Here is a 57,671-nt window from a genome sequence, read left to right as displayed (position 1 = left end):
ATGTGGCGGACCGCCGCGCGAGCCGCGGGCAGCCGGCCCGTCAGTCGACCCCTCTTGCGCGATCCTCCGCGAAGCGCTGGCGGAACGCGTCGAACGTGTGGGTTTCGATCGCGTCGCGCATGTCGCTCATCAGCTGCAGGTAGTAGTGCAGGTTGTGGATCGTGTTCAGCTGCGCGCCCAGGATTTCGCCGACGCGGTGCAGGTGGTGCAGGTAGCCGCGCGAGAAGTTCTGGCACGTGTAGCACGTGCAGGTGGAATCGAGCGGCTTCAGCGAGTTCTTGTGCGTCGCGTTGCGGATCTTCACGTCGCCGAAGCGCGTGAACAGCCAGCCGTTGCGCGCATTGCGGGTCGGCATCACGCAGTCGAACATGTCGACGCCGTTCGCGACGCCCTCGACCAGGTCTTCCGGCGTGCCGACGCCCATCAGGTAGTGCGGCTTGTTGGCCGGCAGCTTCGGGCCGACGTGCCGCAGCACGCGCATCATGTCTTCCTTCGGCTCGCCGACCGACAGCCCGCCGATCGCGAGGCCGTGGAAGCCGAGTTCCGACAGGCCCGCGAGCGATTCGTCGCGCAGGTCCTCGAACATCCCGCCCTGGACGATCCCGAACAGCGCGTTCGGGTTGCCGAGCCGGTCGAACTCGTCGAGCGAGCGCTTCGCCCAGCGCAGCGACATGCGCATCGAGTCGGCCGCTTCCTTGTGCGTCGTCGGCACGCCGTTGGTGGCGTACGGCGTGCATTCGTCGAACTGCATCACGATGTCGGAGTTCAGCACCTTCTGGATCTGCATCGACACTTCCGGCGACAGGAACAGCTTGTCGCCGTTGATCGGCGATGCGAACGTGACGCCGTCCTCGGTGATCTTGCGCAGGTCGCCGAGCGAGAACACCTGGAAGCCGCCCGAGTCGGTCAGGATCGGCTTGTTCCAGCCCATGAAGCCATGCAGCCCGCCGTGCGCATCGATCGTGTCGAGGCCCGGGCGCAGCCACAGGTGGAACGTGTTGCCGAGGATGATCTGGGCCTTGATCTCGTGCAGCTCGCGCGGCTGGATCGCCTTCACGGTGCCGTACGTGCCGACCGGCATGAAGATCGGCGTTTCGACCACGCCGTGGTTGAGCTTCACGCGGCCGCGGCGCGAATGGCCGTCGGTCGTCAGCAGTTCGAATTCGAGCCCGTTGGCGGGGCGGTCCTGCACGGGGGCGTGCGTATCGTGGGATGAGCCTTCGGTCATCGCGTCATTCTCCTTGCTACCGGAAAACAGTCCGGCGCATGTTGGACATGCCGCCGGGAACCCGGCGGCGGTGAAAAGCGGGTGCGCGCGAGCGTCGCGCGCAACGTGAAAACGGGGCACGGTGGCCGTGCGGTGCGCCGGCCCTCGTGCGTGTGGTGCCGGTGGGGCCGGATGCGCTTACGCGCGCGGCGCCTCCGGCGTGTCGCGCCGCGTGAGCAGCATCGCGTCGCCGTAGCTGAAGAAGCGGTAGCGCGCGTCGATTGCGTGCCGGTAGGCGGCGCGGATCGTCTCGACGCCCGCGAACGCGGACACCAGCATCAGCAGCGTCGACTTCGGCAGGTGGAAGTTCGTGACGAGCCGGTCGACCACGCGGAAACGGTAGCCGGGCGTGATGAAGATGTCGGTCTCGGCCTGCGTCGCCGCGAGCGGGCGGCCCGCTTCGCCGGCGCTGCGCGCCGCGGCTTCGAGCGCGCGCATCGACGTCGTGCCGACCGCGATCACGTTGCCGCCGCGCGCGCGGGTCGCGGCGATCTTGTCGACGAGCGACTGCGGCAGGTCGTACCACTCGCTGTGCATCTTGTGCTCGCCGATGTTCTCGACGCGCACCGGCTGGAACGTGCCGGCGCCCACGTGCAGCGTGAGCGTCGCGCGCTCGACGCCCATCGCGTCGAGCTGCTCCAGCAGCGGCTGGTCGAAATGGAGCCCGGCCGTGGGCGCGGCGACCGCGCCCGGGTTGCTCGCATAGACCGTCTGGTAGCGTGTCTCGTCGTTCGCGTCGGCGTCGTGCGCAATGTACGGCGGCAGCGGCAGGCGGCCGTGCTGCTCGATCAGCGTGAGGCACGGCTCGGGGAAGTGCAGCGTGAAGAACGGCTCGACACGCTCGCCGACCGTCACGTCGAACGCGTCGGCGAGGCGCAGCGTCGTGCCGGCGCCGGGCGACTTGCTCGCGCGGATCTGCGCGAGCGCCGTGTGCGTGCCGGTCACGCGCTCGATCAGCACCTCGATCTTGCCGCCGCTGGCCTTCTGGCCGAAGAAGCGGGCCTTCAGCACCTTGGTATCGTTGAAGACGAGCAGGTCGCCGGGCGAGATGCACGACGGCAGCTCGGCGAAATGGCGGTCGACGAGGCGCGCGGGCTCGACGGCGCGATCCACGTCGAGCAGGCGGCTCGCGGTGCGATCGGGCAGCGCGGTTTGCGCAATCAGCTCGGGCGGCAGATTGAAATCGAAATCGGAAAGCGTGAACATGCGGGCTGGTTCGAAACGGCCGGCGGGCGCCGCCGACAGGGCGGAAACGCGTAAATGGGGCGCACGAGCCGCTATGATGGCGGGATGCGCGGCCTGGCCGGCGTCGTTCGTTCGGACGACGGAAAGCCGCTATTGTACTTGCCTTGCGAAGCACCCAGACGATCCGATGCCTGTGTCACCACGCCGTTCTACTGCCGCCGTTGCCGATTCCGCCGATCCGTTCGACGCGGAGGATGCCGCGCCACCCGCGCGAAGCGCGGGGGAGCGCGGTGCGGCGTCGCGTCGCGCCGGCCCGAAGCGCGGCGCCGACGGGCGGCTCGCGCAGCCGGCCGCCGCCGCGCCCGACGTCGAACCGGGCGCGGGCGGCGACGAAGCGGACGCGTCCGGCGCATCCGGCACGAAACGCAAGAAGAAGCCGGCCGCCGACAAACCGGTGAAGACCGCCGACAAGCTCGCGAAGCTCGGCCTCACGCGCTCGATCGATCTCGTGCTGCATCTGCCGATGCGCTACGAGGACGAAACCACGCTCACGCCGATCGGCGAACTGCTGCCCGGCGGCATCGCGCAGACCGAAGGCGTCGTGTTCGACAACGAGGTCGCGTACCGGCCGCGCCGCCAGCTCGTCGTGAAGATCCAGGACGACGACGGCGAGCATCTCGTGCTGCGTTTCCTGAATTTCTACGGCTCGCAGGTCAAGCAGATGGCCGTCGGCCAGCGGCTGCGCGTGCGCGGCGACGTGCGCGGCGGCTTCTTCGGGATGGAGATGGTGCATCCGGCGGTGCGCGTGGTCGAAGCCGACGCGCCGTTGCCGCAGGTGCTCACGCCCGTCTATCCGAGCACGGCGGGCGTGTCGCAGGCGTATCTGCGCAAGGCGATCGAGAATGCGGTCGAGCGCACGCCGCTGCCCGAGCTGCTGCCGCCCGAGATCGTGCGCGACTACCTGAAGCCGCTCGGCGTGCCGTCGCTCGAACAGGCCGTGCGGATCCTGCATCACCCGGGCGTCGATTCGGACGAAGCCGCGCTGATGGACGGCTCGCATCCGGCGTGGACCCGCATCAAGTTCGAGGAGCTGCTCGCGCAGCAGTTGTCGCTCAAGCGCGCCCACGAGGAGCGCCGCACGCGCGCCGCGCCCGCGATGCCGCGCCGCGCCGCGAGCGACGCCGATGCGCTCACCACGCGCCTCTACGCGGCGCTGCCGTTCACGCTGACGAGCGCGCAGGCGCGCGTCGTCGACGAGATCGCGCACGACCTCACGCTCGCGCACCCGATGCAGCGGCTGTTGCAGGGCGACGTCGGCAGCGGCAAGACGGTCGTCGCGGCGCTGGCCGCCACGCAGGCGATCGATGCCGGCTACCAGGCCGCGCTGATGGCGCCGACGGAAATCCTCGCGGAGCAGCACGCGCGCAAGCTGCGCGCGTGGCTCGAGCCGCTCGGCGTGACGGTCGCGTGGCTCGCGGGCAGCCTGAAGGCGAAGGACAAGCGCGCGGCGATCGAGGCCGCGGCGCTCGGCACCGCCCAGCTCGTGATCGGCACGCACGCGATCATCCAGGACACCGTCGAATTCGCGCGGCTCGGCCTCGTGATCGTCGACGAGCAGCACCGCTTCGGCGTCGAGCAGCGTCTTGCGCTGCGCGCGAAGGCGGCGAATGCGGCCAACGGCGCACGCGATTTCCAGCCGCACCAGCTGATGATGTCGGCCACGCCGATTCCGCGCACGCTCGCGATGACGTATTACGCGGATCTCGAGGTGTCGACGATCGACGAGCTGCCGCCGGGCCGCACGCCGGTGCTGACGCGCCTCGTCGGCGACGCGCGGCGCGACGAGGTGATCGCCCGCGTGCACGAAGCCGCGCTGACCGGCCGCCAGGTGTACTGGGTGTGTCCGTTGATCGAGGAGAGCGAGACGCTGCAGCTGCAGACCGCCGTCGAGACCTACGAGACGCTGGCCGCCGCGCTGCCCGAACTGAAGGTCGGCCTCGTGCACGGCCGCTTGTCGCCGGCCGACAAGGCGGCCGTGATGGAAGCGTTCACGCGCAACGAGGTCCAGCTGCTGGTCGCGACGACCGTGATCGAAGTCGGCGTCGACGTGCCGAACGCATCGTTGATGGTGATCGAGCACGCGGAGCGCTTCGGCCTCGCGCAGCTGCACCAGTTGCGCGGCCGCGTCGGGCGTGGCACCGCGGCGTCGGTGTGCGTGCTGCTGTACACCGGCCCGCTGTCGCTCACGGGCCGCGAACGGCTGAAGACGATGCGCGAGACGACCGACGGCTTCGAGATCGCGCGGCGCGACCTCGAAATCCGCGGCCCCGGCGAATTCCTCGGCGCGCGCCAGTCGGGCGCGGCGATGCTGCGCTTCGCGAACCTCGAAACCGATGGCTGGCTGATCGACCCGGCCCGCGATGCCGCGTCGCGGCTGATTGCCGCGTATCCCGACATCGTCACGCAGCATCTCGCACGCTGGCTCGGCGCGCGCGAGCAGTATCTGAAGGCTTGATCCGCCCATTCAGGGCCGGATTCCGAACCGTCGGCGAGCGTATCCCGATGCAGAGAAACTTGGCGAACCGGTGTCAGTCGGTGTATAAATTAAACCTATCGCCTGTATATCCCTGATTGACCCACAATGACGCTGACTGAATTGAAATACATCGTCGCGGTCGCGCGCGAGCGGCATTTCGGCCGCGCGGCCGAAGCATGCTTCGTGAGCCAGCCGACGCTGTCGGTGGCGATCAAGAAGCTGGAAGACGAGCTCAACGTGCAGATTTTCGAGCGCGGCGCGAGCGAGGTGAGCGTGACGCCGATCGGCGACCAGATCGTCACCCAGGCGCAGCGCGTGCTCGAGCAGACCTTCGCGATCAAGGAGATCGCGAAGCAGGGCAAGGACCCGCTCGTCGGCCCGTTCCGTCTCGGCGTGATCTATACGATCGGGCCGTACCTGCTGCCGACGCTCGTCAAGCAGATGATCCAGCGCGTGCCGCAGATGCCGCTGATGCTGCAGGAGAACTACACGCTGAAGCTGCTCGAACTGCTGAAGCAGGGCGAGATCGACGCCGCGATCATGGCGCTGCCGTTCCCCGAAACCGGCCTGATGGTGCGGCCGCTGTACGACGAGCCGTTCGTCGTCGCGCTGCCGGCGGGACACCCGTGGGAGAAGCGCGAAGAGATCGACGCCGAGGATCTGAAGCAGGAAACCATGCTGCTGCTCGGCAACGGCCACTGCTTCCGCGATCACGTGCTCGGCGTGTGCCCGGAGCTGATGCGTTTCTCGCAGACGGCCGACGGCATCCAGAAGACCTTCGAAGGCTCGTCGCTCGAGACGATTCGCCATATGGTTGCGAGCGGCGTCGGCATCACGGTGCTGCCGCGCATGTCGGTCGCCGAGATCGGCCCGCGCGCGAACGGCCCCGATGCCGAACTGCTGTCGTACGTGCCGTTCAACGAACCGGTGCCCGATCGCCGGGTCGTGCTGGTGTGGCGCAAGAGCTTCACGCGGATGCCGGCGATCGACGCGATCAGCGAGGCGATCGCCGCGTGCGATCTGCCGGGCGTCGCGAAGCTCGACATGCCGGCGACGATGAACTGACCGGGCATGACGCATACCGGTGCCGGACGATGAACGGGGTCTTGCGACCCCGTTTATTTTTCCCTATCGAATAGATAAAACTAATTAAATTCAAATATTTGATAGATGCACATAGAATCTTCTACATGGATCGGCGTCGCAGCGACGGCCGATCCGCACGCTGAATGCAAGCGTCAAAGGAGGATGTCATGATGCGGTCGGTATTGCAGCACGCGCAACGGAACATCCCGTCGCGCGACGAGGTCGTAAATCGAGCCAGGGCCGCGGCCCGCAGCCTGCGCCCGATTGCGTTCGCGTATCTGGCGGATCGTGTGTACGGCGGATGAGTGCCGCCGCACGCCGGTCCCGTGTTCCCCCGATTCATCCGCTGTCCAGCCATGAGGGAGCCTTGCATGTCCGAAGTCACGAAACCCGCACCGAAGGCCGCGCCTGACACCCCGTAGCACGACAGGGCCAACCTGTTCCGTTTCATCCCCCCGCAATGCTCCACGAACCGCGCCCGGCACGTGGGGGCCTACGAGCAAGTAAAGGAGAAAAGCATGTCGACCGAATCGAAATGTCCGTTCAACCATACGGCGGCCGGCGGCACGTCGAACAAGGACTGGTGGCCGAATCAGCTGAACCTGAACGTCCTGCACCGGCACTCGGCGCTGTCCGATCCGATGGACAAGGATTTCGACTACGCCGAGGCGTTCAGGAAGCTGGATCTCGCGGCGGTGAAGAAGGACCTGCACGCGCTGATGACCACGTCGCAGGACTGGTGGCCGGCCGACTTCGGCCACTACGGCGGCCTGTTCGTCCGGATGGCATGGCATAGCGCCGGCACGTACCGCACGGCAGACGGCCGCGGCGGCGCGGGCGGCGGGCAGCAGCGCTTCGCGCCGCTCAACAGCTGGCCGGACAACGTGAGCCTCGACAAGGCGCGTCGCCTGCTGTGGCCGATCAAGCAGAAGTACGGCCGCAACATCTCGTGGGCCGACCTGCTGATCCTGACCGGCAACGTCGCGCTCGAATCGATGGGCTTCAAGACGTTTGGCTACGCGGGCGGCCGCGTCGACACGTGGGAACCGGACGACGTGTACTGGGGCTCGGAAAAGATCTGGCTGGAACTGAGCGGCGGCCCGAACAGCCGCTACTCGGGCAAGCGTGACCTCGAAAGCCCGCTCGCGGCCGTGCAGATGGGCCTCATCTACGTGAACCCGGAAGGCCCGGACGGCAACCCCGACCCGGTCGCCGCCGCGCACGACATCCGCGAGACGTTCGCGCGGATGGCGATGAACGACGAAGAGACGGTCGCGCTGATCGCGGGCGGCCATACGTTCGGCAAGACGCACGGCGCCGGTCCTGCGTCGAACGTCGGCCCCGAGCCGGAAGCCGCGGGCCTCGAAGAGCAGGGTCTCGGCTGGAAGAGCACGTTTGGCACGGGCAAGGGCAAGGACGCGATCACGAGCGGTCTCGAAGTCACGTGGACGTCGACGCCGACGAAGTGGAGCAACGACTTCTTCAAGCACCTGTTCAGCTACGAATGGGAACTGACGAAGAGCCCGGCCGGCGCGCACCAGTGGGTCGCGAAGGATGCCGGCGACGTGATTCCGGATGCGTTCGACGCGTCGAAGAAGCACCGCCCGACGATGCTGACGACCGACCTGTCGCTGCGTTTCGACCCGGCGTACGAGAAGATCTCGCGCCGCTTCTACGAGAACCCGGCCGAGTTCGCCGACGCGTTCGCGCGCGCCTGGTTCAAGCTCACGCACCGCGACATGGGGCCGCGTGCGCGCTATCTCGGCCCGGAAGTGCCGGCCGAACATCTGCTGTGGCAAGACCCGGTTCCGGCCGTCGACCACAAGCTGATCGATGATGCCGACGTCGCGGCGCTGAAGGCGCAGGTTCTCGCAACGGGGCTGACCGTGTCGCAGCTCGTGTCGACCGCATGGGCGTCGGCCTCGACGTTCCGCGGTTCGGACAAGCGCGGCGGCGCGAACGGTGCGCGCATCCGCCTCGCGCCGCAGAAGGACTGGGAAGTGAACCAGCCGGCTGCGCTCGCGACGGTGCTCGGGACGCTCGAAGGCGTGCAGAAGGCGTTCAATGACGCGCAGACGGGCGGCAAGAAGGTGTCGCTCGCCGACCTGATCGTGCTGGCCGGTGCGGCCGGCGTCGAACAGGCCGCGAAGCGTGCGGGCGTCGCGGTGACGGTGCCGTTCGCGGCGGGCCGGACGGACGCGTCGCAGGAGCAGACCGACGTCGAAGCGATGGCCGTGCTCGAGCCGGTGGCGGACGGTTTCCGCAACTACCTGAAGCACGCGTACAAGACGCCGGCCGAAGCGCTGCTGGTCGACAAGGCGCAGTTGCTGACGCTGAACGGGCCGGAGCTGACGGTGCTCGTCGGTGGCCTGCGTGTGCTCGGCGCGAACGTCGGCGACGCGAAGCATGGCGTGTTCACCGATCGTCCGGGCGCGCTGACCAACGACTTCTTCGTGAACCTGCTCGACATGGGCACGGAGTGGAAGCCGGCGTCGGCCGCGAACGACGTGTTCGAGGGACGCGACCGCGCGACGGGTCAGGTGAAGTGGACCGGCACGCGCGTCGACCTGATCTTCGGCTCGCACTCGCAACTGCGTGCGCTCGCCGAGGTGTACGGCAGCGCGGACGCGAACGAGAAGTTCGTGCGCGATTTCGTCGCGGCCTGGAACAAGGTGATGAACCTCGACCGCTTCGACCTCGCGTGAATGTCGCGATGCGGTAGTGCAGTCACGTTGTAACGTGAAACGGCCGGTCGCACGACCGGCCGTTTTTTCTTCCGCTGTTTCTTGAAGGAGTGACGACCATGACGCAAATGATGCTGAACATGCGTGCCGCGGCCGCGGCGCCCATCCTGCGATCGCCGGGCGAGCTGGCGCGGCGCATCGTCGGTTTCGCGATCGTCATCGGCGGCGCCGCGGAGCTGGTCGCGCAGGCGCTGCATGCGATTGCGTCGCTGGCCGGCCGCTGAGCGCGGCGATCGGCCCGTACCGCGGACGGCCTCGCGCGCGGCGGCTTCAAGGGGCCTCATCAGGCCGCCGGCGGCGCATGCGGGCCCGGCGGCAACCGGGCGCGAGCCGTGTCGACATGACGGGAACCACCGCTCGGCTCTAAAATGCCGGGATTCTCTTCCCGGTGCTTCGCCATGCTTGCCCGCTTTCCCCTGTACCTGCGGCTCGTCCGGATGGACAAGCCGATCGGCAGCCTGCTGCTGCTGTGGCCGACGCTCAACGCACTGTGGATCGCATCGGACGGCCATCCGCGCTGGCCGCTGCTCGTGATCTTCGCGCTCGGCACGCTGCTGATGCGCTCGGCCGGCTGCGCGATGAACGACTACGCCGACCGCGATTTCGACCGCCACGTGAAGCGCACGGCCGACCGGCCGCTGACGTCGGGCAAGATTCGCGCATGGGAAGCCGTCGCGATCGCGGTGCTGCTGTCGTTCCTCGCGTTCCTGCTGATCCTGCCGCTCAATACGCTGACGAAAGAGCTGTCGGTGGTCGCGCTGTTCGTCGCCGGCTCGTATCCGTTCATGAAGCGCTTCTTCGCGATTCCCCAGGCGTATCTCGGCATCGCGTTCGGCTTCGGCATCCCGATGGCGTTCGCGGCCGTGCAGGACACGGTACCCATGCTGGCGTGGGTGATGCTGATCGCGAACATTTTCTGGTCGGTCGCATACGACACCGAATACGCGATGGTCGATCGCGACGACGACATCAAGATCGGCATTCGCACGTCCGCGCTGACGTTCGGCCGCTTCGACGTCGCGGCCGTGATGGCCTGCTATGCGGTGACGCTCGGCATCTACGTGTGGATCGGCGTGACGCTCGGCTTCGGGCTCGCATACTGGGCCGGCTGGGCCGCGGCGGCCGGCTGCGCGCTGTATCACTACACGCTGATCAAGGACCGCGAGCGGATGCCGTGCTTCGCGGCGTTCCGGCACAACAACTGGCTCGGCGGCGTGCTGTTCGCGGGAATCGCCGCGCATTACCTGCTCGCGGGCATCGCCGGCAACTGATGCGGCCCCGCGCCGCGGCGCGTGCAGTCAACAAAAAAGCAGCCCTGGGCTGCTTTTTTGTTGGCGCTGCCGGGCGAGCCCGGCGGACGTCGTGACGCTTATGCGCGACCGAGTTCGTCGCCCATTTCCTTCGCGCGCGCTTCGGCCGCGAGCGCGCCGCGCACGATCGCTTCCTTCACGCCCTGCGCATCGAACGATGCGAGCGCGGCGGCCGTCGTGCCGCCCTTCGACGTCACGCGTTCGCGCAGCACGCTCGCCGGTTCGCCCGATTGCGCGGCGAGTTGCGCGGCGCCCGTGAACGTCGCGACCGCGAGCGCGCGGCCCTGTTCGTCGTTCATGCCGAGGCGGCGCGCGGCTTCCTGCAGCGCTTCGATGAAATAGAACACGTAGGCCGGGCCGCTGCCCGAGATCGCCGTGACCGCGTCGAGTTGCGCTTCGTCGTCGAACCATACGATCTCGCCGACCGCGCCGAGCACGTTCGATGCGAGTTCGCGACCGGCCGCGTCGACGCCCGGCAGCGCGGCAAGACCCGTCACGCCCATGCCGACCAGCGCGGGCGTGTTCGGCATCGTGCGCACGACGCGGGCGTAGTCGCCGAGCCAGCGGGCGAGATCGGTGGCGCGGATGCCGGCTGCGATGCTGATCACGAGTTGCGACTTCAGATGCGGCGCGAGGGCCTGCGCGACGTCCTTCAGCACCTGCGGCTTCACCGCGAGCACGATCGCGTCGTATTCCGCGAGCGTCGCGTCGATGGCCGCGCCGGTGCGGATGCCGAATTGCTGCGCGGCGCGCGCGCGGACGTCTTCGTTGACGTCGATGGCATACAGGCCGTCGGCGGCGACACCGCGTTTGATCAGGCCGCCGATCAGGGCCGTGGCCATGTTGCCGCCGCCGATGAATGCGATTTTCATGATGTCGAATTGAGCGAGTAGGTGAACGGGAAAGAGCGAGGGGTTCAGTGCGAATAGTCGCGCGCGCCGAAGATCGCGGTGCCGACGCGCACGATCGTCGCGCCTTCGAGCACCGCCGCTTCGAGATCGGCGGACATGCCCATCGACAACGTGTCGAGCGGCAGCCCGTCGGCGCGCAGCGTGTCGAACAGCGCGCGCAGCGCGCGATGCGGTGCACGTTGCGCGTCGGTGTCGCCCGCCGGTTCGGGAATCGCCATCAGGCCGCGCAGACGCAAGGCTGGCAGCGCGGCGACCGCGCGCGCGACGTCGGCGACCTCGGCCGGCGCGACGCCGCTCTTCGACGCCTCGCCGCTGATGTTCACCTGCACGCACACGTTCAGCGGCGGCAGGTGAGCGGGGCGCTGTTCGGCGAGGCGCTGCGCGATCTTCAGCCGGTCGACCGAATGCACCCAGTCGAAGCGCTCGGCCACGGGGCGCGTCTTGTTCGATTGCAGCGGCCCGATGAAATGCCATTCGAGCGCGGCGCGCAGGTCGGCGAGCGCGTCGATCTTGTCGATCGATTCCTGCACGTAGTTCTCGCCGAACGCGCGTTGTCCGGCCGCATGCGCGGCGCGCACGTCGTCGGCGGGAAACGTCTTCGATACGGCGAGCAGCGAGACGGTGGCGGGATCGCGGCCGGCCGCGCGGGCGGCGTCGGCGATGCGACGATGAACGGATGCGAGACGGGCGGCGAAATCGGACATGACGGACACGGAAGCAGGCACAGGAAGCGAATGCGGCACGGCACGCACCGCATCGATCCGGTCATTATACGGACGGGGCGCCGCGCGGGGCCGGCCGTCCGCGTTAGCCGTACAGCAGATGCTCGACGAGCTGGATCCAGTGCGCGACCGGAATTTGCGTGCCGCTTTGCAGATGCGCGATGCAGCCGACGTTGCCGGACACGATCATCTGCGGCTCGAGCGCCTGCAGCTTCAGCAGCTTCTGCTTGCGCAGCCGGTACGACAGCGACGGCTGGGTCAGCGAATACGTGCCCGCGGAGCCGCAGCACAGATGGCTGTCGGCCGGCAGCCGCACGTCGATGCCGAGCGTCTCGAGCAGGCGCTCGACCTTGCCGCGCGACTGCTGGCCGTGCTGCAGTGTGCACGGCGGATGGTACGCAACGGTGTGGATCGCGCGGCGCCGCGCGAGCGTCGCGATCTCGGCCTCGAACGCGAGCAGCACGTCCGAGATGTCGCGCGTGAGCGCGACGATGCGCTGTGCCTTCTCCGCGTAGGCCGGATCGTCGCGCAGCAGGTGCGCGTATTCGAGCACCGTCGCGCCGCAGCCCGATGCGTTCATCACGATCGCCTCGGCGCCTTGCTCGACATGCGGCCACCACGCGTCGATGTTGCGGCGCGCGTCGGCGAGCGCTTCGTCGTGATAGTTCAGGTGCAGGCGGATCGCGCCGCAGCAGCCCGCGTCGGGCGCGACGATCGTTTCGATGCCGAGCGCATCGAGCACGCGCGCGGTCGCGATGTTGATGTTCGGCAGCATCGACGGCTGCACGCAGCCGCCGAGCATCAGCATCTTGCGCGGATGCGTGCGCTGCGGCCATTCGAGCAGCCGCGCGCGCGGCGGCACCTTGTCGCGCAGCCGTTTCGGCAGCAGCGGCCGCACGTGCTGGCCGAGCCGCATCACGGGGGAGAACAGCGCCGCGTTCGGCACGAGGCTCGCGAGCACGCGGCGCACGAGCCGCTGCTGCACGGGGCGATGGACCTGCGCCTCGACGTGCTTGCGGCCGATTTCGACGAGGCGGCCGTACTGGACGCCCGACGGGCAGGTCGTTTCGCAACTGCGACACGTGAGGCAGCGATCGAGGTGCTGCTGTGTGCTGCGCGTGACGGGCGCGCCTTCGACCATCTGCTTGATCAGGTAGATGCGCCCGCGCGGGCCATCGAGTTCGTCGCCGAGCAACTGGTAGGTCGGGCAGGTCGCGGTGCAGAATCCGCAATGCACGCACTTGCGCAGGATCGCGTCGGCCTCGTCGCCGTCGGGCGTGTTGCGGATGAAATCGGCGAGGTTGGTTTGCATCTTGGAGATCTTAGAGATCGGGGTAGAGCCGGCCGCGGTTGAAGATGCGCGCGGGATCGAACGCGGCTTTCAGCCCGCGATGGATTTTCATCAGCGGCGCGGGCAGCGGCGTGAACACGCCCGCGCTACGGTCATACGAATCGCCGGCGCGGAACAGCGTCGCGTGGCCGCCGGCCTGCTTCGCGCTCATGCGTACCGTCTGCGCATCGGCGTCGGTGATCCACCAGCGCTGCGCGCCGCCCCATTCCATCAACTGGGTGCCGGGCAGGTGCATCGGTTCGGTGATCGACGGCAGCGACAGGCGCCACAGCGCGTAGCCGGGCGGAATGCCGTTGAAGAACGGATCGGTGTGCTCGCGCAGGCCGGCCCAGAAACGCTCGGCCTCGACCGCGTCGACGACTTCGCCGCCGAGCAGCGTCTTCGCGGATTTCACGGCGGCCTCGGCGCCCGACAGGCGCAGCACGAGGGTGCCGTTGCGCCAGCCGCTCGCGCTCACGGGCAGCGGATGGCCGCCCCATTCGTTGAGCTTGCGCACCGCGTCGGTCGCGGTCATCTCGAACTTCAGCGTGACTTCGGCGACCGGCACCGGCAGCACCTTGATCGACAGGTCGAGCATCAGCCCGAGCGTGCCGAGCGAGCCGGCCATCAGCCGCGATACGTCGTAGCCGGCGACGTTCTTCACGACCTGTCCGCCGAAGCGCAGCAGTTCGCCGCGCCCGTTCATCAGCGTGACGCCGAGCACGAAATCGCGCGGCGCGCCGCAGGTCGCACGGCGCGGGCCCGCGAGGCCGGCCGCGACGCAGCCGCCGACGGTGGCCGCGCGGCCGAAGTGCGGCGGCTCGAACGGCAGCATCTGGCCGCACTCGGCAAGGACGGTTTCAAGCTGTGCGAGCGGCGTGCCCGCGCGGACCGTGACGACGAGTTCGGCCGGGTCGTACGACACGATGCCCTGAAACGCACGCGTGTCGAGTATTTCGCCGTCCAGCGCCTGGCCGTACCAGTCCTTGGTGCCGCCGCCGCGAATCCGCAGCGGCCGGCCGTCGGCACTGGCCGCCCGGATGCGCTCGGCCCATCCGGCGACGATGTCGTCCTCTTCCATGTTCTGTTGCTGCCTCGTTGTTGTCCGGTCGATTGTACCGGGGTGGCGCGAATGCACATCGCGACTATCCCTAAGCTCCGTATCACGAAGGCATGCAGCCGCCGCTGCGCGCACGGCCGGCGCGGGCAGGGCGATCCGTCGCGGCCCGCGCGCCGGCACGGATCGCGCACCGCGTGGCGCTCTCGGGAAACCGCCGGGCCGCCCCAGGTTTTCCGCCCCGAAGGCAGTCCCCTCGGAGGATGCCCCCCTCGGGGCCCGGCGCGACAGGTTCCGGGGCGCTTAGAAGCGCGGCAGGTCCGGATGCGGCAGCAGCCCGCCGCGCACGTGCTGCCGGCCATATTCGGCGCAGCGCGCGCGGGTCGGGATCCCCTTGTCGGGATTGAGCAGCCCGGCCGGATCGAAGGCGCGCTTGACCGCGAAGAACGCGTCGCGCTCCTGCGGCGAGAACTGTACGCACATCGAATTGAGCTTCTCGATGCCGACGCCGTGCTCGCCCGTCACGCTGCCGCCGAATTCCACGCAGCACTCGAGGATTTCGGCGCCGAACTGCTCGGCGCGGTGCAGCTCGTCCGGATCGTTGGCGTTGTAGAGGATCAGCGGATGCATGTTGCCGTCGCCGGCATGGAACACGTTGATGCAGCGCAGCCCGTAGCGCGTTTCGAGCTGTTCGATGCGCGCGAGCAGCGGGCCGATCGCGCGGCGCGGCACGGTGCCGTCCATGCAGTAATAGTCGGCCGAAATGCGCCCGGCGGCCGGGAACGCGTTCTTGCGGCCCGACCAGAAGCGCAGCCGCTCGCTTTCGTTGCGCGACACCTGGATGCGCGTCGCGCCGTGCTCGCGCAGCACGGCCATCATGCGGACGATCTCTTCGGCGACTTCTTCCGGCGTGCCGTCCGATTCGCACAGCAGGATCGCCTTCGCGTCGAGGTCGTAGCCCGCGTGCGTGAACGCCTCGACGGCCTGCGTGGCCGGCTTGTCCATCATTTCGAGCCCGGCCGGGATGATGCCCGACGCGATGATCGCGGCGACCGCCTCGCCGCCCTTGACGACGTCGTCGAAGCTCGCCATCACGAGCTGCGCGGTCTGCGGTTTCGGGATCAGCTTCACCGTCACCTCGGTGACGATCGCGAACATCCCTTCACTGCCGATCATCACCGCGAGCAGGTCGAGGCCCGGCATGTCGAGCCCGAGCGAGCCGAATTCGACGATCTCGCCGTCGATCGTGACCGCGCGCACGCGCATCACGTTGTGCACGGTCAGCCCGTATTTCAGGCAGTGCACGCCGCCGGAATTTTCCGCGACGTTGCCGCCGATCGTGCAGGCGATCTGCGACGACGGATCGGGCGCGTAGTACAGCCCGTAAGGTGCGGAGGCTTCCGAAATCGCGAGGTTGCGCACGCCGGGCTGCACGGTCGCCGTGCGCGCGTACGGATCGACTTCGACGATGCGCGTGAAACGGGCGAGCGACAGCACGACGCCGTTCGCGATCGGCAGCGCGCCGCCCGACAGGCTCGTGCCCGCGCCGCGCGGCACGATCGGCACTTCCATGCGGCGGCAGATCTGCACGATCCGCTGCACCTGCGATTCGGTTTCCGGCAGCGCGACCGCGAGCGGCAGCCGGCGGTAGGCGGACAGGCCGTCGCATTCGTACGGCGCGGTGTCTTCGTCGCGATACAGCAGGCAATGCGTCGGCAGCACGGCCATCAGCGCCTGCACGACTTCGCGCTGGCGCTGCGCGCGCGTCGCGCTCGACAGTTCGACGGAAGCGTTCATGGAGTCTCCTGCGGGCAGCGCAGCGTCACGCTGCGCTGCTGTCTCAACACGTGAAGATCTTGCCGGGATTCATCAGATTGCGCGGATCGAGCGCGAGCTTGATCGCGCGCATGACGTCGATCGCGTTGTCGCCGTGCTCCTTCGGCAGGAAGCGCATCTTGTGCAGCCCGACGCCGTGTTCGCCGGTGCAGGTGCCGCCCAGACGCAGCGCGCGCTCGACGATCCGGTCGTTGATGCGTTCGGCTTCGTCGATTTCCTCGGGTTTGTCGGGATCGATCAGGATCGCCACGTGGAAATTGCCGTCGCCGACGTGGCCGACGATCGGGCAGGGCAGCGACGATGCGCGCAGGTCGGCTTCGGTTTCCTCGACGCACGCGGCGAGCTGCGAGATCGGCACGCACACGTCGGTCGTCACCGCGCGGCAGCCGGGTTTGAGCTGCAGCATCGCGAAGTATGCGTTGTGACGCGCGGCCCAGAGCCGCGTGCGATCTTCGGGCCGGGTCGCCCATTCGAAGCCCTGACCGTTGTTCTGGCCCGCGAGCGCTTGGACGAGTTCGGCCTGCTCCTTCACGCCGGCTTCGGTGCCGTGGAATTCGAAGAACAGCGTCGGCGCTTCGGTGAGCGTGAGGTTCGAGTGGCGGTTGATCGAGCGCACGGCGAGCGCGTCGACGAATTCGACGCGCGCGATCGGCACGCCGATCTGGATCGTCTCGATCACGGTGCGCACCGCGTCGCCCATCGTCGGGAACGTGCAGATCGCGGCCGACACGGCTTCGGGCAGCGGATGCAGGCGCAGCGTGATCTCGGCGATCACGCCGAGCGTGCCTTCTGAGCCGACGAACAGGCGCGTGAGGTCGTAGCCGGCCGACGACTTGCGCGCGCGCGAACCCGTCTTCACGACGCGGCCGTCGGCGAGCACGGCGCTCAGCCCGAGCACGTTCTCGCGCATCGTTCCGTAGCGCACGGCGTTGGTGCCCGATGCGCGGGTCGCGGTCATCCCGCCGATGCTGGCGTCGGCGCCCGGATCGATCGGGAAGAACAGGCCGGTGTCGCGTAGCGCGTCGTTGAGCGCCTTGCGCGTGATGCCCGGTTCGACCGTCACGGTCAGGTCTTCGGCGTTGATCGACAGCACGCGGTTCATTTCCGACAGGTCGAGCGATACGCCGCCGCGCACGGCGAGCAGGTGGCCCTCGAGCGACGAGCCGGCGCCGTACGGGATCAGCGGCACGCTGTAGAGCGCGCACAGCGACACGACCTGGCGGATTTCATCGGCGTTGTGCGCGAACACGACGGCGTCGGGCAGTTGCGGATCGAACGGCGATTCGTCGCGGCCGTGATGGGCGCGGACGGCGTCGGCGGTCGACACGCGCTCGCCGAAGGCGGCGCGCAGCGCATCGAGCATCGCGGGCGGGAGGGGGCGGCGCGTGGCGGCCGGCGTGGCGGGATGATTCACGTATGTCTCCTTGGCGGGGCGCAGTTGGCGCTGTTGCGCCGGCCACGCGCCCATGCTTTGCGATCGACCGGACCCGGCGCGTCGCGCCTGCCCGATCCCGCACATCGATCGCTTGTATGACGGATGCCGCTGCGACGCGGCGTCGGCTCATTCTACGCTGCAACGTCCGCTGCGGCCCCCGCCGCGGGCTGCGATAATCGCGTTCCAACGCAACCGGGCCGCGTCGCGGCCGCGCACGAGAGGACATTCGCATGGGCAACCGCTTGAGCAAGATCGCTACGCGCACGGGCGACGATGGCACCACCGGCCTCGGCGACGGGCGCCGCATCGGCAAGGACGACGCGCGGATCGCCGCGATCGGCGACGTCGACGAACTGAACTCGAACCTCGGCGTGCTGCTCGCCGAGCCGCTGCCGGACGACGTGCGCACGGCGCTCGTCACGATCCAGCACGACCTGTTCGATCTGGGCGGCGAGCTGTGCATTCCCGGCCATACGGTGCTGGACGACACGCATCTTGCACGCCTCGACCGGTGGCTGGCCGACTACAACGCGACGCTGCCGCCGCTGAAGGAATTCATCCTGCCGGCCGGCGCGCGCGCGGCGTCGCTCGCGCACGTGTGCCGGACAGTGTGCCGCCGCGCGGAGCGCTCGATCGTCGCGCTCGGTCGCATCGACACGCTCAATGATGCGCCGCGGCGTTACGTGAACCGGCTGTCGGATCTGCTGTTCGTGCTGGCGCGCGTGCTGAACCGCGCGGGTGGCGGCTCGGACGTGCTGTGGGAGCGCGGACGCGTGCGCTGACGCGCGATGTCGTTTTTCCGCACTGCGACAATTTGTCCGAGGGGCGTCGATTTTTAAACATGTATTGTATATGCATGTTTAACGGAGAACGAACATGACCCACATCACCGCTGACCAGATGGCCCGTGTGAAGGCCACCGCCCCCGTCCTCGCCGAGCACGGTGCGACGATCACGAAGCATTTCTACCAGCGCATGTTCGCGCGTCATCCGGAACTGAAGAACCTGTTCAACCAGACGCACCAGAAGACCGGCAGCCAGCCCGAAACGCTCGCGAAGGCCGTCTACGCGTATGCGGCGAACATCGACAACCTCGGCGCGCTGGGCGGCGCGGTGTCGCGCATCTCGCACAAGCACGCAAGCCTCAACATCCGTCCGGAGCATTACCCGATCGTCGGCGAGAACCTGCTTGCCTCGATCGTCGAGGTGCTCGGCGACGCGGTCGACGCGGAAACGCTCGAAGCATGGCGCGTCGCATACGGCCAGCTCGCGCGGATCATGATCGGCGCCGAAGCCGACCTGTACGCGAACGCGGCGTGGAGCGGCTTCCGCCCGTTCAAGGTCGCGCGCAAGGTGCGCGAAAGCGACGAGATCACGTCGTTCTACCTGACGCCGGCCGACGGCGGCGCGGCGCCGAAATTCGAACCGGGCCAGTACATCTCGGTGAAGCGCTTCGTCGGCGATCTGGGTGTCGACCAGCCGCGCCAGTACAGCCTGTCCGACGCGCCGCACGGCAAGTGGCTGCGCATCTCGGTGAAGCGCGAATCGGGCAAGGCCGAAGCGGTGCCGGCCGGCAAGGTGTCGACGCTGATGCATGACGGCGTCGAAGAGGGCGCGATCGTCGAAGTGACGGCGCCGATGGGCGACTTCTCGCTGAAGCGCGATGTCGATACGCCGGTCGTGCTGATCTCGGGCGGCGTCGGCATCACGCCGATGATGTCGATGGCGTCGACGCTGGTTGCGGAAGGCAGCAAGCGCGAAGTGCGGTTCGTCCACGCATGCCGTTCGGGCGCGGTGCATGCGTTCCGCGACTGGCTGAACGACACGGCGCGCGAGCATGCGAACGTCAAGCGTACGGTGCTGTACGAACTGGTCGGCCCGAACGACCGCGTGGGCGTCGACCATGATCTGGAAGGGCGTCTGACGCTGGAGCGCGTGCAGCAATACGCGCTGGTGCCGGATGCCGACTACTACATCTGCGGCCCGATCGCGTTCATGAAGGTGCAGCGCGATGCGCTCGTCGCGCTCGGCGTCGCGCCGGAGCGCGTGAATACGGAGATCTTCGGCTCGGGCGCGCTCGAGTGATGGCTTGACGACTGTTTTCCGGCCTATGAGCAAAGCCCGGCGCGAGCCGGGCTTTGCTTTTTGTCGGGGGCAGCCGCCGCCGGGCGGCCAACCTGTTTGCGTCCGTCAGTTCCCGCTGCCGCGCGCGACGCGGCGTGCCTTCACCGATTCCGCGAGGCCTTCGAGCACCTTCACGCTGTCGTCCCACGCGATGCATGCGTCGGTGATGCTCTGGCCGTAGGTCAGCGGGCAGCCTTCCTTCAGGTCCTGACGCCCTTCGATCAGGTGCGACTCGATCATCACGCCGACGATGCGCGAATCGCCGGCCGCGACCTGGCGGCCGATGTCCGCGCACACGGGGATCTGGTTCTCGTGCTTCTTCGAGCTGTTCGCGTGGCTCGCGTCGATCATCAGGCGCGCGGCGAGGCCGGCCTTGCCGATGTCCGCGCAGGCGGCGTTCACGCTTTCCGCGTCGTAGTTCGGCGTCTTGCCGCCGCGCAGGATCACGTGGCAGTCCTCGTTGCCGGCCGTCGACACGATCGCCGAGTGGCCGCCCTTCGTCACCGACAGGAAATGGTGCGGCTGCGATGCGGCCTTGATCGCGTCGACCGCGATCTTCACGTTGCCGTCGGTGCCGTTCTTGAAGCCGACCGGGCACGACAGCCCCGATGCCAGCTCACGGTGCACCTGCGACTCGGTCGTGCGCGCCCCGATCGCGCCCCACGAGATCAGGTCGGCGATGTACTGCGGGCTGATCATGTCAAGGTATTCGGTCGCGGCCGGCAGCCCCATCTCGTTGATCTGCAGCAGCAGTTCGCGCGCCGTGCGCAGCCCGTCGTTGATCTTGAAGCTGTTGTCCAGGTGCGGATCGTTGATGAGCCCCTTCCAGCCGACCGTCGTGCGCGGCTTCTCGAAGTACACGCGCATCACGATTTCCAGCTCGCCCGCGAAGCGCTCGCGCTCCTTCACGAGCCGCCCCGCGTACTCGACCGCCGCCTTCGTATCGTGGATCGAGCACGGCCCGATCACGACGATCAGCCGGTCGTCCATCCCGTGCAGGATGCGGTGCATCGACTGGCGCGAGTTGTAGATCAGCTCGGATGCGGCTTCGGAGCACGCGAATTCGCGGATCAGGTGGGCGGGCGGCGTCAGTTCCTTGAGTTCGCGAATGCGGACGTCGTCGGTATTGTGCGGGGGCATGCTGTTTCTCCTAATGTTCCGGGGCGCCGTTCGGTCAGTGCGCGTGCGGCAGATTCATCAATTCAAGCGATTCAGTGGTTTCGGTCGGGGCCGCGGAATCCGCTGCGGCGGCGACCGGCTGGCGAAGGGCGAAAAAAAACCGCCGGGTTCGCCGGCGGTTTTTTCGGGAATTTCGGTTGCGCTTTACGCGCCATCAACCCTCTCGATCCGCCAGCGGTCTGAGATGCCAAAAAAAGTAAAAATAAAACTTGGCGGACATGACGGAGATTTGGTTCGTCAAAAAAGTTGATTCGGAATTTATACCCCGTCGCCGCGCGGCTGGCAACTAGGGGTGCTCGAAAATGCGGACAATCCGCGCATTTTCTTCAAAATGCGCGGATTGTCTGCGCCGTGATGCGGTTATGCCGTACCGCCGACGGTCATCTTGTCGATCCGCAGAGTCGGCTGGCCGACGCCGACCGGCACGCTCTGGCCTTCCTTGCCGCACACGCCGACGCCCGAGTCGAGCGACATGTCGTTGCCGATCATGCTCACGTACTTCAGCGATTCCGGGCCGCTGCCGATCAGCGTCGCGCCCTTCACCGGGTAGGTGATCTTGCCGTTTTCGATCATGTACGCCTCGGACGCCGAGAACACGAACTTGCCGTTCGTGATGTCGACCTGGCCGCCGCCGAAGTTCACCGCGTACAGGCCGTTCTTCACCGACGCGATGATTTCCTGCGGATCCTTGTCGCCGTTCAGCATGTACGTGTTGGTCATGCGCGGCATCGGCAGCGCCGCGTACGACTCGCGCCGCGCATTGCCGGTGACGGGCATCTTCATCAGGCGCGCGTTCAGCGTGTCCTGGATGTAGCCCTTCAGGATGCCGTCCTCGATCAGCGTCGTGCACTGCGTCGGATTGCCTTCGTCGTCGATGTTCAGCGAGCCGCGGCGGTTCGGCAGCGTGCCGTCGTCGACCACCGTCACGCCCTTCGCGGCGACCTGTTCGCCGATCCGGCCGGCGAACGCCGACGAACCCTTGCGGTTGAAGTCGCCTTCGAGGCCGTGGCCGATCGCTTCGTGCAGCAGCACGCCCGGCCAGCCCGGCCCGAGCACCACCGTCATCGCGCCGGCCGGCGCGGGGCGGGCGTCGAGGTTGACCAGTGCCGCGTGCACGGCGTCGTCGACGTAGCGCGACAGCACGTCGTCGGTGAAGTAGCCGTAGTCGAAGCGGCCGCCGCCGCCGCCGGAGCCGATTTCGCGGCGGCCGTTCTGTTCGGCGATCACCGTGACCGACACGCGCACGAGCGGGCGGATGTCGGCGGCCAGCGCGCCGTCGCTGCGCGCGACCAGCACGACGTCGTATTCGCCCGCGAGGCCTGCCATCACCTGCGTGACGCGCGGGTCGCGGCCGCGCGCCATCTGCTCGATGCGCTCGAGCAGCTTGACCTTGGCGGTCGCGTCGAGCGACGCGAGCGGATCGGACGGCAGGTACAGGTCGCGGCCCGAGATGCCCTTGAGCGACGCGGCCGCCTTGATCTTCTGGCGGCCGCCGCCGGCCGCCGCGATCGCCTTGGTGGCCGCGGCCGCCTGGGCGATGGCTTCCGGCGACAGGTCGTCGGAGTAAGCGAACGCGGTGCGCTCGCCCGCGACCGCGCGCACGCCGACGCCCTGGTCGATGCTGAAGCTGCCCGACTTCACGATGCCTTCCTCGAGGCTCCACGCTTCGCTGCGGGTCGCCTGGAAGTACAGGTCCGCGTAGTCGACGCGATGCGTGAAGATGTCGGCGATCGTGCGCGTGAGCAGGCTCTCGTCGAGGCCGTACGGCGTGAGGAGGATGTCCTTCGCCAGCGCAAGGTTGCGGATGCCGGGTTCGATGATGTTCATGCGGGTATCGAGGGTTCTCAAAAAGTTGTCGGGTGCGTTCTGGGCAGATGGGTGTGGCCGGGCGTCGTTTCAAGCGCCGCGGCGCTTCGGCGGTTCAGGCCAGCACGCGATGCCGCCACGCGGGCAGGCTCTGGCGCACGTCGGCGATGCGTTGCGGATCGATGACGCCGGTCACGACGCTCGCGCCTTCGTCGCGAACCGCGACGATCTCGCCCCATGGGTCGATCAGCATGCTGTGGCCCCAGGTGCGCCGGCCGTTCTCGTGCTTGCCGCCCTGGGCGGCTGCCAGCACGTAGCATTGATTCTCGACGGCCCGCGCGCGCAGCAGCATTTCCCAGTGCGCGCGGCCCGTCGTATACGTAAACGCCGACGGCACGACGATCAGCGCGCAGTCGCCCATCCTGCGGTACAGCTCCGGAAAGCGCAGATCGTAACAGACCGACAGGCCGACCCGCCCGAACGGCGCGTCGAACGCGACGACCGTGCTGCCCGCGCGGATCGTGCGCGCCTCGTCGAACGATTCGTCGCCTTTCTCGAAGTTGAACAGGTGGATCTTGTCGTAGCGGGCCGCTTCGTGGCCGCTCGGGTCGAACACGAGCGTGGTGTTCAGCACGCGATCGGGCTCCGGCGCCTTCAGCGGCAACGTGCCGCCGATCACCCAGACGCCGTGTTGCTGCGCGGCCTCTGCGAGAAAGCGCTGGATCGGGCCGTCGCGGTAGGGTTCGGCGAGCGTGAGCTTGTCGGTGTCGCGATAGCCCATGAAGCAGAAATACTCGGGCAGCAGCACGAGTTGCGCGCCTTCGCCGGCGGCTTCCGCGATCAGGCGGCGTGCCTCGGCGAGATTGCTCGCGACGTCCGGCGTGCTCACCATCTGCAGCGCGGCGACCCGCAAGGGCGTGGCGGAACGGGTGTGATCGGTCATCGCAGGATCGATTGCGTAATAAATGGGGTGCGGCCCGGCACCATGCGCGGATCAGTGGCTCGCCGCATTGGCCGGCCCGTGGTTCATCTTACCCTGATCGCCCTGCACCCGCTCGATGTGCGGATGTGCCCACGAGCCGGTGATCGAGTAGTCGAGCGCGAACGCGTGCGACAGCGTTTCCGACAGCGCGTAGTTCGCGGCCAGCACGCCGACGCCGAGCAGCGGGTTGATGATCGCGGCCGCGATCGCCGCCGTGCCGGCGCCGATCTTCGGCGCGACGTGCGCGTGCAGGTCCTGCGTCTCGGTGCCGAGGTCGACCGCGCCGCGCACCGTCACGTTCGCCGGCGCGGTCGTCATCGAGAAGTCGTCGGTGCGCGCGATCCCGTTCGAGATCCGGCCGGTACCCGTGATCTTGTCGAACGGCAGCCCCTTGCCGACCACGTCGCGGAAATTCAGCGTCAGGAAGCGTGCGAGGCTTTGCAGGCTCAGCACGCCGAGCAGTTTCGCGGCGCCCGGATCGACCTTCAGGATCTGGCCGTGCTCGAGATCGAGCGCGACCTGGCCGCCGAACGACGGGAAGTCGACCGCGGTCGGGCCGCCGCGCCAGCCGACCTTGCCCGTTATCGTGCCGTGGCCGTCCGCCAGCGTGCGCGGCAGGCCGACGCGGTCGAGCAGCGCGCCCGCATTGCCGATGTCGAGCTTGAAGTCGAACACGCTGCGGCGCGGCGCGTCGGTTTCGTCGACGCCGCGGGCGAGCGCGCGGCGCGACGTGCGCCAGTTGCCGGTTGCCGTCAGCTTCGCGGCCGGGTTCGCCAGTTCGAGCTTGTCGAGCTGCCACACCGGCGCGCCGTCCTCGTCGATGTTGCGTGCATTGACGACGAGCCGGCCGATGTCGTGATCGTGCGCGACGACCTGGTCGACGATCAGGTCGACCGACGGCATCGGCCGGTCGGTCGGCGTCGGCAGGTTCATCGCGCGGCCGACGAGGTCGTGCTGCGCGCTTTGCGGAATTACGAGTTTCGCGAGCCGCGCGTTCAGCACGCCCGCGCCGTTGTGGCCGCCGCCCGGCGCCCACGACAGATAGCCCGATACCTGGTTCGACGCGACGTTCGCCTGCCACAGCTCGTCGACGTGCGACGCGCCGACGATCACGTTCTCCCAGTTGCGCTTGAGCAGCTTCAGCGTGCCGAAGTGGAGCGCGAAGCGCTTGGGCGTGAAGCTCGCGAAGTCGACGCGCGGGGTGCCCTGCGGCTGCGGTTGCGGCGCGCGCGCCGCGTCCGGCTGCAGCGTGCGGGCCAGCGCGAGCCACGCGTCGGCATCGAGTTCGTCGACGTCGACGGCCGCGCTCACGCCATCCTGCGGCATGTCGGGCATCCGGTGGATGCCCATCGCGCCGCGCACCGCGCGCAACGGCTCGCCGGGCGTCGCGTCGAGCAGGTAGCTCGCGGACACCGGGCCGAGCGTCAGGTCGGCGTGTTCGAGGCGCTTGCCGTCCGTCCGGGCCGCCGGCTGCAGCGTGAAGTGGAACGGCATCGGCGTGCCGGCCGCCTTCGCGAACGGCGCCGGGAAGTTCAGGGCGACGCCCGTCAGGTCGGAATGCGCGGTGACTTCGGGCAGCCGGCCCGGCGCGCCGCGCACGGCGAGCTGGTACGGCGCATCGCCGACCACGTGCTCGAGCAGCGCCGCGGCCGGGCCGCGCAGGTTCAGGCCGCGCGCGGCGTCGAGCGCGAGCTTGCCGTCGACGTCCACCGCGTACGGGCCGTGCGACTGGAATTTGCCGCTCGCGCGCACCGGTCCGCCGAGGAAGCGCCCCGACAGGCCGTGCAGCGATGCGCCGGCCTCGGTGAAGCGCACGCTGCCGCGCAGCGCGGACAGCGGCGGCACGCCGTCGGTCGACAGCGTGTTGCCGCCGAACGCGAGCGCGCCTTCGACGTGCGTATGCGGATGCGGCACGTGCTGCGGAATCGTGATCTTCAGCGCGAGCGACGCCGGGCCCTGCGCATCGATCCGCTGGCCGATGTGCCCGCTCATCGTGCCGAGCGAGCTGTTGTCCGCGTAGTCGATCAGGTCGGCGAGCGGGCCTTGCGCGTGGCCGTCGATGATGAGGGGCGACTTCGTCGGATTGCCGAGATCGTCGATGCGGCCCATGACCTTCGTCAGCACGACGCGCTTGTAGTGCGCACGCGCGATGTCGAAGTGCAGCTTGTTCTGCGCGAGCTCGAACACGCCGTCGATCCCGTCGAGCGCCGGCCAGACGCTCGGCGTGCCGTTCGCGAGCTTGCGTGGCGGGTAGGGCGTCGGCTCGAAGCGCCCGCCGGTGAACGGCGCGACGATGTGGAACACGCCGGCATCCGGCTCGTGTTCGAACGGGAATTTGTCGAGCGGGCCGCGGGCGACGATCGACGCGCCCTTGGTCACCTGGCCGCCCTGCAACGCATGGCCGAGATAGTCGCGCAGGTGATCGGACATCCCGGTCGGCAGGTAGCGCGGAATGCGCGCCACCGACGCGCGCGCGAAATCCGCGCGCAGGTCGAGCGAGCCGCGCCCGTGGCCGGGGTTCGTGTACGTGCCCGATACGGCGATCTCGGCATCGGGGTTCGAGACGAGCAGGTCGGGCAACGTCACGTCGACGCGCGCGTGCTTGTCGCCCGGCGCCGGCGTGACGACCCATTTCGCGTTGCCGCGCAGCCGGTCGAAGGTCAGGCGCGGTTCGTCGAATTCGCCGGGCACCGTGACGGCCGCATTGACCGTGTCGAAGTGCGCGGTGCCGCCCGTCTCGTTCGCGTCGATGCGGCCCCACAGATTCTCGACGCCCGGCCAGCCGGCGCGCGGGTGGCCGCGCGGCGACAGCCCCGGCGGCGGTTCCTGCGCGGCGACGCTGATGCCCTGCAGGTCGCCGAGAAAGCGGTAGCGCACGATCGGCGCGGCGCCGGTGCGCCGCTCCTCGTCGGCGAGGTCGGCCCGCGCCGGCTTCGCGCGTTCCACCTCGATGTGATAGTTCGACACCATCCCGCGCGGATCGAGCTTGATCAGTTCGTTGCGCAGGCGCGCCGGCAGCGGCAGCCCGCGAATGAACTCGCTGAGGATGCCCAGATCGACGCGATCGCCCACGACGCTCAGCAACTGCCCCTGGTCGACGGCCGGCACGCGGTAGCGGGCGGTCAGCGTCGACAGCGCGAGCGAGCGGGCGAGCGGCGTGCCGTCCGGGAGCGGCGGCTGGCCGAGCTCCGCGTTGAAGCGTGTGAGGTGCAGCGTGTAATCGCGCCCGGCGTCGAGCGCCATGTCCCAGCCGAAACCGACCGTCGGCACGTTGAGGCGCGGCTGGGTCGGCCGCACCTGCAGCACGACGTCGGCGCCTTGCAGGTCGCCGCCCGCCGAGCGCAGGTGGCCGTCCTGGAAGGTCGCCCAGATCGCGTTGTCGATGCGGCCCGCATGGGCCGTCAGCGGCAGGTCGAGATAGCGGCCGAGCGTTTGCAGGTCGACGGGGCCCGTCGACAGATACGCGTCGCCCGTCCAGTTCGACGGCTTGCCGATCGGCGCGAGCCGCTTGTGCGTGAAGCGTGCGCGGAAATCGAGCGGGCCGAGCAGCAGCGTGCCGTTCGCGGGCGCCTGCAGCGCGGCCTTGTGGATGCGGCCGTCGTTGAGCACCGCGAGCCGGATGCCCGACAGCGCGAGTTCGGGCGCATCGTGCTGCGCGTCGCGCCAGCGCAGCGTGCCGTTGCGCAGCACGATCGCTTCCTGTTTCAGCAGCCAGGTGCCGAAGGTGTCGCTGCCGCCGTGGGTGGTTGCGACGCCGACACCCGCGACGCTCAGCGAGCCGTCGGTCGCGCGCGCGATCACCAGATCGGGGTGGTCGACGATCAGGCTCGACAGCGCGGGCGACAGCCGCAGCAGCGACATCCACGACAGCGCGGCGGTCGCATGCGGGACCGACAGCGCGATCCGGCCGTCACGGCCACGGATGGTGAGGTTGGCGACTTCGACGCCCGGCTGCATGCCGGACCAGTGCGGAGACAGTTTGCCGATCGAAAGCTGCGCGTGGAGCTTGTCGGACACCGCGCGCTCGATGCGCGGGCGGAATTCGTCGATGCGCGGCAGCAGCACGTAGCGCAGCCCGAGGAACGCGCCCGACGCGACGAAGTAAGCGCCGACCCCGACCGCCAGCGTCACCCTGAACACGCGACGCAGGACCGGATGATCGTGCTTCGGAGGTCCCGCTTCGGGCGCAGCTACGGCGGATTCCTGACGGTCGGACATGCGGCGGACGGGCGGCGATATGGTAGTTTTGCAGACTGACGTTGAAATGTATCACACGGGTTCGTGCCGGCGGCCGTTGCGGCAGCTCGGCACGGGCTTTCCGGCGCGCGGTTTCGCGGCGGCGCACGTGCGTCGCGCGACACCGCGCCGAGTCCATGGGGCCTGTCGACGGCGGGGCGCGCACGCGTTTCCCGGCGCGGCGGGCCTTACCGCCAGGCCCGCTTCTCGATGACCGACGCTTCCGCCCTGATCAGCCCGTCCTACTCCCGCTATATCGCCCGTGCGGCTGCCGCGCGTCCCGCGCTGTCCGATCAGATCGCCGCATGGGCCGCCGCGCCGCTCGGCCGTGCGCAGATCGACGCGCGCCTGACCGAGCTGCTCGTGCCGCCGGCCGGCTCGGCCGCGCCGAGCGACGAGCAACTGAAGCGTGCGCTGCGGCAGTTGCGCGCCGAGGTGTTCGGCGCGGTTGCGGAGCGCGACCTGCGCGGCGTCGCGGACGTCGCCGAGGTGACGTCCGCGATGACCGATCTCGCCGAAGCGGCCGTGCAGCGCTCGCTCGCGCTGCTGTCGGACGAACTCGAGGCGATGTACGGCGAGCCGCGCGGCGCCGACGGCCAGCGCGTGGTGCTCGGCGTGGTCGGGATGGGCAAGCTCGGCGGGCGCGAGCTGAACGTGTCGTCGGACATCGACCTGATCTTCGTCTATGAGGACGACGGCGAGACGACCGGCGGCACGCGCGCGCCGCTGTCCACGCAGGAATACTTCACGCGGCTCGGCCGGCGCCTGATCGGCGTACTGTCCGAGGTCACGGCCGACGGCTACGTGTTTCGCGTCGACATGCGGCTGCGCCCCAACGGCGATTCGGGGCCGCTCGTCTGCAGCCTCGGGATGCTCGAGGAATATTTCTACGTGCAGGGGCGCGAATGGGAGCGCTACGCGTGGATCAAGGGGCGGCTCGTGTCGGAAGGCGGCAGCGACGCCGCGCAGCGGCTCGAGTCGCAGCTCGAGGCGATCGTCAAGCCGTTCGTGTACCGCCGCTACCTCGATTTCGGCGTGATCGGCGCGATCCGTTCGCTGCATCAGCAGATTCGCCAGGAAGCCGCGCGCCGCGCGTCGATGCGGCCCGACAAGGCCGACGACATCAAGCTCGGGCGCGGCGGGATCCGCGAGATCGAATTCAGCGCGCAGGTGTTCCAGTTGATCCGCGGCGGTCAGGACGCGGAGTTCCGCGTGCGGCCGACGCTCGCGGTGCTGCGCCATGCGCAGGCGCGCGGGCTGATCGGCGAGGACGTGCGCGAGCGCCTGACCGATGCGTACAACTTCCTGCGCACGCTCGAGCACCGGCTGCAGTACCGCGACGACGCGCAGACGCATGCGATGCCGGTCGACCCGGACGAGCGCGCGGCGCTGGCCGCGTCGCTCGGCTTTGCCGACTACGCGGCGCTGATGACGGTGCTGGATGGTCATCGCACGTTCGTCGAAGCGCAGTTCGACCAGATATTCGCCGACAAGGTGAACGGCGGCGGCCCCTGTGCGGCGGGCGAAGATACGGCGGCCGCGTGGATCTGGAGCAGCGCGCTCGCCGACGACGGCGAGGACGACACGCTGCTCGCCCGCCTCGGCGGGCTGGGCTTCGCCGATCCGGCCACGGTGCTCGCGCGGCTGCGCGCGATCTGGCAGTCGTCGCGCTACTCGGGCCTGCCGGAAAAGAGCCGGCAGCGCTTCGACAGCGTCGCGCAGCGCGCGCTCGAAGCCGCGCCGCGGATCGACGCCGCGCGCCGTGACGACACCGTCGTCCGGTTGTTCGACCTGCTCGAGACGGTCAGCCGGCGCGGCGTCTATCTGGCGCTGCTGACCGAATATCCGGCCGCGCTCGACCGCGTGCTGTCCGTGCTCGGCGCGACGCGCTGGGGCGGCGGCTACCTGATCCGCCACCCGCAACTGCTCGATGAGCTGCTCGACGACGAAGCGATCGCGAGTCCGTTCGACTGGCCCGCGTTCAAGGATGCGTTGCGTGCGCGCCTCGCGGCGGCCGACGGCCCCGAGCAGCAGATGGACCTGCTGCGGCACGCGCAGCACGCGGAGGTGTTCCGCATCCTGCTGATCGACCTGGCCGGGCAGTTGTCGGTCGAGCATGTCAGCGACCGCCTGTCCGAGCTGGCTGATGCGGTGCTCGACGTGACGATCGAAGTGGTCTGGTCGCAGCTCGCGAAGCGCCATCGCGACGTGCCGAAGTTCGCGGTGATCGCGTACGGCAAGCTCGGCGGCAAGGAGCTCGGCTATGCCTCGGATCTCGACCTGATCTTCCTGTACGACGACCCCGACGAGCGCTCGGCGGACGTCTACACGACGTTCACGCGCCGGCTGATCACATGGCTCACGACGGCGACCGGCGCGGGCGCGCTGTTCGACATCGACCTGCGGCTGCGGCCGAACGGCGAGGCCGGGCTGCTCGTCACCGATCTCGACGCGTTCCGCCGCTACCAGTTGCGCGAGGGCGATGCGGCGAACACCGCGTGGGTGTGGGAGCACCAGGCGCTGACGCGCGCGCGCTACAGCGCGGGCGACGCGCAGATCGGCACGGACTTCGAGGCGATTCGCCACCAGGTGCTGACGACGCCGCGCGACGGGAGCGTGCTCGCAAAGGAAATCGTCGACATGCGCGGCAAGGTGTTTGCCGGTCACCCGAACCAGACCGAGTTGTTCGATTTGAAGCACGATCGCGGCGGGATGGTCGACATCGAGTTCATCGTCCAGTACTGGGTGCTGCTGCATGCATCGAGCGATGCCGAGCTGATCCGCAACACCGGCAACATCGCGCTGCTGCGCGAGGTCGCGCGCTTCGGGTTGATGGGCGAGGACGAGGCCGAGCGCGTCGGCGCGGCGTACCGCAAGTACCGGAAGCTGCAGCACAAGCTGCGGCTCGACGGGATGGAGAAGGCGCGGGTCGATCCGGCCGTGGTGGCCGACGAGCGGGCGGCCGTGACGGCGCTGTGGGCGCGCGTGTTCGGGGCGGTTGAAACGAACGTTTGAGTCAGGTGTTTGAGGCGGTCGTTCGAATCAACGGGGCGGGGCAGGGCGGACGCGATCGCGTGCCGCTTCCCGCTTCCCGCAAAAAGACCGGCGCATGCGCCGGTCTTTTTGCATTCGGCCGATGGGTGCCGGTGTCAGGCCGCCAGCATTTCCTTCGCGTGCTTGCGCGTCGTCGCGGTGATCTCGAGGCCGCCGAGCATCCGCGCGACTTCCTCGACGCGGCTTGCCTTGTCGAGCGGGTTGACCGACGACACGGTGCCGCCGCGGTCGTCGGCGCCCTTCGCGACCTGGAAGTGATGGTCGCCGCGCGCGGCGACCTGCGGCAGGTGCGTCACGCACAGCACCTGGCGGTCACGCCCGAGCTGGTGCAGCAGGCGCCCGACCACTTCGGCGACGCCGCCGCCGATCCCCGTGTCGACTTCGTCGAAAATCAGCGTCGGCGTCGGGCTGGCCGCGCTGGCGATCACCGCGAGCGCGAGGCTGATCCGTGCGAGTTCGCCGCCGGACGCGACTTTCGCGAGCGGCCGCAGCGGCACGCCGGGGTGCCCGGCGACGCGGAATTCGACCTGCTCGAGCCCGTGCGGGCCGCCGTCGGCGAGCGGGACGAGCGCGACTTCGAAGCTGCCGCCCGCCATCGACAGTTCCTGCATGCCGGCCGTGACGGCCGTGCCGAGCGCCTTGGCTGCGTGCGTGCGCGCCTTCGACAGGCGTTTCGCGTCGTCGAGATAGGTTTCCCGGGCCTTTGCCTGCGCGGCTTCGAGCGCGCCGAGGTCGGCGGCTGCGTCGAGCGCGGCGAGCTGCGCGCGGCGGGCCGCGTGTTCCTCGTGCAGCGTGTCGGGCGGCAGCCGGAACTTGCGGGCGGTCGAGTGCAGCGCATCGAGGCGCGTTTCGACCTGCGCGAGCCGGGCCGGGTCGAGATCGAGACGCTGCGCGTAGTGCGACAGCGAATAGACGGCTTCCTGCAACTGGATCTCGGCCGGTTCGAGCGACGCGAGGGCATCGCCGAGCCCCGTGTCGTAGTCGGCGAGGCTGCGCAGCTTCGACACGATTGCGCCGAGCTGCGGCAGCATCGCGTCGTCGGCCTCGGACAGCGCATTGAGCGCGCCCTGCACGCCGGCGATCAGATTCGCCGAATGCGACAGCCGTTTGTGCTCGCTGCCGACTTCGTCCCATTCGCCCGGCTGCGGCGCGAGCTTGTCGAGTTCGGCGAGCTGCCACGCGAGCTTTTCGCGCTCGAGCTGCAGTTCGCGCTCGTGCGCCTTCGCGGCGTCGATCGCCTGCGTCGCGTCGCGCCATACGCGCCACGCGCGGGCGACGTTCGCGGCATCGGCGACGAGCCCCGCGTGCGTGTCGAACAGTTCGCGCTGCGCGTCGGGGCGCATCAGCAACTGGTGCGCATGCTGGCCGTGGATGTCGACCAGCATCTCGCCGAGTTCGCGCAACTGCGCGAGCGTCGCGCTGGTGCCGTTGATGAACGCGCGCGAGCGGCCGTTCGCGTCGATCACGCGGCGCAGCATCACGGTGTCGTCGGCGTCGAACGCATGTTCGTCGAGCCAGCGCGCGACACGGTCGTGCGGCGTGAATTCGGCGGTGATGTCGGCGCGGCCGCAGCCGGCGCGCACGACGCTCGCGTCGGCGCGTTCGCCGAGTGCGAGCGCAAGGGCGTCGATCAGGATCGATTTGCCGGCGCCGGTTTCGCCGGAAAAGACGGTAAAGCCGCTGTCGAATTCGAGATCGAGCGCGGCGACGATGACGAAGTCGCGAATCGAGAGGTGGCGGAGCATGGTGTCGGGCGTGGGTGCGTCAGGACGCCTTGTCGTCTTCGTTCGATGCGTGTTCGTTCCAGTGCAGCTTCTTGCGCAGCGTCGCGTAGTAGCTGTAGCCGATCGGGTGCAGGAACGGCACCGTGTGCTTCGAGCGGCGCACCTCGATCGTGTCGTTCAGTTCGAGCGCGGTAAACGACTGCATGTCGAAGTTCACGTTGACGTCGCGGCCGCCGACGATCTGGATCGCGATCTTCGAATCGTCGGGCAGCACGATCGGCCGGTTCGACAGCGCGTGCGGCGCGATCGGCACGAGCACGATGCCCTGGAGTTGCGGATGCAGGATCGGGCCGGCCGACGACAGCGCGTAGGCGGTCGAGCCGGTCGGCGTCGCGACGATCAGGCCGTCCGAGCGCTGGTTGTACATGTACCGGCCGTCGACCGACGCGCGCAGCTCGACCATCCCGGAGAAGCCGCTGCGGTTCACGACGACGTCGTTGAACGCGATCGCATGGTAGATCGGTTCGCCGTCGCGCATGATCCGCGCTTCGAGCAGCGAGCGTTCCTCGCGTTCGAACTTGCCCGACAGGATCACCGGAACGAGCGCCTGCATGTCGGCAGCCGCGATGTCCGTGATGAAGCCGAGCCGCCCGTGGTTGATCCCGATCAACGGCGTCTTGTACGGCGCGAGCTGGCGGCCGATGCCGAGCATCGTGCCGTCGCCGCCCAGCACGACCGCCACGTCGGCGCGCGCCCCGATTTCGGCCGGGGTGAGCGCCGGATAGCCGGTGATGCCGATTTCGCGCGCGGTTTCGCCTTCGAAGACGACCTCGAAGCCCAGCTTCGCGATGCAGCCAGCCAGCGTGGCGAGCGGCTCGGCGATGCCGGGCGTGTTGCTGCGGCCGACGAGCGCGACAGTGTTGAACTGATTACCGGTTTTCATGCCGGCATTACACCATAGCTCGTTGACGAAAAGAACCGGCTGTGCGCCGGCGGGGCCGGATCGGCCAGCCCGCCCGACGCAGGCCGCGGCCACTCGCCGCGGTCGCGCGGTTGCGCTAAAATTTTCCACCATGCTAGATCCTCGCGCACGAACCCTCCTGAAAACCCTGATCGAACGGTATATCGCCGACGGTCAGCCGGTCGGCTCGCGTACGTTGTCCCGTTACTCCGGGCTCGAGCTGAGCCCGGCAACGATCCGCAACGTGATGTCCGACCTGGAGGAGCTCGGCCTCGTGTCGAGCCCGCACACGTCGGCCGGCCGCGTGCCGACGCCACGCGGCTACCGGCTGTTCGTCGACACGATGCTGACGGTCGAGGCGCCGATCGACGCCGAGGCCGTGGCGCGCCAGGTGCAGAACACGCTGCAGGCCGGCGAGCCGCAGCAGCGGGTGGTGGCGGCCGCGGCGAGCGTGCTGTCGAACCTGTCGCAGTTCGCGGGTGTCGTGCTGACACCGCGCCGCAGCCACGTGTTCAAGCAGATCGAGTTCATGCGCCTGTCGGACAAGCGCATCCTGCTGATCATCGTCACCCCCGAGGGCGACGTGCAGAACCGGATGCTCGCGACGCCGCGCGATTATTCGCCGTCGCAGCTCACCGAGGCGTCGAATTACATCAACGCGCACTTTGCCGGCCTGTCGTTCGACGAGGTGCGCCGCCGCCTGCGCGACGAGATCGACCAGTTGCGCGGCGACATGACCACGCTGATGCATGCGGCCGTGACGGCCAGCACCGAGGTGCCCGACACCGAGGACACCGTGCTCATTTCCGGCGAGCGCAACCTGCTCGAAGTGGCGGACCTGTCGTCCGACATGGCGCGGCTGCGCAAGCTGTTCGACGTTTTCGACCAAAAGACGGGCCTCCTGCAACTGCTCGACGTGTCGAGCCACGCCCAGGGCGTGCAGATTTTCATCGGCGGCGAATCGACGCTCGTGCCGATCGAGGAAATGAGCGTCGTCACCGCGCCTTACGAGGTGAACGGCCAGATCGTCGGCACGCTCGGCGTGATCGGGCCGACCCGCATGGCGTACAACCGCGTGATCCCGATCGTCGACATCACCGCGCGCCTGCTGTCGCTCACGCTGAGCCAGCAGTAACCGGCGCCGATACCGTTCCGCAATCGTGCCGCGGCGCCGTGCGCGCCGCCAGTCGGCCGAACGGCCAGCCGACCGGAGCGAGGCGGCCCGCTATAATTGAGGGCCGTTCGACTGCGTGCCCCGAGCACGTTCCTGCCCATGCGTTTCGATCTTGAGCCGCCTTCGAGTACCGCGGCCGCCCATCGCATCGGCGTGCTGCTGATCAACCTCGGCACGCCCGACGCCCCGACGCCGCGCGCGGTGCGGCGCTATCTGGCCGAATTCCTGTCGGATCCGCGTGTCGTCGAAATCCCGCAGGCCGTCTGGCAGGTGCTGCTGCGCACGCTGATCCTGCCGCTGCGCGGGCGCGCGTCCGCGAAGAAATACGCGGCCGTCTGGATGCCGGAAGGCTCGCCGCTGCGCGTGTTCACCGAGCGCCAGGCCGAAGGCGTGCGGCACCTGCTCGCATCGAACGGCTATCAGGTGAAGCTCGACTACGCGATGCGCTACGGCAGCCCGAACATTGCGCACGCGCTCGCGCAGTTCAAGCGGGCGGGCGTCGAGCGCGTGCTGCTGATGCCGATGTATCCGCAATACTCCGCGTCCACCACCGCGACGGCGTTCGATGCCGCGTTCGCGGCGCTCGCGCGGATGCGCAACCAGCCGGAAGTGCGCACGGTGCGGCATTACGCCGACCATCCGGCCTATATCCACGCGCTAGCCGAGCAGGTGCGCCAGTATTGGGCGCAGCACGGCCGGCCCGACTTCGCGGCCGGCGACAAGCTCGTGCTGAGCTTTCACGGCGTGCCGAAGCGCACGCTCGACCTCGGCGATCCCTATCACGACCAGTGCCAGCAGACGGGCGCGCTGCTGATGGCCGCGCTCGGACTGTCGACGCTCGAATGCCGCGTAACCTTCCAGTCGCGCTTCGGCAAGGCCGAATGGCTGCAGCCGTACACGGCGCCGACGCTGCGCGAGCTTGGCGAGGCCGGCGTGCGGCGGGTCGATGTGTTCTGTCCCGGTTTCACGGCCGATTGCCTGGAGACGATCGAGGAGATCGGAATGGAAGTGCGCGACGAGTTCATCGCGGGCGGCGGCCAGGCGTTTCACCGGATTCCGTGCCTGAACGGCGCGCCCGCGTGGATCGGCGCGATCGGCGAGATCGTCGCCGAGAATCTGCGGGGCTGGCCCGTGAAGGCGGCGCAACCCGAGGCGGTGAACTGAAATGACGGCTCGGCCGCGGCTCGCACGGCGTTCGCTACGCCGCGAGCGGGCGGCCCGGCGGAGGCTGACATGAATTACAGGATTTCGACGGAACCCGGCGCGAAGCTGCGCATCGACAAATGGCTATGGTCGGCCCGCTTCTTCAAGACCCGTTCGCTCGCGTCCGACGCGGTCGACAAGGGGCACGTGAAGATCGGCGGGGCGTCGGTGAAGCCGGCGAAGGAAGTGCGTGTGGGCGACGAGGTCGAGATTGCGATCGACGGTATCGTCTGGCACATTGCCGTGCTCGGCATCTGCGACGTGCGCGGGCCTGCCAGCGTCGCGCAGACGCTTTACGAGGAAACGGAAGCGGGGCGCACGGCGCGGCTCGCCGAACTCGAGCGGCGCCGCACGTATCGGGAGCCGGCGGCGGAGTTGCACGGCCGCCCGACCAAGCGCGACCGGCGCATCATCGACAGATTTTCTGGTGAGCGCTGAACATGTGATCGAACGTCGCCAGCGCACTTCCGTACTCGGTCGTGCGGTCGGTGACGGCTCCGGACAGGCAGATGGTGGTGGTGCCGGCAATCAGTACCAGCGCGACCACCGATATGGCAAAGGTCAGTTTCACGGTACTCGCCTCGAGAAGACAATGACTGCGGCGCCAGGTGGGTGTCAGGCGGCGGTCAGCTAGGGTAAACGCGCTTTTTCCGACGCGTGAGTGCAGTGTAGTGCAGCCCCCTGTGCCCAGCTAGTACTTGCCGGGTAAGGGTTGTTACAGGCCGTTTCGTCCGATTTGGCGGCAAATGCGTGCAATCTGGCGACTTGTCGCGCGGTTGTTTCGCGGCGGTGGCGAATGCCGGCGAATAACCCTCTTGAAATCGCAGTTTTCGCCCCTATCTGCATCTGCAATGTGCGGTGCCGCCGGCATACGATCCGGCGGTTGCCGATTTGGCTTCAACCTCTAATCGACTTTCAGCGACATGGAAAACACGCAAGAGAACCCGGCTACCCCATCGGCCGAAGACATCGGCAGCGAGAAGCAGGCGGCGCAAGGCGCCGCACCCGCCGCCGAAGCCGCCGACGCGGCGCTCGCGGAGGCTCAAGCCAAGGTCGCCGAGCTGCAGGAGAGCTTCCTCCGGGCGAAGGCCGAGACCGAGAACGTTCGCCGCCGCGCGCAGGACGACGTCTCGAAGGCACACAAGTTTGCGATCGAGAGCTTCGCCGAGCACCTGCTGCCCGTGCTGGACAGCCTCGAAGCAGCGGTCAGCGACACGTCCGGCGACATCGCGAAGGTGCGCGAAGGCGTTGAGCTGACGCTGCGCCAGCTGACGAGCGCGCTCGAGAAGGGCCGTGTCGTCGCGATCAACCCGGTCGGCGAGAAGTTCGATCCGCACCAGCACCAGGCCATTTCGATGGTGCCGGCCGAGCAGGAGCCGAACACCGTCGTCACCGTGCTGCAAAAGGGCTACACGATCGCCGACCGCGTGCTGCGCCCGGCGCTCGTCACGGTCGCCCAGCCGAAGTAAGGCTGCCGCGATGGTTCCCGCCGGCGTTGACCCGGCCGCGTTCGACGCGTTCGGCATGCAGGCGCTGGCGCCCGACACGTTCGATGCCGGCATCGCCGGCGACGCACTCGCCGTGGTGTTCTTCTGGGGCGTCGACTGCTTCAACTGCGAGATCGCGAAGAAGGCGATGCTCGCGCAGTCCGATGCGATCCGTGCACTGAACCTGAAGTGGTTCCATTGCAACGTGTACGAACACCCTGAGCTGGGGCGCCGCTTTGGCCTGCACGGTGTGCCGACGTGGTTTTTCTTCCACCGCGGCAAGCGGCTCGGGCGCGCGACTGGCTGGCATGGCCTCGCGCAGTTCCAGGCGGCGGTGTCGGCGGCGCGCGCGAAGGTCGCCGCGGCGGCCGGCGAGCCGCGCGATCCGGCTGCCGGCGGCGATTGAAAAAATTTAATACCCGCATCGCTTGCCGGGTCTTGAAAACGGATCGGCCGGACGCATTTCGGGAACAGAGTTGAATTCTGGCGCGCGAAACTGCCCAAAAAAGTGGCGTTTCGCGCAGCAAACAAGCATTTCTGGAGATTAGGAAAAATGGGAAAGATCATCGGTATTGACCTCGGCACCACGAACTCGTGCGTCGCCATCATGGAAGGCAACCAGGTCAAGGTCATCGAGAACTCGGAAGGCACGCGCACGACGCCGTCGATCATCGCCTACATGGACGACAACGAAGTGCTCGTCGGCGCGCCGGCCAAGCGCCAGTCGGTGACGAACCCGAAGAACACGCTGTTCGCGGTGAAGCGCCTGATCGGCCGCCGCTTCGAAGAGAAGGAAGTCCAGAAGGACATCGGCCTGATGCCGTACGCGATCGTCAAGGCCGAGAACGGCGACGCATGGGTCGAAGCGCACGGCGAGAAGCTCGCGCCGCCGCAGGTGTCGGCTGAAGTGCTGCGCAAGATGAAGAAGACGGCCGAAGATTATCTCGGCGAGCCGGTCACGGAAGCCGTGATCACGGTGCCGGCGTACTTCAACGACAGCCAGCGTCAGGCGACCAAGGACGCCGGCCGCATCGCGGGCCTCGAAGTCAAGCGGATCATCAACGAGCCGACCGCAGCCGCGCTCGCGTTCGGTCTCGACAAGGTCGAGAAGGGTGACCGCAAGATCGCCGTGTATGACCTCGGCGGCGGCACGTTCGACGTGTCGATCATCGAGATCGCGGACGTCGACGGCGAAATGCAGTTCGAAGTGCTGTCGACCAACGGCGACACGTTCCTCGGCGGCGAGGACTTCGACCAGCGCATCATCGATTACATCATCGGCGAGTTCAAGAAGGAGCAGGGCGTCGACCTGTCGAAGGACGTGCTCGCGCTGCAGCGCCTGAAGGAAGCGGCCGAAAAGGCGAAGATCGAGCTGTCGTCGAGCCAGCAGACCGAAATCAACCTGCCGTACATCACGGCGGATGCGTCGGGTCCGAAGCACTTGAACCTGAAGATCACCCGCGCGAAGCTGGAAGCGCTGGTCGAGGATCTCGTCGAGCGCACGATCGAACCGTGCCGCATCGCGATCAAGGACGCCGGCGTCAAGGTGTCGGACATCGACGACGTGATCCTGGTCGGTGGCCAGACCCGCATGCCGAAGGTCCTGGAGAAGGTGAAGGAGTTCTTCGGCAAGGATCCGCGCCGTGACGTGAACCCGGACGAAGCCGTCGCAGTCGGCGCGGCGATCCAGGGCCAGGTGCTGTCGGGCGACCGCAAGGACGTGCTGCTGCTCGACGTGACCCCGCTGTCGCTCGGCATCGAGACGCTCGGCGGCGTGATGACGAAGATGATCAACAAGAACACGACGATCCCGACGAAGCACGCACAGGTGTATTCGACGGCGGACGACAACCAGTCGGCCGTGACGATCAAGGTGTTCCAGGGCGAACGCGAAATGGCAGCGGGCAACAAGCTGCTGGGCGAGTTCAACCTCGAAGGCATCCCGCCGTCGCCGCGCGGCGTGCCGCAGATCGAAGTGACCTTCGACATCGACGCGAACGGCATCCTGCACGTCGGCGCGAAGGACAAGGCGACCGGCAAGGAAAACAAGATCACGATCAAGGCGAACTCGGGCCTGTCCGACGCTGAAATCGATCAGATGATCAAGGACGCGGAAGCGAACGCAGCGGAAGACCACAAGCTGCGCGAGCTGGCCGATTCGCGCAACCAGGGCGACGCGCTGGTCCACAGCACGAAGAAGGCGCTCACCGAGTACGGTGACAAGCTGGACGCGGGCGAGAAGGAAAAGATCGAAGCGGCGCTGAAGTCGCTCGAGGACGTCCTGAAGGACACGTCGGCCGACAAGGCGGCGATCGACGCGAAGGTCGAGGAACTCGGTCAGGCTTCGCAGAAGCTCGGCGAAAAGATGTACGCCGACATGCAGGCCCAGCAGGCAGGTGCGGCCGGCGCGGCGGGTGCAGCGGAAGGCGCGGCCCAAGCGGGCGGTGCGCAGCAGGCTGCCGACGACGTCGTCGACGCCGAGTTCAAGGAAGTGAAGAAGGACTAAGCCGGGTTGCCATGGCACCGCACGCCGCGCGCGAGACGCGCGCGGCGCGGCTGAACAGCGGTCTGTCTTTCCTTCCGGATGGCCGGATCGACTCCACGCCTGGCGGGCTTCGCGGCCCTCCGGGCACATTTGTTTTTTGGCGGGTGCTGCGCGAGCCGTCCGCGGACGGCGCAGCGCCAGACGAGTCGAGAGACTTTACTGCGGGCGAAAGGAGCCGCCGCGTGCGTGACGCGCAACGGCACAGTGAATCGATATGGCGAAACGGGATTACTACGAGGTTCTGGGCGTCGCAAAGAATGCGAGCGACGACGAAATCAAGAAGGCGTATCGCAAGCTTGCGATGAAGTACCACCCTGACCGCAATCCGGACAGCAAGGATGCGGAAGAGCATTTCAAGGAAGTGAAGGAAGCCTATGAAATGCTGTCGGACGGCCAGAAGCGCGCGGCGTACGATCAGTACGGCCATGCGGGCGTCGATCCGAACATGGGCGGTGCCGGCGGGCAGGGCTTCGGCGGCTTCGCGGACGCGTTCGGCGACATCTTCGGCGACATCTTCGGCCAGGCTGCGGGCGGCGCCGCGCGCGGCGGCCGTGGCGGCCCGCAGGTGTATCGCGGCGCCGATCTGCGCTACAGCATGGAGATCACGCTCGAGCAGGCCGCGCACGGCTACGACACGCAGATCCGCGTGCCGAGCTGGGTATCGTGCGAAGTCTGTCACGGGTCGGGTGCGAAGCCCGGCACGAAGCCCGAAACCTGCCCGACCTGTCACGGCCAGGGCACGGTGCGCATGTCGCAGGGCTTCTTCAGCATCCAGCAGACCTGCCCGAAGTGCCACGGCACCGGCACCTACATCCCGGAACCGTGCGCGCACTGCCACGGCTCGGGCAAGGTGAAGGAAACCAAGACGCTCGAAGTGAAGATCCCCGCCGGCATCGACGACGGGATGCGGATCCGCTCGGCCGGCAACGGCGAGCCGGGCATCAACGGCGGGCCGCCGGGCGACCTGTACGTCGAAATCCACATCAAGCCGCACTCGGTATTCGAGCGCGACGGCGACGATCTGCACTGCCAGATGCCGATCCCGTTCACGACCGCCGCGCTCGGCGGCGAGATCGAGGTGCCGACGCTGGCCGGCCGTGCGTCGTTCCCGGTGCCGGAAGGCACGCAGTCGGGCAAGACGTTCCGTCTGCGCGGCAAGGGTATCAAGGGTCTGCGTTCGAGCATCGCGGGCGATCTGTATGTGCACGTGCAGGTCGAGACGCCCGTGAAGCTGACCGACCAGCAGCGCGATCTGCTCAAGCAGTTCGAGAAGTCGCTGGCCGAGGGCGGTGCGCGTCACAGTCCGCAGAGCAAGAGCTGGTTCGACCGCGTGAAGAGCTTCTTCGAGTAATGGCATGACTGAAGGCAACGAGAGCGCGTCGTTCGCGCTCTTGGACGATTGCGACTCGACCGCGTCCGCGCGGTCGAGTCGTTTGTATTCGGGTTTCGTGCGCGAACGCGTGTGTACGGATCCCGCGCGGCTCGACGAACTCGATGCGATCGTCGCGCAGGACTTGCGCGACGGGCTGCATGCGGTCGTCGTCGGCGATTACGAATTCGGACGCAATCTGGAAAGAGCGCAGCCGGGCGATGCCCCGCTGCGCTTTTTGCTGTATGCGCGCTGCGAGCGCCTGTCGCGCGACGAAGTCGACGCATGGCTCGCGCAGCAGGACGGCGGCGGCGCGCCGTCGATCGCGGGCGTCGCGCACGTCGCGAAGAGCGTGTCGCGCGATGCGTTCGATGCGGCGATCGCCGCGGTGCACGACACGTTGCGCGCGGGCGACTCGTATCAGATCAACTACACGTACCGGCTGAATTTCGACATGTTCGGCCCGCCGCCCGCGCTGTACCGGCGGCTGCGCGCGCGCCAGCCCGTGCGCTACGGTGCGCTGATCGCGCTGCCCGACGGTGCGTGGATCGTGTCGTGCTCGCCGGAGCTGTTCGTCGAAAAGCACGGCGACGTGCTGCGCGCACGGCCGATGAAGGGCACCGCGCCGCGTTCGGCCGATCCGCGCGAGGATGCAGCCGCTGCCGCGTTCCTCGCGAGCGATCCGAAGAATCGCGCGGAAAACGTGATGATCGTCGACCTGCTGCGCAACGACGTGTCACGGATTGCGCGCACGGGCACCGTCAAGGTGCCGGCGCTGTTCTCGGTCGAGCCGTATGCATCGGTGTGGCAGATGACGTCGACGGTCGAGGCCGGCTGGCGTGACGGCACGACCTTCGCGCAGATGCTGCGCGCGCTGTTTCCGTGTGGATCGATCACCGGTGCGCCGAAGCACAAGACGATGGAACTGATCGATGCGATCGAGTCGACGCCGCGCGGGCTCTATACAGGCGCGATCGGCTGGCTCGACGCGTCGCACGACGGCGCGGCCGGCTGCGGCGATTTCTGCCTGTCGGTGGCGATCCGGACGCTGACGCTCGCTCCGGCCGGTGCCGACAGCAGCATGGGCGACGCGGCCATTGCCGATGCCGATGCCGATGCCGATGCAGGCCGGCGACGCGGCAGGATGGGCGTCGGCGCGGGCATCGTGCTCGACAGCGTCGCGGCCGACGAATATGCGGAGTGCGAATTGAAGGCACGATTCCTGACCGATGCCGATCCCGGCTTCCAGTTGTTCGAAACGACCGCCGCGACGCGCGTGGACGGCATCCGGTATCTCGACCGTCATCTCGCGCGGCTGCAACGCAGTGCGGACGCGTTCGGCTTCCGTTTCGACATCGAGGCGTTGCGCCGCGAGATCGACGCGCGCTGCGCGGCGCTCGACGGCGATGGCCCGTACCGGATGAAGCTCGCGCTCGCGAAGGACGGCGCGGTCGAGATCATTGCTGCGCCGCTGAAGCCGCTGCCCGCAGGGCCGGTCGGCGTGATGCTCGCGTCGGCTCACGGCTTCGCGCCGACCTGCACCGGCGACGCGCTGCTGCTGCACAAGACGACGCGCCGTGCCGAATACGATCGCGCGTGGCAGGCGGCCGAGGCGCTCGGCGGCTTCGACATGCTGTTCTTCAACGAGCGCGGCGAGCTGACCGAAGGCGGGCGCTCGAATGTGTTCGTGAAGATTGGCGGTGCGTGGGTGACGCCGCCGCTGTCGTGCGGCGTGTTGCCGGGCGTGATGCGTGGCGTGCTGCTCGACGATCCGGCAGTAGGCGCACAAGCGTGTGTGCTGACGCTCGACGATGTGCTGAACGCGGATGAGTTGATGATCTGCAATGCGTTGCGCGGGCCGATGGCAGCGCGGCTGATTCACGGCAGCGCGCCGGCCTGAACGCGGATTACTGCCGCGGCGTACATTGCCAGCTTTGTACGATGGCGTGCCCGCGTCGGTAGCGCGCGACGCAAGTCTGTGCCTGTTTGCCCAGTGGCCGTGCGATCACGACGCTCGTATTACCGTAGTCACACGAGACCCAGTAGTCTTCACGGCTTTCGGCGAGCGACCAGGTATAAATATCGCTTTTGGATTCGGAGCGTGAGCGGTTCGGCCGCAACGACATCATCCGGTCCGGCGGCCCCGACCAGAAGGTGACGCTGGCAAGCGGATACGTGCTTTGCGTATCGAAGTTTTTCCAGCCATCGGGCGGTTGACCGTCGAGCTGCTGGGTAACGGCGAGGCGTGCGGGGCAATCTGCTGTCGCAGCGGACGCGGGTAATGCGAAGAGCGAACTGTATGCGAGTGCGGCGATGGCGAGCAGTCGATACGGTGTCTGGCGGATGAACATCGTCATTTCACGACCGAAACAACGGCCGTTTTTGTCCTTGCCCTTGAACGGAATGCCTCTTCTCTGAATGCTTTGAGTGAGCACCATTGTTCAACGACATGGATACCGCGCACATCCTGGCCCGGATAGAACGCCGCATGATTGCCATGCGATCGGCCGGGTAGCGATCGTTCTCGAACGTTGCAATGACGTTCCTGCGCGCATACTCCGCCGCCGGCCAGCTGTTGCCCGACGAGTTCAGCCGCCTTCTCATGCACGTGAGCCATCTTCGACCACTCCTTCGATTGACGAAGGCTTGATGGTCGCAGCGACGAGGGCGAGCACAAATAGGACGAGTTAGAAAGTACGTGTTGTCCGGCAATGCGGTACGAGAAACGGCGTACCGCATTGCCGGCCGCGTCAGCGAGAGTGTGCCGCAGCAATCGACGGCAGCGCGCCACGGCGCTGCCCGCCCGATCAGAACGTGTGTTCCGGGCCCGGGAACGACCCATCCTTCACCGCACCCACGTAAGCTTCGACAGCCGCCTGGATGTTCGGCTGGCCCTGCATGAAATCCTTCACGAAACGCGGACGCTTGCCGGGGAAAATGCCGAGCATGTCGTGCAGCACCAGCACCTGGCCCGAGCAGTCGGCGCCCGCGCCGATGCCGATCGTCGGCACGCGCAGCATGTGCGTGACCTCGGAACCGATGAGGGTCGGCACGGCCTCGAGCAGGACGACCTGCGCGCCGGCTTCCTCGACCGCGCGCGCGTCGCGCAGCAGCTGCGCGGCGCCGGCCTCGGTCTTGCCCTGCACCTTGAAGCCGCCGAAAGCGTGCACCGACTGCGGCGTGAGGCCCACGTGCGCGCACACGGGCACCGCGCGCTCGACGAGGAAGCGGATCGTTTCGGCGAGCCATTCGCCGCCTTCGAGCTTGATCATCTGCGCACCGGCGCGCATCAGCGTCACGGCGCTCGCGAACGCTTCGGCCGGCGTGCCGTACGTGCCGAACGGCAGGTCGGCCATGATCAGCGCCCGCGGCTGCGCACGCGCGACGCAGGCGGTGTGGTACGCGATGTCGTTGAGCGACACGGGCAGCGTCGTCGTATGGCCTTGCAGCACATTGCCGAGCGAGTCGCCGATCAGCAGCACGTCGACGCCGGAGCGATCGAGCAGCGCGGCAAAGCTCGCGTCGTAGCAGGTGAGCATCGCGATCTTCTCGCCGGCCTCGCGCATTGCCTGCAGTTTGGGCACCGTCACGGCAGGCCGGCTCGATTCCTGGAGATAGGTCATGGGAAATCCGGTTCGATAGGTGAAAAACGACAGGCGAGGACGCGTCAGCGCGTCGTCTCGCCCTTGACGAAGAATTCCTTGCGGCCGCGCATCGTGTCGATGCGCTCGATCAGCAGCGCGAGGTCTTCGGGGGAATCCAGCGGGTTCAGGTGTTCGGCTGCGACCGTCAGCACCGGCGTGCGGTCGTAGTGATAGAAGAATTCGTTGTATGCGTCGACGAGCGAGCGCAGGTACGCATCGCTGATCTGCAGCTCCATCGGCAGCCCGCGCTTCTGGATGCGCGAGAACAGCACTTCGGGGCTTGCCTGCAGGTAGACGACGAGATCGGGCGCGGGCGCCTGCGGCACCTCGACGTGCATCGCGATCGACCGGTACAGCTGCCATTCGTCTTCCGGCAGGTTCAGGCGCGCGAAGATGTCGTTCTTCTGCGGCATGAAGTCGGCGATGACGGGGCGCCCCGTTTCGAGCGCGCCGGTCAGCTCGCGCGCCTGCTGCGCGCGTTGCAGCGCGAACGACAGCTGCACGGGCAGCGCGTAGCGCGCGGTGTCGCGATAGAAGCGCTCGAGGAACGGATTGTCCTGCGGGCGTTCGAGCAGCGTCTGCATCGACCAGCGCTCGGCGAGCAGGCGCGCGAGCGTCGTCTTGCCGACGCCGATCGGGCCTTCGATCACGAGGTAGCGGTGCGGGGCGCGCAGGTCGGGCGCGGTGACGGTCAGCGGAGTTGGATTCATCGGCAGGGGTTCTTGTCGGCGTCTGCGCCGGCGGCAAGGGCCTTCTGCATCAGGCATTGACAGGTCTGCACCTTCTCGACGCGCTGGTCGGCGACGGCGGCGAGATAGGCGTCGGCGCGGCCGCGCGCGGGGATGTCGAGCGTCGGCTCGATCTCGACGAGCGGTACGAGTGCAAATGCGCGATCGGTGAGGCGCGGGTGCGGGACGATCAGGTCGGGTTCGTCGATCGAGTCGGCGCCGAACAGCAGGATGTCGAGGTCCAGCGTGCGCGGCGCGTTGCGATACGGGCGCTCGCGCCCGAAGTGATGCTCGATCTTTTGGCAGAGCGCGAGCAGCTCCCGGGCCGACAGCGTCGTGTCGAGCTTGACGACGCAGTTGTAGTAATCGTCGCCGCCCGCTTCGAAGGGCGCCGTGCGATACAGGCTCGATTTGCCGAGGATCGAGATGGTGCGCTGCTGCGCAAGGCACACCACCGCGTCCTTCAGGGTCTGGCGCGCATCGCCGAGATTCGCCCCCAGTCCGATATATGCAACCGTCATGGCATCACTTCCTACGTCGTTCGCCGGCGAGCGCGTCAGTCGTCGGAACCGCCTGCGGTGTCCGGCGCCTGCTCGGCTGCGCCTTCGCCCTGCTGGCGGTTTCGCGCGCCGCCGCGGCGGCGCCGCTTGCGGGGCGATTTTTCCTTCGAGCCGCCCTGCGTGAGGAGTGCCTCGCGCGCGGCTGCGTCGCCTTCGATGAAATCCGTCCACCACTGTCCGACTTCGGCTTCGAGCTCGCCGGATTCGCAGCGTAACAGGAGGAAATCATACCCCGCTCTAAACCTTTGGTGTTCCAGCAGCCGCATCGCGCTGCGGCCCGAGCGTTTTTCGAGGCGCAGCTGCAAGCCCCAGATTTCGCGCATGTCGGCCGAGTAGCGCTTGTGGATCGCGAGTTTCTCGGTCTGCATGTCGAGCACGTCGTCCATCGCGCGATGGAGCGCCGGCACGGGGATTTCGCCTTCGGCCGTGTATTGCTCGAAGCGCTGGCGCATGTCGTGCCACAGCAGCGTCGCGAACAGGAAGCCCGGCGACACCGGTTTGCCGGCGCGCACGCGCGCGTCGGTGTTGTTCAGCGCGAGCGTGATGAACTTCTCGCCCTGCGGCTGTTCGAGCACGACGTCGAGGAGCGGCAGCAGCCCGTGGTGCAGGCCTTCCTTGCGCAACTGCTTCAGGCACGCGAGCGCGTGGCCCGACAGCAGCAGCTTCAGCATTTCGTCGAACAGGCGCGCGGCCGGCACGTTGTTGATGAGATCGGCGAGCGCGTTGATCGGCTCGCGCGTGTGCGGCTCGATCTCGAAGCCGAGCTTCGCCGCGAAACGCACGACGCGCAGCATGCGCACCGGGTCCTCGCGGAAGCGCGTGGCCGGATCGCCGATCATCCGCAGCAGACGGGCGCGCATGTCGGCCATCCCGTCGTGGTAGTCGAGCACCGTCTGCGTCGACGGGTCGTAGTACATCGCGTTGATCGTGAAGTCGCGGCGCGCGGCATCTTCGTGCTGTTCGCCCCATACGTTGTCGCGCAGCACGCGGCCGCTCGCATCCACCGCATGCGTGCGGCGATCGAGCTCGTCACGCTTGAGCCGCTTCGGCGGCTCGCTCGCGGCCGCCTCGGGCGGCGCGTCGACCAGCGCGCGGAACGTCGACACTTCGATCAGCTCCTGGCCGAACTGCACGTGGACGATCTGGAAGCGGCGGCCGATCAGGCGTGCGCGGCGGAACAGGCGCTGCACCTCGGTCGGCGTCGCGTCGGTCGCGACGTCGAAATCCTTCGGCGCGATGCCGAGCAGCAGGTCGCGGACGGCGCCGCCGACGATGAATGCGCGATAGCCCGCCTGTTGCAGCGTGTCGGTCACGCGCACGGCGTTCCTCGAGATCAGCGACGGGTCGATGCCGTGCACGCTGGCCGGCACGACGGTCGGTTCGTGATTGCTGCGCGATTTCTTCGCGGCGCTGCCGCGATGCCCCTTCGCGGGGCGTGCAGCGGGCGCCGTTTCGTCGGCGGGGGCCTCGGCGGGCGACGTTTGTTCGGTGCCGTCCTGGCCGAGCAGCTTGCGGATGAATTTTTTGATCACGACGTTCAGAAGAGATCGAGGATGCGCCAGCCGCGGTCGCTTGCATGCGCGCGCAGCGTGTCGTCGGGGTTGGTCGCGATCGGGTCGGTGACTTTCTCGAGCAACGGGATGTCGTTGTGCGAGTCGCTGTAGAAATAGCTGTGTTCGAAGTCGCCCCAGTGCTTGCCGAGCGACGCGAGCCACGCTTCGGTGCGCACGATCTTGCCTTCGCGGTAGCTCGGGGTGCCCGTGGGCCGGCCCGTGTACGGCGAATCGGGATGCCCGTCGGTCGTTTCGACCTCGCATGCGATCAGCGTGTCGACGCCGAATGCGGTGGCGATCGGACGCGTGATGAATTCGTTGGTCGCGGTCACGACGCAGCAGAGGTCGCCGGCGTCGATGTGCTTGCGCACGAGTTCGAGCGCGGCGGGTGTCATTGCGGGCCGGATCACTTCATGCATGTACTGCTCGTGCCATTCGGCGAGCTGCGCGCGCGAATACTTCGCGAGCGGCGTGAGCATCGCGCACAGGTATGCATGGATGTCGAGCTGGCCGGCCTTGTAGTCGGCGAAGAACTGATCGTTCTGACGCGAAAAGCTTTCCGCGTCGACGATGCCGAGCTTCACCATGAAGCGGCCCCATTCGTGGTCGCTATCGGTCGGGATCAGCGTGTGATCGAGGTCAAAGAGTGCCAGATTAGTCATGGAAGCGCATTTTACTCGAAGCGGTTCGGGCCTGTGCCCGGCGGTGCGATGTCGTCGCCGGGACGGGCCAGCATCCGGCGCAGCAGCGGCAGCGTGACGGCGCGTTTCTGCTCGAGCGAGAAGCGGTCGAGCGCGTCGAGCAACGCCATCAGGCTCGGCATGTCGCGGCGGAAATGGGTGAGCAGGTAAGCGGCGATGTCGTCGGTGAGCGCGATGCCGCGCTCCTTCGCCGCGAGCTTGAGCACGGCGATCTTGCCGGCGTCCGACGGCGGCGACAGGTGGAACACGAGCCCCCAGCCCAGGCGCGTGCGCAGGTCCTCGCGCACGTCGAGCGCGAGCGGCGCCGCGGGGCCTGCCGCGACGAACGCGCTCGACGGGTGTGCGCGGACCTCGTTGAACAGGTTGAACAGCGCGACCTGCTGCGCGTCGCTCATCCGGTCGCAGTCGTCGATCGCGTAGATGCCGATGCGCGGGTCGAACGTGAACGCGCCGAGCGGGCTTTGCGGCGTCAGATAGCGCGCGTAGCCGTACGACGCGTCGCTCACGAGCGCCTGCAACAGGTGGGTGCGGCCGCTGCCGGGCTCGCCCCAGATGTAGAACGATCGATCCGGCACGGGCCCCGCCGCGAGCGCGAGGTCGAGCTTCTGGAGCCGCGAGACGAGCTCGTCGTTCTCCTCATTCATGATGAAGTTGTCGAACGTGGCGGGCGGCGGCGTGCCGAGATCGAGCGTCAGTTGACGGGACACAACAGTCACAATGCGGGTCGGTTGAAAAAACGCGTGCCGTACGCCGGGCACGCGCGCGGGGATGCCGTTCCGGGGTTGGCACGCGCGGCCGCACGCACGGCGGCACGCGCGTTTCGGCGCGGCTCGCGTAGCGATGAAAACGGGGACGTGTCGACCAAGATGCAATCCCTGACGATTCGGTGCTGGGAATTCCGGCCAACGGGCCGGCTTCGGGTAAAATCGCATTTTACCGACCTTCTCGCATTCCCCCATGAATCCTCCGAAATCCGCTCCCGACGCTCAGGGTCTGTCCTACCGCGACGCAGGCGTCGACATCGACGCGGGCGACGCGCTCATCGACAAGATCAAGCCTTTTGCGAAGAAAACCCTGCGCGACGGCGTGCTCGGCGGCATCGGCGGGTTCGGCGCGCTGTTCGAAGTGCCGAAGAAGTACAAGGAGCCCGTGCTCGTGTCGGGCACCGACGGCGTCGGCACCAAGCTCAAGCTCGCCTTTCATCTGAACAAACACGACACCGTCGGCCAGGATCTCGTCGCGATGAGCGTGAACGACATCCTCGTGCAGGGCGCCGAGCCGCTGTTCTTCCTCGACTATTTCGCGTGCGGCAAGCTCGACGTCGACACGGCCGCAACGGTCGTCAAGGGCATCGCGCACGGCTGCGAACTGTCGGGCTGCGCGCTGATCGGCGGTGAAACGGCCGAAATGCCGGGCATGTACCCGGACGGCGAATACGACCTGGCCGGTTTCGCGGTCGGCGCGGTCGAGAAGAGCAAGATCATCGACGGCAGCACGATCGCCGAAGGCGACGTGGTGCTCGGCCTCGCATCGAGCGGCATCCACTCGAACGGCTTCTCGCTCGTGCGCAAGATCATCGAGCGCGCGAACCCCGATCTGTCCGCCGATTTCCACGGCCGCTCGCTGGCCGACACGCTGATGGCGCCCACGCGCATCTACGTGAAGCCGCTGCTCGCGCTGATGCAGAAGCTGTCGGTCAAGGGCATGGCGCACATCACCGGCGGCGGCCTCGTCGAGAACATTCCGCGCGTGCTGCGCGAAGGCCTCACCGCCGAGCTCGACCAGAACGCCTGGCCGCTGCCGCCGCTGTTCAAGTGGCTGCAGGAGCACGGCGGCGTCGCCGACGCGGAAATGCACCGCGTGTTCAACTGCGGGATCGGGATGGCCGTGATCGTCGCGGCGGCCGATGCCGACGCAGCGATCGCCGACCTGACGGCCGCCGGCGAACAGGTGTGGAAGATCGGCACCGTGCGTGCGAGCCGCGAAGGCGAGGCGCAGACGGTCGTGGTCTGACGCAACACGCAATGAATGCAGCAGGGAAAGCCGCCCGGAGTCGATCCGGGCGGCTTTTTTTTCGGGCATCGCTTGGGTAACGAGCCTGCGCGTGCGTCAGGCTGTTGCGCGGCCGTCCAGCACGCGTTCGAGCGCATCCAGCGCGTGCGCGGTCGCGTCCGGCGCGATGCAGTCGACCACGACCCGCTCGGGCATCGCGCGCAGCCACGTGATCTGCCGTTTGCACAGCTGGCGCGTCGCGAAAATGCCCTTGTCGCGCATGGTTCGATAGTCGGTGTCGCCATCGAGGAATTCCCACGCCTGCCGGTAGCCGACGCAGCGCATCGACGGCAGGCCCAGATGGAGATCCTCGCGGCGGCGCAGCCGCTCGACTTCGTCGATGAAGCCCGCGTCGAGCATCGCGTCGAAGCGTTGCGCGATGCGTGCGTGCAGCACGGCGCGGTCCGACGGTTCGAGCGCGACCGGCACGAAGCGGTAAGCCGCGGCCGCATCGTCCACGGGGCGGGGCGCGGCGAGCAGCGCCGACATCGGCTGCCCGCTCAGCATGAACACTTCGAGCGCGCGCTGGATCCGCTGCGAATCGTTCGGCGCGAGGCGCGCGGCCGTCGCGGGGTCGACCTGCGCGAGCCGCGCATGAAGCGCCGGCCAGCCATCGCGCGCGGCATCGGCATCGAGCTCCGCACGCACGGCTGCATCGGCGGTCGGCAGGTCGTTGAGCCCTTGCGTGAGCGCCTTGTAGTACAGCATCGTGCCGCCCGCGAGCAGCGGCGTGCGGCCGCGCGCGGCGATCTCGCCGATCAGGCGCAGCGTGTCCGCGCGGAAGCTGGCCGCCGAATACGCGTCGGCCGGGTCGATGATGTCGATCAGATGGTGCGGCACGTTCGCGCGCTCGTCGCGCGTCGGTTTCGCGGTGCCGATATCCATGTCGCGGTAGACGAGCGCCGAATCGACGCTGACGATCTCGATCGGGCGACGCGCGGCGAGCGCCAGCGCCGCGGCCGTCTTGCCCGATGCGGTGGGGCCGAGCAGGCAGGCGATCGTCGTCGGTTGGTTCTGCGGTGAAGCGCTCATTGCCCGCGCATGAAGAGGCGGTCGAGATCGTTCAGCGTGAGCTGATACCACGTCGGCCGGCCGTGATTGCACTGGTCCGCGCGTTCGGTCGCTTCCATCTGGCGCAACAGCGCGTTCATCTCGTCGAGCGTCAGGCGCCGGTTCGCGCGCACCGCGTGGTGGCACGCGAGCGTGCCGAGCAGTTCGTGCTGGCGCTCGGTGAGCACGCGCGAGCCGCCGAATGCGTGCAGATCGGCGAGCACCGCGCGCGCGAGCGACTGCAGGTCCGCATCCTTCAGCAGCGCGGGCACCGCACGGATCGCGAGCGTCGTCGGCGACAGCACCGCGAGGTCGAAACCGAGCGATTCGAGCGTGTCGCGCTCTTCTTCGACCGTGCCGATCTCGACCGGCGTCGCCGTCATCGATATCGGCAGCAGCAGCGACTGCACGGCCACCGAACGGTCGGCGAGCGCATTCTTGAACTGTTCGTACAGGATCCGCTCGTGGGCCGCGTGCATGTCGACGATCACGAGGCCGTGCGCATTCTGTGCGAGCACGTAGATGCCGTGGATCTGGCCGAGCGCGAAGCCGAGCGGCTGCTCGTCATGCGGGCTGGCGGCGATCGGCGATGCGGCGAAGCCCGGCAGCGGCGCGGCCGGCGCGCCCGTCGAATCGTGTGCGCCGCCGGTCGTGCCGTCCGGCGTGCCCGCGCCCGTATCCTTGCGGCCGAACAGCGCATCGTAGAGCGCGAGCGGTTGCGCGACGGGCAGCGTGCCCTGCGTCATACGCGCCTGGCGCATCCACGTGTTGCCTGCCGACGATGATGGCGACGGCGACGAGAAGCCGCTGCCGCCCGTGCCGGTGGCTGCGCCCTGGCCGAGCGGCGTATTCAGGAACGACGCGGGGCCGGCGGGCGCCGGTTCGAGATGCGCGGCATGGCCGCCTGCGGTGGTTTCCGGCGACGCGCCCGCATGGCGGGCCAGTGCGCGCTGCACCGCGTGGAAGACGTATTGGTGGATCGAGCGCGAATCGCGGAACCGCACTTCGATCTTCGACGGGTGCACGTTCACGTCGACGGCTTCGGGCGGCAGGTCGAGGAACAGCACGTACGACGGGTAGCGGTCGCCGTGGAGGACGTCTTCGTATGCCGCGCGCACGGCGTGCGTGAGCAGCTTGTCGCGCACGAAGCGGCCGTTGACGAAGAAATACTGCTGGTCGGCGCGGCCGCGGCTCGCGGTCGGCAGGCCCGCGCAGCCGTAGACGGCGAGCGGTCCGGCCTGCTCGTCGAGCGGCAGGTGCGCGGTGGCGAAGCTGTCGCCGAGGATCTTCGCGACGCGCTGCGCGGGCTCGGTCGCGTTCCAGTGCTCGACGGCCTTGCCGTTGTGCAGCACCGAGATCGCGACGTCCGGCCGCGCGAGCGCCGCGCGGCGGATCATTTCGAGGCAGTGGCCGAACTCGGTCTGCTCGCTTTTCAGGAATTTGCGGCGCGCGGGCGTGTTGAAGTACAGCTCGCGCACCTCGATCGTCGTGCCGACCGCGCCGGCCGCCGGCGACAGCGCGCCGGTGGTCGCATCGATTTTCATCGCGTGCGCGACGTCGGCCGTGCGGCTCGTGATCGACATCTCGGCGACCGATGCGATCGATGCGAGCGCTTCCCCGCGAAAACCCAGCGTGGCGACCGCTTCGAGCTCCTCGAGCGAGCGGATCTTGCTGGTCGCGTGGCGCATCAATGCGAGCGGCAGTTCGTCGGGCGGAATCCCGCAGCCGTCGTCGGTGATCGCGATGCGCTTGACGCCGCCTTCTTCGAGGACGATGCGCAGCGTCGTCGCGCCGGCGTCCATCGCGTTCTCGAGCAGCTCCTTGACGACCGACGCCGGGCGTTCGACGACCTCGCCCGCGGCGATCTGGCTGATCAACTGGTCGGGCAGGGGCTGGATCGCGCGCAGCGGGCGCGGAGCAGGGGCGGGCGCGGCGCCCGCGGCCGTTTCGGTGATTTCGGACATGGCCGAATTATAGCGAGGCGGCGGATGCTTGCCGGCGTGGCCGACGGTTACGTTTTTTCACGGAGCCTTAAGGTAGTTTCGGTATCATGACTCCGTTTCGCGCGCCGCCTTGCGCGGCGGGCACTTTCCGCTTTTTCGGCCGTTCCGGCCCTTTCGCCTTCGAGGACTCGCATTTGGATACGCTGCTTCATTTCGTCAATCTGGTCCTGCATATCGACGCGTTCCTCGGCGATTTCATCCGGCAGTACGGCGCATGGGTGTACCTGGTGCTGTTCCTGATCGTGTTCTGCGAGACCGGGCTCGTCGTGTTGCCGTTCCTGCCCGGCGATTCGCTGTTGTTCATCGGCGGCGCGTTCGCGGCGACGGGCGACATGAACGTCGGCGCGCTGATCGTGCTGCTGCTGGTCGCGGCGATTTCCGGCAATACCGTGAACTACCTGATCGGCCGCTGGATCGGGCCGAAGGTGTTCAATACCCATATTCCGGTGCTCGAGCGCTTCCTCGACCGCGCCGCGCTGCAGAAAACCCACTCGTTCTACGACAAGCACGGCGGCAAGACCATCGTGCTCGCGCGTTTCATCCCGGTCGTGCGCACGTTCGCGCCGTTCGTCGCGGGGGCCTCGTCGATGAGCGTCGCGCGCTTCCAGCTGTTCAACGTGCTCGGCGCGGTGTTCTGGGTGCTGCTGCTGGTGCTGCTCGGCTACTTCTTCGGCAATATCCCGTTCATCCGTCAGTACCTGAACGTGATCGTGCTGGCCGGGATCGGCGCGGCGATCGTGCCGGTCGTGCTCGGCGGGCTGTGGAAGATGGTGCGTGGGCGCCAATCGGGCGGTACGCAGAAGACGGGCGGCCGCTGAAGGCAGCGCATTTCTCGTCGGTCTTTGGCGCAATAAAAAAGCGTGGCAGTTGCCACGCTTTTTTCGTCCTTGCGATTCCAGCAATTCCGGCAATTCCGGCAATTGCCGGCGGGCGCTGCCGTCACGCGTTACGGTGCGAGATCGGCGTTTCGGGCGTCGGGTATTGCGCGTCGCGGAACGTCTCGAGGATCACGCGGTTGGTGTCGCAGTACACCTGCCAGTAGTTCTCCGGCTGCGTCGACGGGCGCACGAACAGCAGCGGGCCTTCCGGCGTGAATTGCAGCACGCCGACGTCCGGGGCCGGCACGTTCAGCACGTTCGGGATCGACTGGATCTGCGTCTTCAGGCGGTTGATCGCATCGGCCGCATCGACGCCGTTCGCGATCTTCGCGGTCAGGTCGACGCGGCGATGCGGCGTCGCGCTGTAGTTCGCGATGTTGTCCGAGAAGATCTTGTTGTTGCCGACGATCGTCACGACGTTGTCGGCGGTGATGATCGTCGTGCCGAACAGGCCGAGCTCCTTCACCGTGCCGGTGACGCCGCCCGCGCTGATCACGTCGCCGATCTTGAACGGGCGCAGTACCTGCATGAACACGCCGGCCGCGAAGTGGGCGAGCAGGCCGCCCCAGGCGGTGCCGATCGCAAGGCCGAGGCCGGCGAGCAGCGCGGCGAACGACGTGGTCTGCACGCCGAAGATCTGCAGGATCGCGAGGATCAGCAGGATCGTCAGCAGCACGCCGACGACCGAGGTCAGGTAATCGGTGAGCGTCGGGTCGACCTTGCCGCTGCGGCGCACGACCCTGCCGAGCAGGCCGGTGCCGAGGCGGATCGCCCACCGGCCGATGAACCACAACACGATCGCGGCGAGGAGGTTCAGGCCGAAGTCGAGGCCGCGGGTCATCAGGAATTGCTGGGCGGTTTCCAGGTTCAGCATGGGAGCTCCTAAATGGAAAGGGGCCGGCTGGCGGCTTTTCGACGGATGGTTATAACCGAAGAGAAGGTGCTCGATGATGAAAGAGTGTTAAAGGCCGGGCGCGAAAAAGCCCGGATTTCCCGATTGTCGAGCGGTCGTTTGGGCAAAATATTCTATGAACGGTGCGCGCGTTCAGCGGTGCATATCGGATAATGCTGCCGAAATTATCACTATCCCAAGCCCTATTTCTCGATCATGGCGACACAAAAAAACGGGGTTCCGCGCTGCGTGCTGATTACGGGTGCCACGGGCGGCATCGGTTCAGCGCTGGCGGAGGAATATGCGCGTGCCGGCACGGCGGTGCTGATTCTGCACGGCCGCAAGACCGCGCTGCTGCAGCAGGTGAGCGATGCGTGCACGGCGCTCGGCGCGCGCGTCATCACGGCCGCATTCGACGTGCGCGACCACGATACGTTGCGCAACTGGGTCAGCGAGATGAGCGAGACCGAAGCGCCCGATCTCGTGATCGCCAATGCCGGGGTCAATATCAACACCGGCCCCGGGCATCAGGGCGAAGCGTGGGACGACATGCACCGTCTGCTGGACGTGAACGTCAAGGCCAGCATGGCCACCGCTCATGCCGCGATGCCTGCGATGCGCGCGCGCCGCGGCGGCCAGATCGCGTTGATCAGCTCCCTCGCCGCATGGCGCGGATTGCCCGAGACGCCGAGCTACAGCGCGAGCAAGGCCGCGGTGAAGGCGTACGGAGAGGCGATGCGAGACGGGCTGGCGGCCGAAGGCGTGAAGGTCAACGTGATCATGCCGGGCTATGTGGAATCGCAGATGTGCTTCAATATGCCGGGCCCGAAGCCGTTTTTGTGGAAAGCGCCGAAGGCGGCGCGCGTGATCCGCGTCGGCCTGAGTACCAATCGTGCGCGAATCAGCTTTCCATTCCCGCTGAATCTCGGGTGTTTCCTGCTGGCAGGACTACATCCGGCCGTGTCCGGCTGGTTCCTGAGCCGGCTGGGTTACGAGTAAGCGTGATTTGCTCGGGCGCCGTGTGGATGATCCCGACCGACTGAGCGGCAGGCCGCTGCAGCAGTGCCTGTGCGGCCACGCGCAGCGCATGGAGGCGCGCCGGGTCGCCGGCCAGCGCGCATAGCGCTTCCACCCAGCTTTGCGGATCGTTGTCCAGCAGCAGGCCGTTCTCGTCGTGCCGGATCACCTCTTGATACGGGCCGGCGGCGGCATACAGCCCCACGGCCCGGCAACGGGCGATGTCGTAGGCCTTCACATGCGCGCGGGCGGCGTTGAATTCCGACGGCAGCAGCGGGGCGAGGCCGATATGGCCGTCGAGCAGACGGCAATGGCCGCGGTAGTTGGCCCAGTCCATCGGATGCACGACCCGTGTGCGCGGCAGGCCGCGATAGAGCACATTCACCGCATGCGAGCCGATCAGCTCGAAATGGACGTTCGGACAGCGCGCGAGCACTTGCGCAATGATCGGCTGCAGCCACGAGATCTCGGCTTCGTGGGCGGCGCTACCGTGATAGAACACGAGGATCGGCGATTCCGCCAATGCGTTGCGCACCCGCTGCGTGCGCGCATCCTCGGGCAGCGCGCGCGGCGTCACGAGGGTGGCGGCGCGTTCCGGATAGCGATCGCGCAGCGCCTGCGTGGAAAACCAGTATTCCGTCGCAAGGTCGCGGATGTCCGCCGTATGCGCATGACAGTACTTGCGGAGTTTTTTCACGTACGGCCGCGGCAACCCGTTCCACGACCGCGGATGCAGCAAGTCGTCGTCCATGAAATAGACGATGCGTGCCAGTTGTACGCGGTGAATGCGCAGCGCCCGCGCCCATCGCGCATTCAGATAGCGGATGATGATGACCGCCGTCCCCGGAGCGAGATCGCCCGGCTCCGGAACTGCGCTGTCCAGGTTCTTGTAGACGACCGGCAGCCCGAGCTCCTGCAGGCGCGGGAGCACGTAATAATCCGTGGACGGATTTTCGCCTTGATGCAAAACCAGCCAGCGCTGCACCGCCGTGTTGTGACGGAGGTGAGACGGGCCGTGCGCCGATTTTCGGTATAGGAGCCTGCGCAACATCAGGATATTAAATACGTCTGGTTGGTCGGTGCGTGTCGCCGCGGCCCATGCGGAATCGGTCTCGACATGCGCTGCGACTTTGATTTACCGGTGATTCGGGGATTCTAAAGACATTTGATTGTGTGTGCGTTACCGACATTGTCAAATTTATATGGGGTCATCTTCGTAACGAATTAAATCCGCAACCTGCCGGTGTTTATGCATGCGGTGCGGGCGGCTGTCGCGCGTGCCTCCAGAGGCCGGTCGGCGGCGGGCAGGCGGCTCCCGAGCGAATAAATC

At 67.7% G+C, this 57,671-nt stretch carries 47 protein-coding genes; 20 read left to right on the top strand and 27 right to left on the bottom strand.

The annotated features are described in order from the left end of the window. Positions 1–40: 40 nt before the first annotated feature. Both tgt and queA read right to left on the bottom strand, forming a co-directional pair. Entirely contained in the window at positions 41–1,228 is a 1,188-nt protein-coding gene (gene tgt, locus BME24068_RS20640) for a tRNA guanosine(34) transglycosylase Tgt (protein ID WP_174927203.1), read from the bottom strand. A 177-nt stretch (positions 1,229–1,405) separates the two neighbouring features. Beyond that, positions 1,406–2,473 (bottom strand): tRNA preQ1(34) S-adenosylmethionine ribosyltransferase-isomerase QueA, encoded by a 1,068-nt coding sequence (queA, locus tag BME24068_RS20635; protein ID WP_174927202.1) that lies wholly within the window; start codon positions 2,471–2,473, stop codon positions 1,406–1,408. Positions 2,474–2,639: 166 nt separating this feature from the next. On the opposite strand from queA, the gene recG reads away from it, so the two are divergent. The 5 genes from recG to ubiA all read left to right on the top strand — a co-directional run bounded on the left by recG (position 2,640) and on the right by ubiA (position 10,089). Further along, entirely contained in the window at positions 2,640–4,967 is a 2,328-nt protein-coding gene (gene recG / locus BME24068_RS20630; protein ID WP_174927201.1) for an ATP-dependent DNA helicase RecG, read from the top strand. A gap of 126 nt (positions 4,968–5,093) precedes the next feature. Further along, positions 5,094–6,053 carry a hydrogen peroxide-inducible genes activator gene (locus BME24068_RS20625; protein ID WP_096505078.1) on the top strand — a complete coding sequence of 320 codons (960 nt, stop codon included), beginning with the start codon at positions 5,094–5,096 and terminating at the stop codon, positions 6,051–6,053. 539 nt (positions 6,054–6,592) lie between these two features. After that, positions 6,593–8,779, top strand: a complete 2,187-nt coding sequence (gene katG, locus BME24068_RS20620; RefSeq protein ID WP_096505076.1) for a catalase/peroxidase HPI — start codon at positions 6,593–6,595, stop codon at positions 8,777–8,779. Between the two features lie 98 nt (positions 8,780–8,877). Continuing rightward, the gene (locus BME24068_RS20615; protein ID WP_172441905.1) at positions 8,878–9,042 is read left to right on the top strand and encodes a hypothetical protein; all 165 of its coding nucleotides are present in this window, start codon (positions 8,878–8,880) and stop codon (positions 9,040–9,042) included. A gap of 174 nt (positions 9,043–9,216) precedes the next feature. After that, positions 9,217–10,089, top strand: coding sequence for a 4-hydroxybenzoate octaprenyltransferase (ubiA, locus tag BME24068_RS20610; protein WP_174927200.1), 873 nt, complete (start codon positions 9,217–9,219; stop codon positions 10,087–10,089). A gap of 98 nt (positions 10,090–10,187) precedes the next feature. Here the strand turns inward: ubiA and proC are convergent, their stop codons facing one another. The 6 genes from proC to BME24068_RS20580 all read right to left on the bottom strand — a co-directional run bounded on the left by proC (position 10,188) and on the right by BME24068_RS20580 (position 17,398). Further along, positions 10,188–11,000 (bottom strand): pyrroline-5-carboxylate reductase, encoded by an 813-nt coding sequence (gene proC / locus BME24068_RS20605; protein WP_096505072.1) that lies wholly within the window; start codon positions 10,998–11,000, stop codon positions 10,188–10,190. A 44-nt stretch (positions 11,001–11,044) separates the two neighbouring features. Then, entirely contained in the window at positions 11,045–11,743 is a 699-nt protein-coding gene (locus BME24068_RS20600) for a YggS family pyridoxal phosphate-dependent enzyme (protein WP_174927199.1), read from the bottom strand. 103 nt (positions 11,744–11,846) lie between these two features. Next, entirely contained in the window at positions 11,847–13,073 is a 1,227-nt protein-coding gene (gene glcF, locus BME24068_RS20595; protein WP_096505068.1) for a glycolate oxidase subunit GlcF, read from the bottom strand. A gap of 10 nt (positions 13,074–13,083) precedes the next feature. Beyond that, positions 13,084–14,172, bottom strand: a complete 1,089-nt coding sequence (gene glcE, locus BME24068_RS20590) for a glycolate oxidase subunit GlcE (RefSeq protein ID WP_096505066.1) — start codon at positions 14,170–14,172, stop codon at positions 13,084–13,086. Positions 14,173–14,451: 279 nt separating this feature from the next. Further along, complete coding sequence (locus BME24068_RS20585) at positions 14,452–15,945, bottom strand: FAD-linked oxidase C-terminal domain-containing protein (protein WP_174927198.1); 1,494 nt, start codon at positions 15,943–15,945, stop codon at positions 14,452–14,454. 43 nt (positions 15,946–15,988) lie between these two features. Then, positions 15,989–17,398 carry an FAD-binding oxidoreductase gene (locus tag BME24068_RS20580; RefSeq protein WP_174927197.1) on the bottom strand — a complete coding sequence of 470 codons (1,410 nt, stop codon included), beginning with the start codon at positions 17,396–17,398 and terminating at the stop codon, positions 15,989–15,991. Between the two features lie 251 nt (positions 17,399–17,649). On the opposite strand from BME24068_RS20580, the gene BME24068_RS20575 reads away from it, so the two are divergent. Together BME24068_RS20575 and hmpA are read left to right on the top strand one after the other, a co-directional pair. Next, positions 17,650–18,201, top strand: a complete 552-nt coding sequence (locus tag BME24068_RS20575) for a cob(I)yrinic acid a,c-diamide adenosyltransferase (protein WP_096505063.1) — start codon at positions 17,650–17,652, stop codon at positions 18,199–18,201. Between the two features lie 94 nt (positions 18,202–18,295). After that, positions 18,296–19,504 carry an NO-inducible flavohemoprotein gene (gene hmpA / locus BME24068_RS20570; protein ID WP_174927196.1) on the top strand — a complete coding sequence of 403 codons (1,209 nt, stop codon included), beginning with the start codon at positions 18,296–18,298 and terminating at the stop codon, positions 19,502–19,504. A gap of 105 nt (positions 19,505–19,609) precedes the next feature. On the opposite strand, the gene aroG is transcribed toward hmpA, so the two are convergent. Then, positions 19,610–20,683, bottom strand: coding sequence for a 3-deoxy-7-phosphoheptulonate synthase AroG (gene aroG / locus BME24068_RS20565; RefSeq protein ID WP_174927195.1), 1,074 nt, complete (start codon positions 20,681–20,683; stop codon positions 19,610–19,612). Between the two features lie 43 nt (positions 20,684–20,726). Here aroG and BME24068_RS20560 point away from each other — a divergent pair, with 43 nt between their 5' ends. Continuing rightward, a complete protein-coding gene (locus tag BME24068_RS20560) occupies positions 20,727–20,972 on the top strand; it encodes a hypothetical protein (protein ID WP_174927194.1) in 246 nt (81 codons plus the stop codon). A gap of 110 nt (positions 20,973–21,082) precedes the next feature. Here BME24068_RS20560 and tldD read toward each other — a convergent pair whose 3' ends face one another. The 3 genes from tldD to BME24068_RS20545 form a co-directional block, all read right to left on the bottom strand. Next, entirely contained in the window at positions 21,083–22,549 is a 1,467-nt protein-coding gene (gene tldD, locus BME24068_RS20555; RefSeq protein ID WP_096505057.1) for a metalloprotease TldD, read from the bottom strand. Between the two features lie 94 nt (positions 22,550–22,643). Beyond that, positions 22,644–23,471, bottom strand: a complete 828-nt coding sequence (locus BME24068_RS20550) for a carbon-nitrogen hydrolase family protein (RefSeq protein ID WP_174927193.1) — start codon at positions 23,469–23,471, stop codon at positions 22,644–22,646. Between the two features lie 51 nt (positions 23,472–23,522). Further along, entirely contained in the window at positions 23,523–27,728 is a 4,206-nt protein-coding gene (locus BME24068_RS20545; RefSeq protein WP_174927192.1) for a YhdP family protein, read from the bottom strand. A 228-nt stretch (positions 27,729–27,956) separates the two neighbouring features. Here BME24068_RS20545 and glnE point away from each other — a divergent pair, with 228 nt between their 5' ends. Further along, on the top strand, positions 27,957–30,761 hold the full coding sequence (gene glnE, locus BME24068_RS20540) for a bifunctional [glutamate--ammonia ligase]-adenylyl-L-tyrosine phosphorylase/[glutamate--ammonia-ligase] adenylyltransferase (protein WP_174927191.1): 2,805 nt from the start codon (positions 27,957–27,959) through the stop codon (positions 30,759–30,761). Between the two features lie 134 nt (positions 30,762–30,895). On the opposite strand, the gene recN is transcribed toward glnE, so the two are convergent. Both recN and BME24068_RS20530 read right to left on the bottom strand, forming a co-directional pair. Beyond that, positions 30,896–32,545, bottom strand: a complete 1,650-nt coding sequence (gene recN, locus BME24068_RS20535) for a DNA repair protein RecN (protein WP_174927190.1) — start codon at positions 32,543–32,545, stop codon at positions 30,896–30,898. A 19-nt stretch (positions 32,546–32,564) separates the two neighbouring features. Continuing rightward, positions 32,565–33,467: an NAD kinase gene (locus BME24068_RS20530; protein WP_096505047.1), complete on the bottom strand. Its 903-nt coding sequence runs from the start codon at positions 33,465–33,467 to the stop codon at positions 32,565–32,567. A gap of 130 nt (positions 33,468–33,597) precedes the next feature. Between BME24068_RS20530 and hrcA the strand changes: the two genes are divergently transcribed. The 3 genes from hrcA to BME24068_RS20515 all read left to right on the top strand — a co-directional run bounded on the left by hrcA (position 33,598) and on the right by BME24068_RS20515 (position 36,300). Beyond that, a complete protein-coding gene (hrcA, locus tag BME24068_RS20525) occupies positions 33,598–34,620 on the top strand; it encodes a heat-inducible transcriptional repressor HrcA (RefSeq protein WP_011544637.1) in 1,023 nt (340 codons plus the stop codon). Between the two features lie 138 nt (positions 34,621–34,758). After that, positions 34,759–35,823: a ferrochelatase gene (gene hemH / locus BME24068_RS20520; RefSeq protein ID WP_174927189.1), complete on the top strand. Its 1,065-nt coding sequence runs from the start codon at positions 34,759–34,761 to the stop codon at positions 35,821–35,823. Between the two features lie 69 nt (positions 35,824–35,892). Beyond that, positions 35,893–36,300, top strand: coding sequence for an RNA-binding S4 domain-containing protein (locus tag BME24068_RS20515; protein ID WP_096505043.1), 408 nt, complete (start codon positions 35,893–35,895; stop codon positions 36,298–36,300). Here BME24068_RS20515 and BME24068_RS20510 read toward each other — a convergent pair. Further along, positions 36,272–36,433 (bottom strand): hypothetical protein, encoded by a 162-nt coding sequence (locus BME24068_RS20510; RefSeq protein WP_172441904.1) that lies wholly within the window; start codon positions 36,431–36,433, stop codon positions 36,272–36,274. The two genes, BME24068_RS20515 and BME24068_RS20510, sit on opposite strands and share 29 nt — an antisense overlap. Before the next feature lie 352 nt (positions 36,434–36,785). On the opposite strand from BME24068_RS20510, the gene grpE reads away from it, so the two are divergent. The 5 genes from grpE (at position 36,786) to BME24068_RS20485 (ending at position 43,163) form a co-directional block, all read left to right on the top strand. Continuing rightward, positions 36,786–37,331 (top strand): nucleotide exchange factor GrpE, encoded by a 546-nt coding sequence (gene grpE, locus BME24068_RS20505; protein WP_096505041.1) that lies wholly within the window; start codon positions 36,786–36,788, stop codon positions 37,329–37,331. Between the two features lie 10 nt (positions 37,332–37,341). Then, positions 37,342–37,755: a thioredoxin family protein gene (locus BME24068_RS20500; RefSeq protein WP_096505039.1), complete on the top strand. Its 414-nt coding sequence runs from the start codon at positions 37,342–37,344 to the stop codon at positions 37,753–37,755. Positions 37,756–37,902: 147 nt separating this feature from the next. Next, positions 37,903–39,855 carry a molecular chaperone DnaK gene (gene dnaK / locus BME24068_RS20495; RefSeq protein WP_096505037.1) on the top strand — a complete coding sequence of 651 codons (1,953 nt, stop codon included), beginning with the start codon at positions 37,903–37,905 and terminating at the stop codon, positions 39,853–39,855. A gap of 253 nt (positions 39,856–40,108) precedes the next feature. Further along, the gene (dnaJ, locus tag BME24068_RS20490) at positions 40,109–41,245 is read left to right on the top strand and encodes a molecular chaperone DnaJ (RefSeq protein WP_096505035.1); all 1,137 of its coding nucleotides are present in this window, start codon (positions 40,109–40,111) and stop codon (positions 41,243–41,245) included. A gap of 4 nt (positions 41,246–41,249) precedes the next feature. Further along, positions 41,250–43,163 carry a chorismate-binding protein gene (locus BME24068_RS20485; protein WP_174927188.1) on the top strand — a complete coding sequence of 638 codons (1,914 nt, stop codon included), beginning with the start codon at positions 41,250–41,252 and terminating at the stop codon, positions 43,161–43,163. A 7-nt stretch (positions 43,164–43,170) separates the two neighbouring features. Here BME24068_RS20485 and BME24068_RS20480 read toward each other — a convergent pair whose 3' ends face one another. The 8 genes from BME24068_RS20480 to hda all read right to left on the bottom strand — a co-directional run bounded on the left by BME24068_RS20480 (position 43,171) and on the right by hda (position 49,156). Next, positions 43,171–43,701 carry an STY0301 family protein gene (locus BME24068_RS20480; RefSeq protein WP_174927155.1) on the bottom strand — a complete coding sequence of 177 codons (531 nt, stop codon included), beginning with the start codon at positions 43,699–43,701 and terminating at the stop codon, positions 43,171–43,173. Further along, positions 43,617–43,880 (bottom strand): BPSL0067 family protein, encoded by a 264-nt coding sequence (locus BME24068_RS35545; RefSeq protein WP_203368124.1) that lies wholly within the window; start codon positions 43,878–43,880, stop codon positions 43,617–43,619. The genes BME24068_RS20480 and BME24068_RS35545 overlap by 85 nt, the downstream gene beginning before the upstream one ends. A 190-nt stretch (positions 43,881–44,070) precedes the next feature. Then, positions 44,071–44,886, bottom strand: a complete 816-nt coding sequence (gene panB / locus BME24068_RS20470; RefSeq protein ID WP_174927187.1) for a 3-methyl-2-oxobutanoate hydroxymethyltransferase — start codon at positions 44,884–44,886, stop codon at positions 44,071–44,073. Positions 44,887–44,930: 44 nt separating this feature from the next. Then, positions 44,931–45,617 (bottom strand): deoxynucleoside kinase, encoded by a 687-nt coding sequence (locus BME24068_RS20465; RefSeq protein ID WP_174927186.1) that lies wholly within the window; start codon positions 45,615–45,617, stop codon positions 44,931–44,933. Then, a complete protein-coding gene (gene folK / locus BME24068_RS20460; RefSeq protein WP_096505027.1) occupies positions 45,614–46,156 on the bottom strand; it encodes a 2-amino-4-hydroxy-6-hydroxymethyldihydropteridine diphosphokinase in 543 nt (180 codons plus the stop codon). The genes BME24068_RS20465 and folK overlap by 4 nt, the downstream gene beginning before the upstream one ends. A gap of 35 nt (positions 46,157–46,191) precedes the next feature. Next, positions 46,192–47,727 (bottom strand): polynucleotide adenylyltransferase PcnB, encoded by a 1,536-nt coding sequence (gene pcnB, locus BME24068_RS20455; RefSeq protein WP_096505025.1) that lies wholly within the window; start codon positions 47,725–47,727, stop codon positions 46,192–46,194. 5 nt (positions 47,728–47,732) lie between these two features. Next, positions 47,733–48,410: a histidinol-phosphatase gene (locus BME24068_RS20450; protein WP_096505023.1), complete on the bottom strand. Its 678-nt coding sequence runs from the start codon at positions 48,408–48,410 to the stop codon at positions 47,733–47,735. A gap of 11 nt (positions 48,411–48,421) precedes the next feature. After that, entirely contained in the window at positions 48,422–49,156 is a 735-nt protein-coding gene (gene hda / locus BME24068_RS20445) for a DnaA regulatory inactivator Hda (protein ID WP_216360933.1), read from the bottom strand. Positions 49,157–49,406: 250 nt separating this feature from the next. On the opposite strand from hda, the gene purM reads away from it, so the two are divergent. Further along, positions 49,407–50,462, top strand: coding sequence for a phosphoribosylformylglycinamidine cyclo-ligase (purM, locus tag BME24068_RS20440; RefSeq protein ID WP_059451336.1), 1,056 nt, complete (start codon positions 49,407–49,409; stop codon positions 50,460–50,462). A 96-nt stretch (positions 50,463–50,558) separates the two neighbouring features. Here purM and miaA read toward each other — a convergent pair whose 3' ends face one another. Next, positions 50,559–51,533: a tRNA (adenosine(37)-N6)-dimethylallyltransferase MiaA gene (gene miaA, locus BME24068_RS20435; RefSeq protein ID WP_174927185.1), complete on the bottom strand. Its 975-nt coding sequence runs from the start codon at positions 51,531–51,533 to the stop codon at positions 50,559–50,561. Continuing rightward, entirely contained in the window at positions 51,530–53,515 is a 1,986-nt protein-coding gene (gene mutL, locus BME24068_RS20430) for a DNA mismatch repair endonuclease MutL (protein ID WP_174927184.1), read from the bottom strand. Before mutL ends, miaA begins: the two co-directional genes overlap by 4 nt. Positions 53,516–53,688: 173 nt before the next feature. Between mutL and BME24068_RS20425 the strand changes: the two genes are divergently transcribed. After that, positions 53,689–54,372, top strand: coding sequence for a DedA family protein (locus tag BME24068_RS20425; protein WP_096505135.1), 684 nt, complete (start codon positions 53,689–53,691; stop codon positions 54,370–54,372). Positions 54,373–54,493: 121 nt separating this feature from the next. On the opposite strand, the gene BME24068_RS20420 is transcribed toward BME24068_RS20425, so the two are convergent. Continuing rightward, the gene (locus tag BME24068_RS20420) at positions 54,494–55,306 is read right to left on the bottom strand and encodes a mechanosensitive ion channel family protein (RefSeq protein ID WP_096505015.1); all 813 of its coding nucleotides are present in this window, start codon (positions 55,304–55,306) and stop codon (positions 54,494–54,496) included. A 234-nt stretch (positions 55,307–55,540) separates the two neighbouring features. Here BME24068_RS20420 and BME24068_RS20415 point away from each other — a divergent pair, with 234 nt between their 5' ends. Further along, on the top strand, positions 55,541–56,323 hold the full coding sequence (locus BME24068_RS20415; protein ID WP_174927183.1) for an SDR family NAD(P)-dependent oxidoreductase: 783 nt from the start codon (positions 55,541–55,543) through the stop codon (positions 56,321–56,323). On the opposite strand, the gene BME24068_RS20410 is transcribed toward BME24068_RS20415, so the two are convergent. Beyond that, on the bottom strand, positions 56,226–57,326 hold the full coding sequence (locus BME24068_RS20410) for a glycosyltransferase family protein (RefSeq protein ID WP_244110697.1): 1,101 nt from the start codon (positions 57,324–57,326) through the stop codon (positions 56,226–56,228). The genes BME24068_RS20415 and BME24068_RS20410 overlap by 98 nt on opposite strands. Positions 57,327–57,671: the final 345 nt, after the last annotated feature.

Source organism: Burkholderia anthina (genome assembly GCF_902498995.1).
In the GTDB taxonomy this organism is placed as follows: Bacteria; Pseudomonadota; Gammaproteobacteria; order Burkholderiales; family Burkholderiaceae; genus Burkholderia; species Burkholderia anthina.
Note: the sequence above shows the minus strand (reverse complement) of the source record. Positions and strands in the feature narration are given on the sequence as shown.

Bases quoted from the DNA above. Each gene is read 5' to 3' on its own strand.
- BME24068_RS20515 (WP_096505043.1), top strand. From the start codon at position 35,893: ATGAATTACAGGATTTCGACGGAACCCGGCGCGAAGCTGCGCATCGAC.
- folK (WP_096505027.1), bottom strand. From the start codon at position 46,156: ATGACGGTTGCATATATCGGACTGGGGGCGAATCTCGGCGATGCGCGC.
- BME24068_RS35545 (WP_203368124.1), bottom strand. From the start codon at position 43,880: ATGGCTCACGTGCATGAGAAGGCGGCTGAACTCGTCGGGCAACAGCTG.
- tldD (WP_096505057.1), bottom strand. From the start codon at position 22,549: ATGAACATCATCGAACCCGGCATCCGCAACCTTGCGCTGGCGAAGGAC.
- BME24068_RS20415 (WP_174927183.1), top strand. From the start codon at position 55,541: ATGGCGACACAAAAAAACGGGGTTCCGCGCTGCGTGCTGATTACGGGT.
- BME24068_RS20500 (WP_096505039.1), top strand. From the start codon at position 37,342: ATGGTTCCCGCCGGCGTTGACCCGGCCGCGTTCGACGCGTTCGGCATG.
- queA (WP_174927202.1), bottom strand. From the start codon at position 2,473: ATGTTCACGCTTTCCGATTTCGATTTCAATCTGCCGCCCGAGCTGATT.
- glnE (WP_174927191.1), top strand. From the start codon at position 27,957: ATGACCGACGCTTCCGCCCTGATCAGCCCGTCCTACTCCCGCTATATC.
- mutL (WP_174927184.1), bottom strand. From the start codon at position 53,515: ATGTCCGAAATCACCGAAACGGCCGCGGGCGCCGCGCCCGCCCCTGCT.
- BME24068_RS20465 (WP_174927186.1), bottom strand. From the start codon at position 45,617: ATGAATCCAACTCCGCTGACCGTCACCGCGCCCGACCTGCGCGCCCCG.
- BME24068_RS20550 (WP_174927193.1), bottom strand. From the start codon at position 23,471: ATGACCGATCACACCCGTTCCGCCACGCCCTTGCGGGTCGCCGCGCTG.
- tgt (WP_174927203.1), bottom strand. From the start codon at position 1,228: ATGACCGAAGGCTCATCCCACGATACGCACGCCCCCGTGCAGGACCGC.
- grpE (WP_096505041.1), top strand. From the start codon at position 36,786: ATGGAAAACACGCAAGAGAACCCGGCTACCCCATCGGCCGAAGACATC.
- aroG (WP_174927195.1), bottom strand. From the start codon at position 20,683: ATGCCCCCGCACAATACCGACGACGTCCGCATTCGCGAACTCAAGGAA.
- BME24068_RS20480 (WP_174927155.1), bottom strand. From the start codon at position 43,701: ATGGTGCTCACTCAAAGCATTCAGAGAAGAGGCATTCCGTTCAAGGGC.
- recN (WP_174927190.1), bottom strand. From the start codon at position 32,545: ATGCTCCGCCACCTCTCGATTCGCGACTTCGTCATCGTCGCCGCGCTC.
- katG (WP_096505076.1), top strand. From the start codon at position 6,593: ATGTCGACCGAATCGAAATGTCCGTTCAACCATACGGCGGCCGGCGGC.
- recG (WP_174927201.1), top strand. From the start codon at position 2,640: ATGCCTGTGTCACCACGCCGTTCTACTGCCGCCGTTGCCGATTCCGCC.
- hmpA (WP_174927196.1), top strand. From the start codon at position 18,296: ATGACCCACATCACCGCTGACCAGATGGCCCGTGTGAAGGCCACCGCC.
- hemH (WP_174927189.1), top strand. From the start codon at position 34,759: ATGCGTTTCGATCTTGAGCCGCCTTCGAGTACCGCGGCCGCCCATCGC.
- hrcA (WP_011544637.1), top strand. From the start codon at position 33,598: ATGCTAGATCCTCGCGCACGAACCCTCCTGAAAACCCTGATCGAACGG.
- BME24068_RS20615 (WP_172441905.1), top strand. From the start codon at position 8,878: ATGACGCAAATGATGCTGAACATGCGTGCCGCGGCCGCGGCGCCCATC.
- BME24068_RS20530 (WP_096505047.1), bottom strand. From the start codon at position 33,467: ATGAAAACCGGTAATCAGTTCAACACTGTCGCGCTCGTCGGCCGCAGC.
- dnaK (WP_096505037.1), top strand. From the start codon at position 37,903: ATGGGAAAGATCATCGGTATTGACCTCGGCACCACGAACTCGTGCGTC.
- BME24068_RS20625 (WP_096505078.1), top strand. From the start codon at position 5,094: ATGACGCTGACTGAATTGAAATACATCGTCGCGGTCGCGCGCGAGCGG.
- ubiA (WP_174927200.1), top strand. From the start codon at position 9,217: ATGCTTGCCCGCTTTCCCCTGTACCTGCGGCTCGTCCGGATGGACAAG.
- BME24068_RS20575 (WP_096505063.1), top strand. From the start codon at position 17,650: ATGGGCAACCGCTTGAGCAAGATCGCTACGCGCACGGGCGACGATGGC.
- glcF (WP_096505068.1), bottom strand. From the start codon at position 13,073: ATGCAAACCAACCTCGCCGATTTCATCCGCAACACGCCCGACGGCGAC.
- BME24068_RS20545 (WP_174927192.1), bottom strand. From the start codon at position 27,728: ATGTCCGACCGTCAGGAATCCGCCGTAGCTGCGCCCGAAGCGGGACCT.
- panB (WP_174927187.1), bottom strand. From the start codon at position 44,886: ATGACCTATCTCCAGGAATCGAGCCGGCCTGCCGTGACGGTGCCCAAA.
- dnaJ (WP_096505035.1), top strand. From the start codon at position 40,109: ATGGCGAAACGGGATTACTACGAGGTTCTGGGCGTCGCAAAGAATGCG.
- glcE (WP_096505066.1), bottom strand. From the start codon at position 14,172: ATGGAAGAGGACGACATCGTCGCCGGATGGGCCGAGCGCATCCGGGCG.
- BME24068_RS20585 (WP_174927198.1), bottom strand. From the start codon at position 15,945: ATGAACGCTTCCGTCGAACTGTCGAGCGCGACGCGCGCGCAGCGCCAG.
- BME24068_RS20420 (WP_096505015.1), bottom strand. From the start codon at position 55,306: ATGCTGAACCTGGAAACCGCCCAGCAATTCCTGATGACCCGCGGCCTC.
- purM (WP_059451336.1), top strand. From the start codon at position 49,407: ATGAATCCTCCGAAATCCGCTCCCGACGCTCAGGGTCTGTCCTACCGC.
- miaA (WP_174927185.1), bottom strand. From the start codon at position 51,533: ATGAGCGCTTCACCGCAGAACCAACCGACGACGATCGCCTGCCTGCTC.
- BME24068_RS20600 (WP_174927199.1), bottom strand. From the start codon at position 11,743: ATGTCCGATTTCGCCGCCCGTCTCGCATCCGTTCATCGTCGCATCGCC.
- proC (WP_096505072.1), bottom strand. From the start codon at position 11,000: ATGAAAATCGCATTCATCGGCGGCGGCAACATGGCCACGGCCCTGATC.
- BME24068_RS20485 (WP_174927188.1), top strand. From the start codon at position 41,250: ATGACTGAAGGCAACGAGAGCGCGTCGTTCGCGCTCTTGGACGATTGC.
- BME24068_RS20450 (WP_096505023.1), bottom strand. From the start codon at position 48,410: ATGACTAATCTGGCACTCTTTGACCTCGATCACACGCTGATCCCGACC.